This window comes from Stenotrophomonas sp. STEN147 (assembly GCF_056757995.1).
Map to the genome: position 1 here is coordinate 57672 of NZ_JBRRCG010000009.1, position 56525 is coordinate 114196.

Here is a 56525-nt window from a genome sequence, read left to right on the forward strand (position 1 = left end):
GACATGCAGTACGGTGCGCTCGACGCGCTGCGCGGTTCCAGCTTCGAGCTGGTCGTGCATCCCTGCGACAGCCGCAGCCCGGGCTACATCGACGGCGTGCGCCGCTTCGTGCAGCAGCAGAAGCTGCATGGGGTGATCCTGGTGCCGCGTGCCTCCGAGGACCAGGCGCTGGCGGACATGCTGGATGAGATCGGCTGCCGCTTCACCCGCGTGGCCGCGCTGCCGCTGGACGAGAGTTCGCAGATGGTGGTCACCCACGATCGTGACGGCGCCGCCGAAGCGGCCGACTACCTGCTCTCGCTGGGCCACCGCGACATCGCCCTGGTGACCGGGCCCAGCGCCTATCGTTCGGCGCACGAGCGTACCGCCGGCTTCATCGATGCGCTGTCGCAGCGTGGCATCGAGCTGCCCAAGGACCGCATCATCGAGGCGGGCTACACCTTTGAATCGGGCGTGGCCGCCGCCGAGAAGCTGCTGCTGGGCAAGCGCCGGCCGACCGCGATCTTCACCGGGAACGATGAAATGGCGGCGGGCATCTACAAGGTGGCGCTGCGTGCAGGCATCAACATCCCGCGCCAGCTGTCCATCATCGGCTACGACGACAGCCCGCTGGCCTCGCGCCTGTGGCCGTCGCTGACCTCGGTACGGCGCCATACCCGCGATACCGGCCGCACCGCTGCGGCGATGCTGATCCAGCCCGACGGCCAGCCGGCGCTGCAGATCGCCAGCGTGCGCCCGCACCTGATCGTGCGCGACTCCTGCCAGCCGCCGGAGGACTGATCCGGCGGGGATCAGTCCGGTAGCCCGCAGGCCTGCCTGCGACTCCGTTGAAGCCGCCTCACCTTGCCGCGACCGTTGAGCACTATCGTGCGGCGCAAAATGACACCGGTTACCAACGTCGCTAGAATCCCCCTGAACCGTGCCGGGGCCGAATGATCGGCCCGCCCCCTGCTCTGGAGATGCCATGTACTGCAAGACCCACTACGCCACCCATCCCGACGCCATCAAGGGCGCCTGCAACGACCAGCTGCGCGAGCTGTACCTGCTCGACGGCCTGTTCAACCCCGGCCAGGTGACGCTGAAGTACACCCACTACGAGCGCTTCGTACTCGGTGGCGCGGCGCCCCTGGATGCGCCGCTGGCGCTGCCGGTGCAGACCGAACCGGCGTCGGCCGCCGGCCATCCGTTCCTGGAGCGTCGCGAGCTGGGCGTGATCAACGTCGGCAGCGGTACCGGTACGGTCACCGTCGACGGCACCGTCTACACGCTGGGCCCGAAGGACGGCCTGTACGTGGCGATGGGCAGCAAGGACGTCGTGTTCGCCTCGCAGGACACCGCCAACCCGGCGCAGTTCTACCTGGCCTCGACCCCGGCCCACGCGCGCTTTGAAACCAGGCAGCTGTCGATCAAGGACGCGGTGGCGCTGGAGCGCGGTGCGCTGGAGACCAGCAACGAACGCACCATCTACCAGTACATCGTGCCGGCCACCTGCCAGTCCTCGCAGCTGCTGCTGGGCCTGACCGTGCTCAAGCCCGGCAGCGTGTGGAACACCATGCCGCCGCACCTGCATGACCGTCGCAGCGAGGTCTATTTCTACTTCGACCTGGGCGACAACGACCGCGTGTATCACTTCATGGGCGAACCGGACGCGCAGCGCCACATCGTCATCCAGAACAACGAAGCCGTGGTGTCGCCGCCGTGGTCGATCCACATGGGTGCCGGTACCAGCAACTACGCCTTCATCTGGGCGATGGGCGGCGAGAACCTGGATTACACCGACATGCACGTGCTGGACATCTGCCAGCTCAAGTAAGTCCTGCCTGGCCGCCGCGCATGCGTGCCGGTGGCCGTTCGCCTGCATCACGTACACCTCTACCAAGGAACGCACACGCAATGGCCAATCCCTTCAGCCTGGAAGGCAAAGTCGCTCTGGTAACCGGTGGTAATACCGGTCTGGGCCAAGGTATCGCGGTTGCGCTGGCCACCGCCGGCGCCGATGTCGCCGTGGCCGGCATCGCGCCGCCCACCGAAACCATCGAGAAGATCACCGCGCTCGGCCGACGCTGCCTGGCGGTGGAAGCCAACCTGATCAGCATCGAGCCGGTCGAGCGCGTGGTGCGCGAAACCATCGAGGGACTGGGTGGCCTGGATATCCTGGTCAACAATGCCGGCCTGATCCGCCGCGCCGACGCGGTGGAGTTCAGCGAACAGGACTGGGATGACGTGATGAACGTCAACCTCAAGTCGGCGTTCTTCATCTCGCAGGCGGCGGGCCGTCATTTCATCGCCCAGGGCAGCGGCAAGATCATCAACATCGCCTCGATGCTGTCGTTCCAGGGCGGCATCCGGGTGCCGTCGTACACCGCCAGCAAGAGCGGCATCGCCGGCATCACCCGCCTGCTGGCCAACGAATGGGCCGGCAAGGGCGTCAACATCAACGCGATCGCGCCGGGCTACATGGCCACGGACAACACGGCCGCACTGCGTGCCGATGCCGACCGCAACAAGGCGATCCTGGATCGCATTCCGGCCGGCCGTTGGGGCACGCCGGAGGACCTGGCCGGCGCGGCGGTGTTCCTGGCATCCAGCGCATCGGATTACATCAACGGCGCCGTGCTGCCGGTCGATGGCGGCTGGTTGGCGCGCTGAGGCACACCGGTCTGTAGAGCCGAGCCCATGCTCGGCTGTCGCGCTCTGATCGAAAAACAGCCGAGCATGGCTCGGCTCTACAGGAGTGCTGCGATGCGAAGGCTGTTGCTGCTGTTGCTGCTCTCATGCACCACCGCGCAGGCGGCGCCGGTGCGGGTGTTCATCGCCGGTGACTCCACCGCGGCCGAGTACGGTCCCGAGCGCGCGCCACAGGCGGGCTGGGGCCAGGCCCTGCAGAGCTACCTCGATCCGGCGCGGTTCGAAGTACGCAACCACGCCCGGGGAGGTCGCAGCACGCGCAGCTTCATCGATGAAGGCCGCCTGGATGCGATCGCCACCGAGCTGCGCCGTGGCGATGTGCTGCTGATCCAGTTCGGCCATAACGACGCCAAGTTCGAGGATTCCGCGCGCTACACCGATCCGGACAGCGACTACCCGCGCCTGCTGATGCGTTACGTGCAGGTGGCGCGCGACAAGGGCGCCACGCCGGTGCTGGTCACGCCGGTGGCGCGGCTGTTGTATGACTTCGGTTCGCTGCTGGATACGCATGCGCGTTACACACAGGCGATGCAGCAGCTGGCCGCGCGCGAACACGTTGCCCTGATCGAACTCAACGACCGCAGCACGCGCTGGATACGCGCGCTGGGCGAACGGGGCGCACGCCCCTACTTCCTGTTCGTGCCCGAGCAGGGCAAGGCCGACGGCACCCACTTCAGCGTGGCCGGCGCCAACGCCGTCGCCTGCCTGGTGCTGCGCGAGTGGATGGTGCTGCAGCCGGGGCTGGAAGATGCACTCGTGCGCGACATCGACTGTGACGTGGGCGCGGCGGCGGGGCAGGGCGGGCAACCGGCGCAACCCTCGCGCGTGGTCCATGAGCATGACATCGCCATCCGCCAGCCTGGCCCGCATGGCGGCGCGGGACCGACCACGGCCTATCCGTTCTTCGCCGGAGAGAAGGACCTGCCGTTCGTGCTGCGCAAGCGCGTGCTGCACAAGGGTGCAGGCATCGGCCTGCATCCGCAGCACAAGGACGAGATCTACTACATCGTCAGCGGGAAGGGCAGCTACGTGCTGGACGGAACGCAGTACGACGTCAGCGCAGGCGATGCCCTGCTGACGCGCAAAGGCAGCTCGCATGCACTGCAGCAGGTGGGTGACGAGGATCTGGTGCTGCTGCTGGCATACCCGCGCTGACCCGTGGAGCCGGGCGTGGAGCCGGCCTTACGGAGGCCCCTGCCGCATCACACGTCGCCGCCGTCGGCCCAGCCTTCGCCGGTTCCCTTCTGGAACACACGGTCGTCGGCCTGCACGTCACCGGCCGGCAGGTGCTGCTGCTCGGCCAGCGACGCATAGATCGGGGTGAAGTCCGGCGACGTCGCCTGCATCAGCTGCTCGAAGCTGTCGATGACGAAGTAGGTCTTCTGGAAGGTATCGATGCGGTAGCGCGTGCGCATGATGCGCTGCAGGTCGAAGCCGATGCGGTTGGGCGCGGCCGATTCCAGCGAGTACAGCGATTCGCCCTTTGACGAGACGATACCGGCGCCGTAGATGCGCAGGCCATCCGGGGTATCGATGAGGCCGAACTCCACCGTGTACCAGTACAGGCGCGTGAGGTTCTGCAGCGCCTCCGGACCGATGGCGTGGGCTTTGACACCGCCACGGCCGTAGGCCTCCATGTAATCGGCAAACACCGGATTCATCAGCAGCGGCACATGGCCGAACAGATCGTGGAACAGGTCCGGCTCGGCGATGTAGTCGATCTGGTCGGGGCGACGGATCCACCACGTGACCGGGAAGCGGCGGTTGGCCAGGTGGTCGAAGAAGTCCAGCTCCGGCAGCAGTCCCTCCACGCCCACCAGCGTCCAGCCGGTGGCCGCGCCGAGCACTTCGTTCAGCTGGTCGAAGCGCGGAATCATGTGCGCGCTCATGCCCATCTCGTCCTGTGCGTCCAGGAACTCCCGGCACGCACGGCCAACCAGCAGCTCGCGCTGGCGCTGGTACAGCGTGCTCCACGTCGCGTGGTCATCGGCGCTGTAGGTGTCCCACGGCTGCTCGACGAGCGCGGTGGTGTAGACCGGCACGTAGCCCTTGTCGGTCTGCTGGTGTTCGACGCGGCGGGGCTGGGCGGGATCCATGGGACGCTCCTTGAAGGGATGTCCACGATGCTAGGGCAGGGCGGGCGCAACAGGGTTGCAAAAGTTGCGCGGAATGACCTTGCTGGCGCAATATCCTTGCGTACTCACCATGTTGCGGGGCAACAATGGCCGGAGAAGTCCAGTTCGATCGCACGGATATACGCCTGCTGGCCGAAATCCAGCGGGATGGTCGCGCCACCAATGCCGAGCTCGCGGCACGGGTGAACCTCTCCCCCTCCGCCTGTCTGCGCCGCCTGCAGCGGCTGGAGAGCGAGGGTGTGATCGTCGGCTATGGCGCGCGCCTGGAACCCCGGCAGCTGCGGCTGGGCCTGCAGGCGTTCGTGCGGGTGCAACTGGAAAAGCACGACCAGGCGGCCATCGCGCATTTCGTGGACAGCGTGCAGGGCTGGGATGAAGTGGTGGCCTGCCATGCGCTCACCGGCGACATGGATTACCTGCTGCACGTCTACGTGCGCGACCTCGAGCACTTCTCGCGCTTCCTGCTGGACCGCCTGCTCAATGCCGGTGGCGTGGCCGATGCCAATTCCAGCTTCGTGCTGCGCACGGTGAAGGGCTTCCGGGCGTTGCCACTGTCGCAGCTGGAACCCTGAGCACCGGTCAGCGCGGGCGAGGGCTCAGCACTTGTCCTTGCGCCCCATCAGCCTGCCCAGCCGCGAGGTCTCCTCGCACTTCGGCGCGGCTACCGGCGGCGGTGCCAGCGCGGCGGCGCGCGCCTTCTGCAGCTGCTGGATCTTCGCGCGGATCTGCGGCATCGCGGCCATCGCCGCCTTTTCTCCCTCCAGGATCGCGGTCCCGCGCTGGCTGAAATCAGCCGCACCGATATCCAGCACGCGCGGGCGGATCACGATGTCGGCGCGGGCCAGTTCCTGCTCGCCCAGGCGCTGGCCCATGATCGCGATCGACTGGTTGACGATGCCGAGCATGTCAGTCGGTGCCTTGCCACTGGCCTTGCTGGAGATGTCCACGGCGATCACGAAGTCGGCACCGAGCTGGCGCGCGGCATCGACCGGCACCGGGCTCACCACGCCGCCGTCGACGTAGTTGCGTCCGCCGATCTTCACCGGCTCGAACACGCCGGGGATGCTGCTGGACGCTCGGACGGCCTGGCCCACGTTGCCGCGCACGAAGATCGCGCGTTCGCCGGTTTCGAGCTGGGTGGCGACGGCGGCGAACGGCTTCTTCAGGCGCTCTGCCGGACGGTTGGCGACCTGCTCGTTGACGTAGTCCTGCAGCTTCTGGCCCTGCACCAGCCCGCCGGAGAACAGGCGCACGTCGCGGATGCTGGCTTCATCCAGCGCGACGGCCCGGCTCTGCATCTGGAACGCATCCATGCCGCTTGCATACAACGCGCCGACCACGCTGCCGGCGCTGGTGCCGGACACCACCACCGGCTCGAAGCCGTTGGCCTCGAGCATCTTGATCACGCCGATGTGGGCAAAGCCCTTGGCCGCGCCGCCGCCCAGCGCGATGCCGATCTTCACCGGCTTGGCCTGCGGCACCACGGTCGGCGCCGGCGGCGGCGCCGGACGCACCGGATCGCCACCGCAACCGGCCAGCAGGCCAAGCAGGGCAACGGACAGCAGCACGCGGGGACGGAACAGGCTCATCGGCAATGCGCTCGCGGCGCCGGATTCAGGGAGGGGCGCCAGCATACCGAAGCCACGGCGGGCCGGGCAGGGCAGGACGACGCCCTATTCATGGACCGCCATGGGTAGCGCGGGGCATGGCCTGGCGGGCAGTTCAGGGCCGCTGCGCTCGCCGGGCATGGCCCGGCGCTACCCGTGGACGATCAGAACCGGTTGTCGCCGTCGAGGATGCGGCCGATGCCGCCCAGCACCGAGCCTTCGCCGCGGTTCTGCCCACCGCCCTGCGGCGCGGCCATCCACATCCGGCCGGCCAGGCGCGAGAACGGCAGCGATTGCAGCCAGACCTTGCCCGGTCCGGTCAGGGTTGCCAGGAACACGCCCTCGCCACCGAACACCATGCTCTTGATGCCACTGACCCGGCGCACGTCCATGTCCACCGTCGGGTGGTAGGCGACCACGCAGCCGGTATCGACGTCCAGGCGCTCGCCGGCGGCCAGCTCGCGCTCGACCACACAGCCTCCGGCGTGGATGAACACCCAGCCATCGCCTTCCAGCTTCTGCATGATGAAGCCTTCGCCGCCGAACAGGCCGGTCATGATCTTGCGCTGGAACTGCACGCCGATCTGCACGCCGCGCGCCCCGGCCAGGAAGCTGTCCTTCTGGCAGACCAGGCGGCCGCCGTGCTGGTCCAGCTTCATGGCCAGCACGGTGCCGGGGTAGGGCGCGGCGAACGCGACCTTGGCCTTGCCCTGCCCGGTATGCGTATAGAGCGTGGCGAACAGGCTCTCGCCGGTCAGCACGCGTTTGCCGGCCGACATCAGCTTGTCCATGATGCCGCCGCCCTGGCCGCTGTGCGTGCCGTCGCCGAACACCGTATCCATCTGCACCGAGGCGTCCTTGAACATCAGCGCGCCGGCTTCGGCGATGGCGCTCTCGCCGGGATCCAGCTCGATCTCCACGAACTGCATCTCATGGCCGACGATGCGGAAGTCGATGTCGTCGGCCCGGCCCCGCGCAGGCCCGCCCGGCACGGGTGGCGGCGTGTTGGGCATGCCCGGGGCGGGCGCCTGCAGCTCGGGCACCTCGGCGATGGCGGTCCAGCCGCTCATGCCCTGGCACCAGGCCAGCGCGCGGGGGTTGGCCTGCGCGTAGCGGCGCGCGGCTTCGTCATCAAGCGGCCCGATGCGGTCGGTCTGGGCGGAGGAATGGAAGTACCACTGGGTCATGGCGGTGCGCCGGTCGGGGTGGGAAAGCCCGAGTCTAGCGACCCTCCCCGGTGGCCCGCGACCGCGCCATGAACAGCGGCCATTTGCGGCGCAGGTGCTGTATTGCAACAATTATCTGGTAGCGCCGTTTTACCACCCCTCCAAACACAGCCTACCGCCATGTCCCCGACCCGCACTTCCCGCGGCCGTATTCCGGTCGCGCGCCCCCTCGTTGCCGCTCTCTCCGCCCTGCTGCCGCTGGTTGCAGCCGCCCAGGAAACCCCCGCCGCCAAGGATCCGGTCGCGCTCGATACCCTGCAGGTGACGGCCCAGCGCCGCGTCGAGAATGCCAAGGACGTGCCGGTCGCGATCACCGCGATCCAGGGCGAGAAGCTCGATGTGCTCGGCTCGGCCGGCGACGACATCCGCTTCCTGGCCGCGCGCGTACCCAGCCTCAACATCGAATCGTCCTATGGCCGTGCCTTCCCGCGCTTCTACATGCGCGGCCTCGGCAACACCGACTTCGACCTCAATGCCTCGCAGCCGGTCTCGCTGGTGTACGACGACGTGGTGCAGGAAAGCCCGCTGCTGAAGGGCTTCCCGTTGTTCGACCTGGCCAACGTGGAAGTGCTGCGTGGGCCGCAGGGCACTCTGTTCGGCCGCAACACGCCGGCCGGCGTGGTCAAGTTCGATTCGGCGCGTCCGTCCCAGGATGCCGATGGCTACGTCCGCGTCGGCTACGGCAGCTACAACAGCTGGAACGTGCAGGGCGCCTACGGCGGCCCGCTGACCGACCGCTGGTCGGCACGCGTTTCGGCGATCTACCAGCGCCGCGACGACTGGGTCGACAACACCCGCGTCGGCGCGCCCAACAGTGGTTTTGAAGGCTATGACGAGGCCGCCGGCCGCGTGCAGTTCCTGTACGAGGGCGACGATTTCGAGGCCCTGTTCAACCTGCACAAGCGCAAGCTCAACGGCACCGCCCGCCTGTTCCGCGCCAACATCATCCAGAAGGGCAGCAACGCGCTGGTCGAGAACTTCGACCGCGACAAGGTGGCCAACGATGGCGTGAACTTCTCCGACCTGGAAACCTGGGGCGGCAGCGCGCGCCTGCAGTGGAACCTCGGCTCGGTGACCCTGCACTCCATCACCGGCTACGAGACTGCCGAATCGCTCAACCGCGGCGATATCGACGGTGGCTACGGTGCTTCGTTCCTCGGCGCCGGCAATTATGGCCCGGGCTTCATTCCGTTCCCGTCCGAATCGGCCGATGGCCTGCCGCACCACCGCCAGTGGACCCAGGAATTCCGCGTGGAATCCAATGAGTGGGGCCGCTTCGACTGGCAGGCCGGTGTCTTCTACTTCGATGAAGACGTCACCATCGACAGCTTCAACTACGACTCGCTGACGCCGGGCAATCCGCAGACCGGCCATGCCGTGCAGAGCCAGCGCAACAAGGCGTGGGCGGTGTTCGCATCGGGCGACTTCGATGTCACCGACCGCTTCAAGCTGCGCGCCGGCGTGCGCTACACGCAGGACAAGAAGGACTTCACCGCGCGCGTGCTGCAGGCCGTGCCCGGCGGCACCCCGGTGAGCGGGCCGTACCTGGCCAACACCGACGTCGATGACGTCAGTTGGGATGTCAGCGGTGTGTACAAGCTGACCGACAACGTCAATGCGTATGCGCGCGTGGCCAAGGGCTTCCGCGCGCCGTCGATCCAGGGCCGTCTGGCCTTCGGTGGCGTGTCGCAGGCCGATTCCGAGAAGGTGATCTCGTACGAAGCCGGCATCAAGGCCGACCTGTTCGATCGCCGCGCCCGCCTGGGCTTCAGCGTGTTCCGCTACGACGTCGACGGCCAGCAGCTGATCGCGGTCGGCGGCAGCAACAATACCGCCACCCTGCTCAACGCCGACAAGACCATCGGCCAGGGTGTGGAGCTGGACCTGGAAGCCTACCTGGCCGACAACGTCCTGCTGACCCTGGGCAGCAGCTACAACGACACCGAGATCAAGGACGGAAACCTGGCCGTGGCGATCTGCGGCGGTGGCTGCACCATCACCGATCCGACCACGGTGATCAACGGCGGCACCTACGCCCTGGTCAACGGCAATCCGCTGCCGCAGGCGCCGAAGTGGATCCACAACATGACCCTGCGCGTGGGCTTCCCGCTCACCGATGGCAGCGAGCTGTACGCCTACACCGACTGGGCCTACCGCAGCCCGGTGAACTTCTTCATCTACGAGTCGCCGGAGTTCCGCAGCCGCAGTTCGCTGGAAGGCGGCCTGCGCCTGGGCTACAACTGGGAGTACGGCCAGTACGACGTGGCGGTGTTCGGCCGCAACCTCACCAACCAGACCCGCGTGGTCGGTGCGATCGACTTCAACAACCTGACCGGCTTCCTCAACGAGCCGCGGACCTGGGGCGTGGAGTTCACCGCGAAGTTCTGATGCGGTCGCTGTACCGAGGCAATGCAGAAGGGCCGGCGCAATGCCGGCCCTTCTGCGTTCGGTGTCCGCCGGGCATGGCCCGGCGCCACCTGTGCGCCGCGAGCGCTTACAGCGCGCTCTGCGGGCGTACCTTCAACACTGCCTCTTCGGCGGTGCAGTTGCGGCTGGAGTGCAGGCCGGCCTTGCGCGCGGCGGCGATCTCGCTGCGTGCCGCCAGCAGGTCGCGCTGGAACGCGGCATTGTCATGCAACCTGGTAACGGCGGCAGCCCCCATGAAACGGCCTTCGAGGATGTCGCTCTGCCAGTGCACGTTGCACACCAGGCGGCTCTCGCCATAGTTGCGGCCACGGGCCTGGATGGCATCGGCACGATCCGGCGCGATCTCCGACAGGATCAGGGCCCATGCCCAGCCGATCGAGGTGTGGCCGGACGGATAGGACCCGTTGCTGCGCAGGCCCGCTTCATCATCCGGCGTGCAGGTCGGCTCGCCATTGACCATGAACGGGCGCGGGCGCTGGTAGTGGTTCTTGGCGACCTTGGTGGCAGCGCTGGCGTCGATCCGGCTGCGCTCCAGCAGGCGGTACAGCGCGGGCGTCTTCACCGCGTCCACATCGATGTCGACCGCGCAGGAAAACTGGTTGGCACCTTCCGGAAAGCCCAGTTCGGCATCCAGTGTGGCCTGGGCGAAGCGTGGGCTGCCGCGCAGTGCACGCGCTTCGCGGCTGACCTGTTCATCCAGGGCGAAGCCCGCCGAGCCCGCGGCGGGTGGCGCCGGAACCAGGGCCAGGCTGGCCGGTACGGCGCGCGCGTCCAGATAGCCTACGGCCTTGGTGGTGACGTTGGCTTCGACGGCGGTCGGCCGGGCAGCAGACGCGGCACAGCCAGCCAGCGCCAGCACGATGGCCAGGCCAAGCAGGGGACGGGCAGGGCGGAAGATCACAGACATGGTCAGGCTCAGCAGAGGAAACACCACGCCATGATCGCAGCCCGCAGCCGGCGTCGCAGTGGCCGTCGGTCATACGGCCAGACCCTGCATGGTCATCAAAACGGGGCAAAAGCGTCATCGCGCTCCGCCATTCTCCCGAATCCGGGCGCAGCGCACGGACTTTCACGCGCCGGGGCATCGAGCATCGGCGCAACGATGGCATGCGTGCCATTCCATTCCAGCCGGGTCGGGGGGATCCGCTGACAGAGGGAGAGAAGCGATGCGCAGCACCGCAACAGGAAGTACCGTCCTGGTCCTGCTCGCCAGCCTGGCCGTCGCGCCGGCCACCGCCGCCGATGTGGTCGGCGTGGCCTTCGTGCACGGCACCGGCGCGCAGACCAACGCCACCCAGGACTACTGGCAACCGGCGATCATCGACACCGTCCGCCAGGGGCTGCCGAACAGCAGCAACTATGTGGTCATCAACTGCGACTTCACGCAGTACATGTGGAAGCCGGAAGCCGCCGGCTGCCTGGCCGACCAGCTCACCGGATTCATCAACAGCCGCGGCATCACCCAGCTGGTGGTCATCACCCATTCCAACGGCGGCAACGTGATGCGCTGGATCCTCTCCAACCCGACCTACGACAGCCGCTACCCGAACATCATCCGCACGGTGCGCAAGGTCAACGCGCTGGCACCCTCATCGGCGGGTACGCCGCTGGCCGATGCCGTGCTCAACGGCAACACCTTCGAAACCTCCCTGGGCTGGCTGCTCGGTTACAAGAACGATGCCGTGCGTATGCAGCAGGTCGCCAGCATGGCCACCTACAACGCGCAGAACCTGTACGGCACGGCCGGTCGGCCGGCACTGCCCAAGCCGTTCCGCGCGGTGGTCGGCAGCGATGTCGAATCGGCCGTGTGGGACAGCAACAGCTACTGCGGCGGCTACGCGGCCAACGTCGGCCTGGAGTTCACCCAGAACTGGCTGTCCTCGTGCTCGGACGGTTTCCTGGAGTGCAGCAGCCAGAAGGCGGCGGGCAGCACCTGGTTCACCGACACGGCACGTACCCAGGGCGCCGAGCCGTTGAGCCACAACCAGAGCCGCCGCGAGTGCTTCGGCCTGGGCGCCATCCTGCGCAACGACCTGGCCCAGTGAGGACGACGACGATGACGATGATCTCCCTTCCGCTGACCACCGCCGTGCTGGCAGCCCTGGTCACAGCCTCCGTCACGGTGCACGCTGCGCAGCCGCTGCGCGCCCTCCCCGGCGACCAGGTGGTGGCCGCGCTGGTGGCCGCACCGCTGCCGCCTGACGACAGCGAACACGCGCCCCTGGCGTTTGCCTGGGCACTGGACCCGGCGCAGGCCCTGCAGGCCTCCACGCCGTACGCCTCGGTCAGTCGCAGCTACTGGCAGCAGGTCGATGGCGCGCAGCTGCAACGTGGCCTGGAACTGCCGCTGACCGCCCCCGATGCGGTGATCCAGCTGAGCCCGGCGGCCGGTGCGCGCGCGGTTCCGGCGCAGTCACTGCAGGTCCGGGATCCGGCCGGCCGCAGCAGCGTCGCCCGCGCCGTCGACGCGCGCCAGCTGCAGGACGCCGGCATGCCCGTGGGCGAAGGCAGCAGCATGCTGCGCACCGGCACGGGCAGTGCTGCGGGAAATTACCGCCTGCAGAGCGCGCAGGCGCAGGGCCGCTACGTCGTACAGGTGCTTGAACCCAACAGCCCGTTGCGGCTGGAGGTGCAGGCCAGCCAGGCGCAGGTCCTGGCCGGCGGCAGCGTACAGCTGCAGGCACGCCTGCTTGAAGACGGCGCCAGTCCCGCCCAGCTGCAGGCGCGTCGCGGGGGACTGGGCGGCGAAGCCTTGCTGGTCGCACCCGATGGCCGCAGCTGGCCGCAGCGGTTGCTGCGTACGACCGACGGCAGCCTGCACGCGCAGGTACGGATTCCCGCCGAGGCCAGCAACACGCAGGGGCTGTGGGAACTGCAGGTGTTCGCCCAGGCCGATGGCGTACTGCGCGACGGCAAGGTCGCCTTCGCCGTAGCCCGGCCGACCGCCCGCTTCGTCGGGCAGGCCACACCGGACCAGGCCAGCCGGCGCGTGGCGCTGCCGTTGCAGGTCGCCGCCGCCGGGCGCTACGAAGCGCGCGGCACCCTGCACGCCACGGGCCCGGATGGCCAACTGCGTCCGGTCGCGCAGGCGCACGCCGCCGCATGGTTCGACGGTCCCGGTCGCGGCCAACTGGTGCTGCCGTTCGACCAGGCAGCGCTGCCGGCCGGCTTCGGTGCCCCCTTCGAACTGCGCGAGCTGCAGTTGCATGACCAGAGCCGGATGGCACCGATCGAGTCACGCGCAGTGGCGTTACGGTTCTGAGGCATGACGTGGCGGGCCGGAATGCCGGCCCGCTACCCTGCGCCGCCTGCAGCGCCTGATCGACGCCGGCACTGCGCAGGCGTACTGCTCACCCCGCGTACGCCGTCAGCCGGCCATCCTGTTCAACCACCCGGATCGGCCCGCCGAACACCGCCGACAGAGGCTCGTCACACAGCAGCTTGGCCCGACTGCCGTCGGCCAGCACGCGGCCGTCGCGCAGCAGCACCACCCGCTCGATCTCGGGAATGACCTCTTCAATGTGATGGGTCACCAGCACCAGGGTGATGCCCTGCTGCGCCAGTGCCCGCATGGTCGCGATCAGCTGCTGGCGGGCGACCAGATCCAGGCCGGTGGAGGGTTCGTCCAGCAGCAGCGCCTGCGGCCGGTTCACCAGCGCGCGCGCGATCAGCACCCGGCGCGTCTCGCCGGCAGAGAGCTCTGCATAGGCGCGCTCGCGCAGGGCCAGCGCACCGGTCATCGCCAGTGTCTCGCCGGCGCGGGCACGCATCTCGGCGGTCACCTCACGGAAAGCCGGCACCACGCAGCTGGCGAAGAAACCGGACAGCACGGCCTGCTCGACGGTCAGCCCCGGCATCTCGGACAGCGTGCTGCTGAGGTCACCGGTGACGATGCCCAGCTGCGAGCGCAGCCGGTCCACCTGCCAGCGGTTCTGGCCCAGCACCTTCACCGCGACCGCGCCGTCGCCCTGCGCCAGCGGGTAGAGCTCGCGGGTGATCAGCTTGATGAAGGTCGATTTGCCGCAGCCATTCGGGCCGAGCAGGGCGGTGTGCTGGCCCTGCGCGATGCGCAGGCTCAGCCCGTGCAGGACCTTCACCTGGCCGCGCATCACGCTGGCGCGGTCCAGTTCGATCAACGGCGGCCGCTCCCCGGCGGACGGGACGGCGACAATGGCGCGGGCGCGCGGATCCAGGCTCGACAACTCAGGTCCCCAACTGTGAACGGTGCCACGGAAGCGGTGCTGGCACACCGCGGTCAGAGGTGCAGTTTGCAACGCAAGCGGCCATGATGTCTGCCATCCCCGTGCGATCCGGAGAGCCTCCATGTCCGATGCCCTGATATCCCTGTTGACCGGTGGCGTGCTCGGCCTGGGAGGGTGGGCCATGCTGGCGGTGCTGCTGGTCTTCACCCAGATCACCATCTTCTCGGTGACGCTCTACCTGCATCGCAGCCAGGCCCATCGCGGCGTCGATTTCCATCCGGCACTGGCCCACGTGTTCCGCTTCTGGCTGTGGCTGACCACCTCGATGATCACCCGCGAGTGGGTGGCCATCCATCGCAAGCACCACGCCAAGGTGGAGACCGAGGACGACCCGCACAGCCCGGTCACGCGCGGCATCGGCACGGTGTTCTGGCGGGGAGTGGAGCTGTATCGGGAAGCACGCGGCATGCGCGCGGATATCGAGCAGTATGGACGCGGCACGCCCGACGATGCCATCGAGCGCCACCTGTATACCCCGCATGCGACCCTCGGCCCGGTGCTGCTGCTGGCCATCAACAGCGTACTGTTCGGCCTGCCGGGCGTAGCACTGTGGGCGATCCAGATGGCGTGGATTCCGTTCTGGGCGGCCGGCGTGGTCAATGGCCTGGGGCACTGGTGGGGTTACCGCAACTACGAATCGGCCGACACCTCCACCAACCTGACACCGTGGGGCGTCTGGATCGGTGGCGAGGAACTGCACAACAACCACCATGCCTTCCCCAGTTCGGCACGCTTTGCCATGCGGCGCTGGGAAGTCGACATCGGCTGGTGCGCGATCCGCCTGCTGCAGGCCCTGCGCCTGGCCAGGGTGCTGCGCGTCGCACCGGCGATGGATGTGCGCCCGAACATCGCCGTGCCCGACGCCGAAACCCTGAAGGCACTGCTGTCGCATCGCTTCCAGGCGATGACCGATTACCAGCGCAACGTCTTCATGCCGGCCCTGCGCGAGGAAGCCGCCCAGGCGGGCGCCAAGCTGCGCCGGCTGCTGCCGCGGCGGCTGCGCCGCGGCCTGGTCAACGATGGGCGCTGGCTGAAGCCGGACAACCGTGCCCAGCTCAGCGAATGGGTGGCGCAACGCCCGCGCATCCGTGTGCTGGTCGAGTACCGCGCGCGGCTGGCTGCGCTGCTGGAGGCGCGCGGGCACGATGCCGCCGAGCGCCTGCGACACCTGCAGGCGTGGTGCCGCGAGGCCGAGGGGAGCGGAATCGCGGCGCTGCAGGCCTATGCCGAACGGCTGAAGGGCTACACGCTGGTGGGCGCATGAGGGCAGGGGCGCTGCTGCTGGCCGCGCTCCTGCCGGCCGCCGCCCCGGCCCAGGTCAGCGACACCCGCAGCTATCTGCAGAAGATGGACAGCGACGGCGACGGCCGGGTCAGCGAGACCGAGTACGTGCAGTGGATGCTGTATGCCTTCGACCGCATGGACCGCAATGGCGATGGCGTGCTGACTGCCGATGAACTGCCCGGTGGCAAGGGCAGGGCGATCACCCGCGAGCAGCAGCGGCAGGTCATCGTGCAGCGCTTCCACAAGCAGGATGCCAACGGTGACGGGTTTCTCGACGCCCGTGAGCTGTCCGCGCCCCCGCGTTGAGCGGGCGTAGAATCGGGGCATGCCTGAACTGCCCGAAGTCGAAACCACCCGCCGCGGCCTGGCCCCGCATCTGCAGGACCGCCGCGTCCACGGCGTGATCCTGCGCCGCGCCGACCTGCGCTGGCCGATTCCGCCGGAGATTGCGCAGCTGCTGCCGGGACAGCGCATCGAAGGCATCCGCCGGCGCGCGAAGTACCTGCTGCTGGACACGGCCATCGGCAGCGCCGTACTGCATCTGGGCATGTCCGGCAGCCTGCGTGTACTGCCGGGAGATACCCCGCTGCGGGCACATGACCACGTGGATATCAGCCTGGACAACGGGCGCCTGCTGCGCTTCAACGATCCGCGCCGCTTCGGCAGCCTGCTCTGGCAACCGGCCGACCAGGTCCATCCGCTGCTGCAGGGCCTGGGGCCAGAACCGCTGGACGAGACCTTCCATGGTGATTACCTGTTCGCCCGCAGCCGCGGACGCAGCGCCCCGGTCAAGACCTTCCTCATGGACCAGGCGGTGGTCGTGGGCGTCGGTAACATCTATGCCGCCGAGAGTCTGTTCAAGGCCGGCATCAGCCCGCTGCGCGAGGCCGGCAAGGTCTCACGCGAGCGCTACCAGCGGCTGGCCACCGCGGTGAAGGAAACGCTGGGCTACGCGATCACCCGCGGTGGCACCACGCTGCGTGATTTCATCAGCCCCGATGGCGCACCGGGCTACTTCGAGCAGGAACTGCTGGTCTATGGCCGCGACGGGCTGCCCTGCCCGACCTGCGGACGCCCGCTCAAGCACGCCATGATCGGCCAGCGTGCCAGCGTGTGGTGCAGCCACTGCCAGCGCTGAGGCGGTCCAGCCAGCGGCAGCTGAATGGGAGGTTGCGCTCTCCGCTGCCCGTTAACGTTTGTCTGCCTATGATGGCCGACCCTTCCCTGTGCCTGACGCGCCTGCATGCAACGACGCGACTTCATCCGCAACGCCTCCCTGGCCCTGGCAGCCTTCGGCCTGCCGTCCCTGCCCGCCTGTGCCGCCAGCAGGAACGGCCAGGTCGGCCTGCGCCGCCTCGGCCAGCCGCAGCCGTTCAGCTTCGCCACCCTGAAGGGGCAGGCACGCGCACTGGCACAGGCCCCCTACCAGAGCCACAAGCGGGTGCTGCCGGGCCGGCTTGAAGCGCTGGACTGGGACCAGTACCAGTCCATCAGCTATCGCCAGGACCACGCGCTGTGGGCCGATCAGCCCGGCAAGTTCCAGGCCAAGTTCTTCCACCTGGGCCTGTACTTCCATTCGCCGGTGCGCATGTTCGACGTGGTCGACGGCCAGGCGCAGGAACTGGCCTATGACGGCGCAGCGTTCAACTACGGCAAGAGCGGGATCCGCAACGGCGAACTGCCGGCGGACCTGGGCTTCGCCGGGTTCCGCCTGAACACCCGCAAGGATACCGACCGCGATTTCGCGGCGTTCCTTGGCGCCAGCTATTTCCGCGCGGTCGGTAAGGAAGGCCAGTACGGGCAGTCCGCGCGCGGCCTGGCGATCGATACCGGCATGGGCAGGCCGGAGGAGTTTCCCGACTTCATCGCCTATTACCTCGAACAGCCTGCCGCCGATTCGGACACCATCATCGTCTATGCGTTGCTGGACTCGCCCAGCGTAGCCGGCGCCTACCGCTTCGCCATCACCAACGGCGATGTGCTGCTGATGGACATCGACAGTGCACTCTACCCACGCAAGGCGATCGAGCGCCTGGGCATCGCGCCGTGCACCAGCATGTACCAGGTGGGCGAGAACGACCGCCGCATGGACTGGGACTGGCGCCCGGAGATCCACGATACCGATGGCCTGTCGATGTGGACCGGGGCCGGTGAGTGGATCTGGCGGCCGCTGTGCAATCCGCGCAACCTGCGCTTCAACATGTTCGTCGACCGCAATCCGCGTGGCTTCGGTCTTCTGCAGCGCGACCGCAACTTCGATCACTACCAGGACGACGGCGTCTTCTATGAGAAGCGCCCCTGCCTGTGGATCGAGCCGAAGGGCGAATGGGGCGAGGGCTCGGTGCAGCTGGTGGAGATCCCCACGGTCGATGAGACCTTCGACAACATCGTCGCCTTCTGGAATCCGAAGGAGAAGCCGCAGCCGGGCCAGGAGCTGCTGGTCGGCTACCGCCTGTACTGGGGCGCCGAGCCGCCGGCACGGCCACCGCTGGCGCATTGCGTGGCCAGCCGCACGGGGCTGGGCGGTGTGGTCGGCAAGAAGCGCGAGTACTTCTCGTGGCGCTTCGCCGTGGACTTCGAAGGCGGCGAACTGGCCAAGCTGATCGACAAGGCCGAGGTCGAGGCGGTGGTGGAAACCAGCCGGGGCCGTGTCGAGATCGTATCGGCGCGTCCGCTGCGCGAGATCGACGGTTACCGCGCGATGTTCGACCTGGTGCCGCCGGAGGGCAGCACCGAACAGATCGACATCCGCCTGTACCTGCGCAGCGGTGGCAAGCCGCTGACCGAAACCTGGCTGTACCAGTACACGCCGCCGCCGGCCGGTGCACCGGAGCGGACGCTGTACTGAGGCAGATCGATGCCGGCCAGGTGCCGGCACCGATAACTCACGGCTTGGCGTCGGTGGCGTGTGACTGCGTCGGCACGCCCACTTCCACCGTGCCACGGCGGATCTTCATCCAGGTTTCGTCCTGCCAGCGTTCGTACTGCTTGGGATCCCAGTACTTGGGATCGTACATGCGGTCAGCCTTGATCGTGCGGGAGATGCCGCCGTCCATGTACACGATGTCTACATTGTTGGACATCGAGCCGACACGGCTGCCGGTCATCTCGCGCCGTCCCTTCCTCAGCACTTCCGCCATGCGCGGGCGGGCAACCTCGTCGCCATACTCGGCCCGCAGCGCGTTGGCCTGCGCACGCGCGGCCTCATGCTGCTCCAGTGGCAGCGCGGCCCAGTACTCGTTGCGCAGGTCCACGAACAGGGGGTAGCCGCGCTCGGCCGCCACATCCATCCAGGCAAATGCCATGAGCGGATCGCGCGGCTGGTTCACTCCATACCAGTACAGTTCGCCCAGGTATCCCTGCGCAGGCTTGTCCGCGTAGCGTGCGGCCAGCCGGAAATTATCCATCGCGCCTTTGACATCATTGCGGTGCAGAGCGTTTACGCCCCACTGCCGGTACATCATGTCCGGATGGTTGTCCATGAAGCCTGCGCCCAGCAGCGTGGGATCCTGCTCCACCGGAGGACGATCGGCGGCGAAGGCGGGCAGCCCCAGCGGCAGCAGAAGCAGCGGCAACAGCAGAAGCGTGGAACGCATGGCGGACTTCCTGTTCGGCAGCAGACGTGGCCGCAGCCTAGGACCACTGGCCTGCAGCTGTAAACTGCCGGAGGTCACGCGTGCAGCGGCATGAGCCGGCGGATCACAGCGGCAGGGGCGCCTGCATCGGCTCGATGCGGCCTTCACCGCGGGTGATCTTCTTGAACTCGGCCCGGCTCACCGACACATAGCGGTCGTTGCCGCCGATCTCCACCTGCGGGCCGTCCTGCACGGCATGCCCATGCTCATCCACGCGGACGGTCATGATCGCCTTCTTGCCGCTGTGGCAGATGGTCTTGATCTCCTGCATCTCGTCGGCCCATGCCAGCAGGTACTGGCTGCCTTCGAACAGTTCACCGCGGAAATCGGTGCGCAACCCGTAGCACAGCACCGGGATGCGCAGCTGGTCGACCACTTCGCTGAGCTGCCAGACCTGCGCGCGGGTCAGGAACTGTGCTTCGTCCACGAGCAGGCAGCCCATCGGCCCGTTCGATGCCAGGTCCTGTTCGGCCCAGCGCTGCAGGTCGGTGTCGCGGTCGAACGCCATGCCTTCGGCGCGCAGCCCGATGCGCGAGGCCACCACGCCTGCGCCCGCGCGATCATCCAGGCGCGGGGTCAGGATCGCCACCCGCATGCCACGCTCGCGGTAATTGTGCGCGCTCTGCAGCAGGGTGGTGGTCTTGCCGGCGTTCATCGCCGAGTAGTAGAAGTAGAGCTTGGCCATCGACGGATTGTACGCCGCAGCCCCGCTTGGCCGAAGCTGTTCAGCAACCCCACCGGCGGTCCGGCTGTGGTCCTCACCCGGCCCCGCTACAATCCCCTTCCCATGCACGGTCTCAATCCTCCCCAAGCCGCCGCCGTCCTGCACATCGAAGGCCCGTTGCTGGTGCTCGCCGGTGCCGGCAGCGGCAAGACGCGCGTGATCGTGGAGAAGATCGCCCACCTGATCGGCTGCGGCCGCTACCCGGCCCGCCGCATCGCCGCGATCACCTTCACCAACAAGTCGGCCAAGGAGATGCGCGAACGTGTGGCCAAGCGTCTGCGCGAGCAGGACGCCGACGAGGTGACCATCTGCACCTTCCACGCCCTGGGCCTGAAGTTCCTGCAGATCGAGCATGCGGCGGTGGGCCTGAAGCGCGGCTTCTCGATCTTCGATGCCGACGACGCCGCCGCGCAGATCAAGGACCTGATGCATGGCGCCAAGCCCGACGATATCGAGGACATGAAGAACCTGGTGTCGCGGGCGAAGAATGCCGGTCTCTCGCCCGAGCAGGCGATGGCTGCCGCGCGCAGCAACCGCGAGAAGGAAGCAGCCAGCGTCTACGAGCGCTACCAGCTGCGCCTGACCGCGTTCAACGCGGTCGACTTCGACGACCTGATCCGCCTGCCGGTGCAGATCCTGGAGGAGAACCCGGAGATCGCCCTGGCCTGGCGCGAACGCATCGGCTACCTGCTGGTGGACGAATGCCAGGACACCAACGACGCGCAGTACCGCCTGCTCAAGCAGCTGGCCGGGGACAAGGGCAACTTCACCTGCGTGGGTGACGATGACCAGTCCATCTACGCCTGGCGTGGCGCCAACCCCGAGAACCTGCAGCAGATGGGGCGCGACTACCCCACGCTGGAGATCATCAAGCTGGAGCAGAACTACCGCTGCTCCAACCGCGTGCTGCGCGCGGCCAATGCGTTGATCGCCAACAACCCGCACGAGCACCTGAAGAAGCTGTGGAGCGACCAGGCCGACGGTGAGCGCATCCGCGTATGGGAATGCCGCAACAGCGAGCACGAGGCAGAGAAGGTGGCCGCCGAGATCGCCTTCGTGGCGCAGTCGCGCAACGTGCCGTGGAGTGACTTCTGCATCCTGTTCCGCGGCAACTTCCAGTCGCGGCCGCTGGAGAAGGCGATGCAGCTGCTGCGTATTCCCTACCACCTGACCGGCGGCACCATGTTCCTGGAGCGCCAGGAAGTGAAGGACACGCTGGCCTGGCTGCGGCTGCTGGTGAACCCGGACGACGACACCGCATTCATGCGTGCCGTGCAGGCGCCCAAGCGTGACGTAGGTGCCGGAACGCTGGCCAGGCTGGCCGAACTGGCATCGGAAAAAGACATGCCGATGGCCCAGGCGGCCGAGGCGATCGGCGCGCTGTCGCAGCTGCCGCCTCGCGCTGCCAACAGCCTGGCGCGTTTCACCGACATCCTGCGCGACCTGCGCGCACAGATGCGGCAGGTCAGCTCCGGTGACATGATCCGCAAGGTCGCCAAGGAATCGGGCCTGCTCAGCGAGCTGCGCCAGCAGGCCAAGGAAGAGGCCAGCTACCAGCGCCGTGCCAACAACATCGAGGAACTGGCGCAGTGGTTTGAAGGCGGCCCGCGCGGTGCCACCGCCGCCGATCTGGCCGGCCAGCTGGCACTGTTGTCGCGCAGTGACAAGGATGAGGGAGGCAACCAGGTGCGCATGATGACCCTGCATGCCTCCAAGGGCCTGGAGTTCCCGTATGTCTTCATCGTCGGCTGCGAGGACGGCGTGCTGCCGCACCAGGTCAGCCTCGACGAAGGCAACCTGCAGGAGGAGCGGCGGCTGCTGTACGTGGGTATCACCCGCGCCAAGATCCAGCTGTGGATGAGCTACAGCAAGCTCACCCGCAAGTTCGGCGAGCATGTGCGGCTCAAGCCCAGCCGCTTCTTCGACGAGATCCCGGCCGAGGAGATCCAGCGCGACGGCGCCGATCCGGTGGCCGATGCCGCGCGCAAGAAGGAGCGGGCAACGGCGGGGCTGGCGGCGATCGAGGCCCTGTTCGACTGACCGGCGTCGGATCCCTTCCCGCAGGGAAGGGCTCTGACCCCAGCACATCGCCCTACAATCGGGCCTCTCCACCCACAGGTCTGCGCATGCATCCCATCGAAAGCGATCGCCTGCGGCTCCGCCGCATCGAGCCTGATCGTGATGCGGCGCCGATGCTGGCCCTCCTCAACGATCCTGGTTTCGTGCGCTTCATTGGTGACCGCAACGTGCACAGCGAAGCGCAGGCCCGCGAGTACATCGCCCTGCGCGTGCTGCACAGCTATGCGTTGAACGGGTTCGGCATGTATGCCATCGAGCGTCTGTCCGATGGCGCCTGGCTGGGCAATGCCGGGCTGGTCCGGCGCGACGGTCTGCCGGGACCGGACATCGGCTATGCACTGTTGTCGGAGTACACGGGGCACGGCTACGCAGGGGAAGCAGCGCGGGCGGTCTTCACCCACGCGCGCGGCGCCCTTGGCCTGCAGGACCTCTATGGCATCACCGACCTGGACAATGTGGTCTCCGGGAAGATCCTGCTGGGCCTGGGCATGTGCGAACAGGGGGTGATCCAACTGCCGGGCATCGCCACGCCCAGCCGTCTGTATGCCACGCCGGGAGCGGCGCCGGTCGGCTAGTCCGCCTATGCCGCATCGGCAGCGTCGGTCCAGGCCCGGCGGGCCGCCTCAGCCGCGCAGGTCCGCCAGCTGCGCCTGCAGTTCGGCCACTGCCGCTTCCAACTGGGCCACCCGTTCAGCCAGGCCCGGGTCGGCCGGCTCGCTGCCACCGGCACCGCCTGCGTACCGTGCCGCCAGTGCCGCCGCGTCCACCTCGCCGCACAGCAGGTGCATGTAGCGGTCCTCGCGCTGGCCGCTGGCGCGCGGCAGCACGATGAGCAGCGCCCGCTGCTGCAGGCGCTCGATGGCGTGGCGGGCTTCGTCGGTGTCGGCGAAGCGGTACAGGCGCTCGCTGCGCGTGACCAGCTCGCCCAGCGTCTGCGGCCCACGCAGCAGCAGCATTGCCAGCAGCACGGTCTGCTGCCGGGTCAGGTCCAGCGCGGCCTGCAGGCGATGCTCGTAGCGGTCTGCACGCGAGGAGAAGTGCTGGCGTGCCAGGCCCATCGACTCCAGCTGGCGCAGCGCGTGCTGCACACTGCCGGCGTCGACGTTCATCACCGGCTCGCGCGCGGTCTTCTGGTTGGCGGCCGACTGGGCGGCGTTGACCGTCAGCGGGTAGGTGTCCGGCGTGGTCGCCTCCTTCTCCACCAGGCAGCCCAGCAGGCGGGCCTGCACGGGGTCGAGCAGGGGACGGTCGGGGGTCTGGATGGCATCGGTCATGGCGGCCTCCGGGAAGGCATCGGGTCAACCGCCAAGCATAGCCGTCCCGATGGCGCCTTTGCCGGTAAAATGAGCCGATATCTGTTGCCGGTGAATGCCATGCGTCGTCCTGTTTCCCTGTCCCTCACCCTGCTCGCCACGGCGCTGCTGGGTCTGTCCGCCTGCAAGCGCGTCGAGACCCCGGCCAACGACGCGGCCGCTCCGGTGGCCCCGGCCGCCAAGGCCGAGGCGGCCGGCGACGCGACCGCCAACGACAACCTCAACGCGGTGCTGTGGATGCAGCGCGCGCAGGAGTACCGCGCGATCACCGAGCAGACCTACCGTGCCGCCGCCGACCGCCTGGACGGCGCGCTGAAGGAAGCCCACTGGGACGCGCTGGTGCCGGAAGAGCGCGGCAACGAGGCCAAGGGCCTGAAACCCGCGGTGGTGCTGGACGTGGACGAAACCGTGCTGGACAACTCGCCCTACCAGGCGCGCCTGGTGCGCGATGGCAAGGAATACGACGAGATGAGCTGGGACCAGTGGGTCGCGGAGAAGAAGGCCAAGGCGATTCCCGGCGTAGTCGATTTCGCCAAGGCGGCCAATGCCCGTGGCGTGACCCTTCTGTACATCTCCAACCGCGCCGTGCACCTGAAGGAAGCGACCCTGGCCAACCTGCGCGAGCAGGGCCTGCCGGTCGCCGATGACAGCGTGTTCCTGGGCCTGGGCACCGTGGTCGAAGGCTGCGAGCAGGCCGGCAGCGAGAAGAACTGCCGCCGGCGCCTGGCCGGGCAGAAGTACCGCGTGCTGATGCAGTTCGGCGACCAGCTGGGCGACTTCGTGGAAGTGACCGCCAACACCAATGAAGGGCGTGACGCACTGCTGCAGCAGTACCACGACTGGTTCGGCGAGCGCTGGTGGATGCTGCCGAACCCGACCTACGGCGGCTTCGAGCCGGCGCAGTTCAACAATGACTACAGCCAGTCGCGCCAGGCACGCCATGATGCCAAGCGCGCTGCCCTGGACTACGCGCCGTGAGCCGCGCACCGCTGCCGCTGCGCGACGATGAGCGCCTGATCTTCGCGCTGGATGTCCCTGACCGCGTACAGGCACTGGAGTGGGTCGACCGCCTCGGCGACAGTGTGGCCTTCTACAAGATCGGCATGGAACTGCTGGCGTCCGGTGACTACTTCCAGGTGCTGGATGAGCTGGCGCGCCGCGACAAGCGCGTGTTCGTCGATCTGAAGTTCTTCGACATCCCCGCTACCGCCGCGGCGGTGATCCGGCGGCTGTCGCAGTGGCCGGTCAGTTACGCCACCATCCACGGCTGGCATCCGGCAATGATGGAAGCCTGCGCCGCGGCCAGCACCGGCGACATGCGCCTGCTGGCGGTCACCGTGCTGACCTCGATGGGGCGTCCGGACCTGGCACAGATGGGGATCGACCGCGAGCCGGTGGACGTGGTGGTCGAGCGCGCGCTGGCCGCGCAGGCCGCCGGTATCGACGGCGTGATCGCATCAGGCCAGGAAGCCGCGCCGATCCGTGCCGCGACCGGTGCCGGCTTCTCGATCGTCTGCCCGGGCATCCGCCCCGGGGGTCCGGTCGGCGACGATCAGAAGCGTACCGTCGGCGTCGCCCAGGCGTTTGCCGATGGCGCCGACGCCATCGTGGTCGGTCGACCGATCCGCCTGGCGGCCGATCCGCAGGCAGCGGCGCGGTCGATCCAGCAGGAAATCGCGTCGGCTTTGGCTGCACGCTGAGTCCCGCACCAACAGCGATCACGGTGACATCATGAACGCCATCGCGCTGCACGCGGGATGGCGTTCGCAGTTGTGGCTCCCGTAATGACGCGACCGTCCCCACACCGATGAACTGTGAGCCCGCTCGCAGTGCGCGGGGGTGGTCGCCCTTCCAATCGATGCACCGGCGTGGACCGCGGCTTCGCCGGTTCCAATCATCGATAGAGGGAGTACAAGGATATGTATCGCAGCACCTCTTTGCTGTTCAGTGGCCTGCTGGCCGCTGCCATCTTTCCTGCCACCGCAGCAGCGCCGGCGACCGGGTCGCCCCACATCATCGGCGGCGCCCCGGCCGTGCCCGGCGAGTACCCGTTCATGGTCAGCCTGCAGGGCCTGGAACTGGGGGACAGTGACTTCGACCGCCACGTCTGCGGCGGCACGGTGATCTCGCCGTCCTGGATCCTGACCGCCGCGCACTGCGTACAGGGCAACTCGCCCGCGCGGCTGGCGGTGCTGGCCGGCAGCACCACGCTGGCCACCGCGCCATCGCCTCGAGCGTCCAACATCAGGGCGATCCACGTGCACCCGGCCTTCAACAGCGGCAACACCCTGGAGCACGACGTGGCCCTGATCCACCTCAGCGCGCCGCTGGCCGACGTGCAGCCGGTTGCCCTGCGCCTGCGTCCGGACGCCAGCTATCTCAAGCCGGGTCGTGATTTCACCGTGATCGGCTGGGGTGACACCGGCATCGATGACGACGTGATCTACCCGACCGAGCTGCCCTTCGTGCCCTTCACGCAATGCCAGCAGGCATACGCCGGCGAGCTGGCCCGCGGCAAGGTGATCTGTGCCGGTCGCGAGGGCATCGACAGCTGCCAGGGCGATTCGGGCGGGCCCCTGCTGTTGCGCCTGCGGGAGGGCTGGACCCAGTTCGGCATCGTCAGCTGGGGCGAAGGCTGTGCCCTGGCTGGCTACCCGGGGGTTTATGCCCGAATCGCCGAAAAACATGCCGTGGATTTCATCGAATCCGTGTGGCAACGCGATTGATTCAATAAAATCAATAAGTTGAATAACATTACATCATGTGTTGCCTTAAGTTGTGCGGCGGCGTAGGATCGCGCCATCCGGTCTTCGGACCGGACCTGCGCCACAATACTGTCCTCCGGCCTCGAGCCGGCTTGAGGAGCCTGTGATCCCCGTGATCCGGGCTCTTTTTTTTGCGCGGCTGCCCTCGCGTTCGCGATTCCAGCGGGCGCACCCGGCCCCGGCCATCCAGCAACGCGCGCTGGAACCGTGACCATATGGCTTGCCGCTGTCACCTTGCAGGCCGCAAGATGCGGACCGGTCCGGGGAGTCCGAAGGCATGAGCACGGTAGTGCGAACGAAGTCTGCACGAGGGTGGGGGCTGGCGGCCATGGTGCTGCTGGCCGTGGCCGCGTGCCGCGAGCCAGGCAGTGATCCGGCCCGACCGGCAGCCGAACCGGTGGCCGCCGTGCAGGCGATGGCGCAGCGTCTGGCCGAGGACGATCTGCTCGGCTACGCGAAGCTGTCGGTGCCCCCCAGCCAGTACCAGCGGCTGCAGCAGGCCTGGGCGGACGGACACAGCCAATGGCCGCTGACCGAACTGCCGCTGGGTGACCAGCTGCTGCCGATGCTGGCCGCCCTGCGCAGGCCCGGCGCCGGCGCCGAACTGCAGCGCAGTTTCGACCGCCAGCTGGCCGGGCAGTCCGGCGCGGTGCGCCAGGCCGCGCAGTCGATGGGCAACTTCGGGGTGCAGTACCTGCGCCATCAGAAGGGATACACGCCCAGCCAGCAGGCCCACTACATCGCCCTGGTGGAGGCCCTGTCCGGCTGGGCGCAGGGCGCACCGATCAGCGATCGCGCACGGGCGCGCAGCAGCATCGCCGCGCTCGTCGGCGCCGCCACCCAGGTCGGCTTCGAGGATGATGCCGGCCTGCAGGCCGCGGGGATGGAGGGCAGCCTGCAGCAGCTGGCGCCGTTCATCCACACGCTCAAGGCCGTGCTGGCCAGCTACGGGCTGGGGGTGGACGAAGCCCTGCGCAGCATCCGCGGCGAAGTGCTGTCACTGGAGGGCGATAACGCGCTGGTCCGCCTGCAGTACGACCTGGCCGGGCGCGAGCTGATCCTGCAGCTGCCGCTGAGCCGGCGCGAAGGTCACTGGTACCTGACCCGCACTCTGGCCGATACCGACGCGATACTGCGCCAGGCCGACGCGGCCCGTGCGGCAGCCGCGCCCGCCCCGGCCGAACCCGCCGATGCAGGCGAAGAAGCGGCAATGCCGCCGCCTAAGCCATAATGGCGCCGATGTCGAAACAGAACCCGCTGCCGTTCCCCGGCGAAGAATCCCAGTCGACGCCCGCCGAAACGGCGCCGGCGTCCCCCTCGACCAGTACCGGCCCGAATCCGGTGCCGCCGCCCGTGCACGCCCGTCCTCCCGGCCGCCGCCCGCTGTGGGCACGGCTGCTTGGCCGCCTGGTCGAACCGTGGCTGTCGCTGAAGATCGAACCTGAGGATCCGGGCCAGTACAACGATGGCCGTCCGGTGATGTACGTGCTGGAAGACTACGGGCTGTCCAACGCGCTGATCCTGGACAAGGCGTGCCGTCAGGCGGGCCTGCCGTCACCGCTGGTGCCGCTGGCCGGCGACCCGACCGGTCGCAAACGCGCCTACCTGGCACTGTCGCGGCGCAGTTCCAGCAACTCGCTGATTCCGGAACAGCGTGGCGCCAAGACCCATTCCGATTCGCTGGCCAAAGTCCTGCAGGCGCATCGCGTGCATGAGGATCTGGACGTGCACCTGGTGCCCGTGTCGATCTTCGTCGGCCGCGCGCCGGACAAGCAGAGCGGGTGGTTTGCCGTACTGTTCTCGGAGAACTGGGCGCTGGTCGGCCGTTTCCGCCGCCTGCTGGCGGTCCTGCTCAACGGCCGCAGCACCATCGTCCGCTTCGCTCCGCCGATTTCGCTGCGCTCCACCGTCAACGAGGGCCTGGAGCCCGAGCGTACGGTGCGCAAGCTGCAACGCGTGCTGCGCACCCATTTCCGCCGTATCCGCGAATCGGTGATCGGCCCGGACCTTTCCACCCGCCGCCTGCTGGTGGACCAGGTGCTGGCCGCCGAGCCGGTACGCGAAGCGATTGCCGCGCAGGCCAAGCGCGACAATTCCAAGCCGGCCGATGCCTGGAAGAAGGCGCATGCCTACGCCTGGGAGATCGCTGCGGACTATTCCAGCCCGGTGGTGCGCTCGGCCAGCTTCATGCTCAGCCATGTCTGGAACCGGATCTATGCCGGTGTGCTGGTTCACCATCTGGACAAGTTCAAGGCCGCCGCGCCGGGCCATGAAGTGGTGTACGTGCCCAGCCACCGCAGCCACATGGACTATCTGCTGCTGTCCTACCTGCTGTACGACCGCGGCATCGTGCCGCCGCACATCGTGGCCGGCATCAACCTCAACCTGCCGGTGGTGGGCACGCTGCTGCGCAAGGGCGGCGCGTTCTTCATCCGCCGCTCCATCCGCGGCAACGCGCTGTACTCGGCGGTGCTCAGCGAGTACGTCGCGCAGCTGGTGGCCGGTGGCTATTCCATCGAGTACTTCGTCGAGGGCGGCCGCTCGCGTACCGGCCGCCTGCTGCAGCCCAAGGGCGGCATGATCTCGATGACCCTGCGTGCCTTCCTGCGCCAGCCGCGCAAGCCGGTGCTGTTCCAGCCTGTCTACATCGGCTACGAGAAGCTGATGGAAGGCGGCAGCTACCTGGACGAACTCTCCGGCCGACCGAAGGAAAAGGAATCGATCTGGCAGCTGCTGTGGGGCATCCCCAAGGTGCTCAAGCAGAACTACGGGCAGGTGGTGGTCAACTTCGGCGAGCCGATCGCGCTGAACGACGTGCTGGCCGAGAAGGCGCCGGAGTGGAAGGGTGAGGCGGTGCCGGAAGACGAGAAGCCGGCATGGCTGTCGACCACTGTCGATACACTGGCCGAGCGCATCCAGGAACGCATCAATGGTGCGGCGGACGTCAACCCGATCAATCTGCTGGCATTGGCCCTGCTGTCCACGCCCAAGCATGCAATGGGCGAGGCGGACCTGATCGCGCAGATCGAACTGTGCAAGACCCTGCTGGTCGAGATGCCGTATTCGGACCGGGTGACGGTGACTCCGCATTCGCCGGAGCGGATCATCGCCCACGCCGAAGAGATCAACGTCCTTACCCGCATCAAGCACCCGCTGGGCGACGTGCTCAGTGTGAGCGGCGACACCGCGGTGCTGCTGAGCTACTTCCGCAACAACGTGCTGCACCTGTTCACCGCCTCCTCGTGGGTGGCGTGCTGTTTCCAGAACAACCGCCGCATGAGCCGCACCGGCCTGGTCCAGCTGGGCCGCACCGTCTACCCGTTCCTGCAGGCCGAGCTGTTCCTGCCGTGGACCGAGGACGAATTCGCCCAGCGCATCGACCAGACCATCGACGTGTTCGTGCGCGAGGGACTGCTGCAGAACGTCAACGAGGACGATGGCGGCATTCTGGCCCGCAACACCGGGCAGACCGACGAAGTGTTCCGCCTGCGTGCGATCGGCCACTCCCTGCAGCAGGCCTTCGAGCGCTACTACATCGCCATTTCGGTGCTGGTGAAGAACGGGCCGGGCACGCTCGGCGCCGCCGAACTGGAAAGCCTGTGCCAGCAGGCCGCACAGCGCCTGAGCCTGCTCTACGCGCCGGCGGCACCGGAATTCTTCGACAAGGCCCTGTTCCGCAGCTTCATCCAGAAGCTGCGCGAACTGCGCCTGGTATGGCCCGACGAGAACAGCAAGCTGCTGTTCGACCAGCGCCTGGATGCCTGGGCCAAGGACGCCAAGTTCATCCTCGGTCGCGAACTGCGCCACACCATCGAGCGGGTCAGCCCGGAAGCCGCACGCCCGGACGAGCCAGCGCCGCAGGATTGAAGGTCGCGCCGGGTCCTACGGTGGGTGTGGACCTTGGTCCACACACCTTCCAGTCGTGCCAACCAAGGTTGGCACCTACCAGGGCAGAGGCCAACCAAGGTTGGCACCCACCTGAGCCCGTCTCACGCCGGCTCGTCGGGAATCTGCAGGCTTTCCAGCCGGGTGATGCAGTCCTTCAGCTGCAGCTTGCGCCGCTTCAGGCGTTTGGACTCGAGCTCGTCCTCGCCATTGGCCGCCATGCGGGTGATCTGTTCATCCAGCAGGCGGTGCTCGGCACGCAGGGCGGCGAGGCGTTCGGCGATCTCGGCGGGGCTGTAGGTGTCCACAGCCTCCGAGCATACACAGCGATGATGACCACCGGGAGAGGGCCGGACCATTCCCCGGCCGGGGCCGCTCCAAGCCGGTAGAATGGCTGGCATGAGTGCCGTGATCTCCCTTCCCGATCCCCTGCCGCGCGCGCCCCGCGATCCGCGCGCGGCCGAGCGCGAGCAGCACAAGCTGGCCAAGCGCCTGCGCCGCCAGGTAGGCGAGGCGATCGCCGACTTCGGCATGATCGAGGCCGGCGACAGGATCATGGTCTGCCTGTCCGGCGGCAAGGACAGCTACACCCTGCTGGACATGCTGGTGCAGCTGCAGAAGAAGGCACCAGTGCCGTTCGAACTGGTGGCGGTGAACCTGGACCAGAAGCAGCCGGGCTTCCCCGAGCATGTGCTGCCGGAGTACCTGGCCGGGCTCGGGGTGCCGTACCACATCATCGAGCAGGACACCTATTCGGTGGTCAGCCGGGTGATTCCGGAAGGCAAGACGATGTGTTCGCTGTGCTCGCGCCTGCGCCGCGGCGCGCTGTATCACCATGCCGAGACCCATGGCTTCACCAAGATCGCGCTCGGCCACCACCGCGACGACATGGTGGCCACGTTCTTCATGAACCTGTTCCACCACGCCAAGCTGTCGGGCATGCCGCCGAAGCTGCGCAGCGATGACGGCCGGCACGTGGTGATCCGGCCACTGGCCTACGTGCGCGAAAGCGACATCGTCGTGTACGCGCAGGCACGCCGGTTCCCGATCATTCCCTGCAACCTGTGCGGCAGCCAGGAAAACCTGCAGCGCCGCCAGGTCGGCCTGATGCTCAAGCAGTGGGACAGGGACCACCCCGGCCGCATCGAGCAGATCGCGCGCGCCATGGGCCAGGTCCGGCCCTCGCAGCTGGCCGACACGTCCCTGTTCGACTTCATGGCGCTGGGCCGTCGCGATGACGCACCGCTGCCCGATGCCCATGCCTGGCTGGCCGGTACCCCGGTCGACGCCGACGCAGATCCCGAGACGCCCACCGCATAAGGTCGGTCGCCCTTTCTCTTTGCCATCCGGAAATCCATGTTCTTTCGCAACCTGACGTTCTTCCGTTTCCCGACCGCCACTGATTTTTCTGAAATCGATACACTGCTGCCGCATGCCGTGCTCAAGCCGGTCGGCGCGCTGGAGATGAATTCGCGCGGCTTCATTTCACCGTTCGGCCGCGAGGAGAAGGAACTGCTCTCGCACCGCATCGCCGAGCACCTGTGGCTGACGGTTGGCGGCGAGGACAAGATCCTGCCGGCAGCCGTGGTCAACGACCTGCTCGAGCGCAAGCTGGAGGAGATCGAGGAAAAGGAAGGCCGGCGCCCCGGTGGCCGCGAGCGCAAGCGCATGAAGGACGACCTGCTGCATGAACTGCTGCCGCGCGCCTTCGTGAAGTCCTCGCGCAACGACGCCTTCATCGACCTGCAGCACGGCTACGTCGCGGTGGACACGTCCAGCCGCAAGACCGGCGAGTACTTCATGTCCGACATCCGTGGCCTGCTCGGCAGCTTCCCGGCAATGCCGCTGAACGCCGAAGTCGCGCCGCGCTCGATCCTGACCGGCTGGATCGCCGGCGAACCGCTGCCGACCGGGCTCAGCCTGGGCGAGGAGTGCGAGATGAAGGATCCGGTGGAGGGCGGTGCGGTGGTCAAGTGCCAGCACCAGGAACTGCGCTGCGACGAGATCGACAAGCACCTGGACGCCGGCAAGCAGGTGACCAAGCTGGCGCTGATCTTCGAAGACAACCTGTCCTTCGTCATCGGCGACGACCTGATCGTGCGCAAGCTGAAGTTCCTCGACGGCGCCCTGGACCAGCTCGAGCATGCCGACGAGGACGGCCGTCGCGCCGAGTTCGACGCACGGTTCGCCCTGCAGAGCGCCGAGATCCGCCGCCTGTTCCTGCTGCTGGAAGAGGCGTTCAAGCTCAGCAAGGCTGACTGAACAGGCACCGCGTGGGCCGCCGGTCATCCAGCGGCCCGAAGCGGCGCTATGCTGGCTGCATGAGCCGCCTGCTGCGCCGCCTGATCTCGCCCACACCGCCCGCCACCGTGCAGCGCGATACCGTTCGCCTGCGCCTGGAGGATGCCGAGATCGACGTGCTGCGCGTACGCGACCCGCGCGCGCGCCGCATCAAGCTCAGCGTCGACGAACGCGGCGCGCGCCTGACCCTGCCGCCGCGCGCCAGCCTGGTGATGGGCGAACGTTTCCTGGAGCAGCATCGCGACTGGTTGGCACTGCAGCTGCGCCAGTACCAGGGCCAGGGTCTGCCCGCACCGCTGCAGCCCGGCGTGGACGGGGTGCTGCCACTGCGCGGGGAGCTGCTGCCGCTGCGCTGGCAGGAAGGCCGCTACGCACGCTTGGACATCGACGAGCACGGCGCCTGCCTGCAGTGGCCGGCCCGCGCCGGTGACGCGACCCTGCGCCGTCTGCTGCGCGAGTTCTTCGAGGCGCAGACCCGCGCCGACGTGGGCCGCTGGCTGCCGCGCTACCTGCCCGGCCTGCCACGGGCACCCAGCCGCCTGCGCTTGAAGGTGATGTCCTCGCAGTGGGGTTCGCTGGCTCCCGATGGCAGCATGGCCCTGGATCTCGCGCTGGTCCTGGGGCGTCCGCAGGCATTCGAGTATGTGCTGGTGCATGAGCTCTGCCACCTCATCCAGCCCAACCACTCGCCGGCGTTCTGGCAGGAGGTCGAGCAACGGTTCCCGGCCTGGCGTGAACAGCGCGACTACTTCCAGCAGGAAGGGCGACGCCTGAAGGCGATGCTGAGGCAGCTGCTGTAAGCCATCACCCTGCCGGTCCGGCCGTACAATGCGGCCATGCCCGGCATGCTCAAGACTGTGTTTCTTTCCATCGTTGCCCTGGTTGGCGCGCTGCTCGCGCTCGCCCTGGTCACCAGTGCCGGTGGCTGGCTGCCTGCATTGCTCGGTCTGCATCCCGGCAGCGAAGCGCAGCTGGGCTGGGACCTGGCGTTCACCGTGCTCGGCGGCATCGCCGCGATCGCCTTCGCCACCTACTACGCGCCCTGCTGGCCGCGTGCGCACGGCACCTCGATCTGGTCGCTGCTGGTGCTGGGCGCAGGCTACGGCCTGTGGACGCTCGGCGCGGATTTCCCACGCTGGTTCGTCATCGGCCTGCTGGTGTCACTGCCGGTGCAGCTGCTGCTGGGATGGGGGTTCGGACGCCGGTCCTCACGCAGCGCAACACGGGCTTAACAATCTCCCCCTAGGCTCGGTGCCCGCCGAACGTCGGCAACGCGGCGCAGGGGCCTGTACCCACGGAACCGGGGAACAGGCGCGGCGTAAGACACCACAGGGAACCGGGGAATCATCCGATGCGTTACCAGACCCGGGAGGCCGCCACCGCGGCCCCCCAAGCGAAGCTGTTGTCCCGCGCCGTGCATGCGGTGCTGATCGGCGGCCTGGCCGTACTGCCCGTCGATGTGATGGCCGAGGAGGCGATCGAAGGCGATACCCGCCAACAGCTGCAGCAGCTGGACACGGTCACCGTGACCGGCAGCTATGCACGGAGCCTGGAGCGCGCCGTCGACCTGAAGCGCGCCAACATCGGCTTCTCCGACTCGATCGTCGCCACCGACGTGGCCGATTTTCCCGAGCAGAATCTCGCCGAAGCGCTGCAGCGCATGCCGGGCGTCACCATCGAACGCAACAAGGGCCTGGGCAGCAGGGTCAGCGTGCGCGGCCTGCCCAGCGAGTTCACCCTGGTCTCGATCAACAACCTGGCGACGGCGTCCGGCAGTGGCGGACGCGACGTGCAGTTCGACATCTTCGCCTCGGACGTGGTGCAGACGGTGACCGTGCAGAAGTCGCCGACCGCCGCCGATGAGGAAGGCGGCATCGCCGGCTCGGTCTACATCGAAACGGCCAAGCCATTCGACTTCCCCGAGCCGAAGTTCAGTGCGTCGGCCGAAGCTTCGCACAACTCGATCAACGGCAAGATCGATCCGAAGATCTCCTTCCTCGCCAGTGACACCTGGGGCGACTGGGGCGGCCTGGTGTCGTTCTCCAAGGCCAAGCGCACCAACCGCACCGACTCCAACTCAGGCATCAACTTCCGTCCCATGGGCCGCTTCTTGGAAGCGTCGGGCACACGCGGTTCGCAGGCCGCCGCTGTGCTGGCGCGCGATGCCGGCATCGTCGTCAGCAACCGAATGGACAAGGATGAAACCAGCCGGATTGTCTTCCAGGACAAGGTCGGCGACCGCGTCTACCTCAACGAGCAGGACCAGTGGGGCGCCACCGCCTCGCTGCAGTTCAAGCCCAGCGACACGTTCTCGCTCAGCTTCGACGCCATGCTCGGCGGCTACGACACGCACGAGGACGAGTACGATGCCGCAGCGTACTCGGCCTCCAGCCGCAGCACGCTGGACACCATCCACGACTACGACCGTGACACGCTGTCGGCCTACGGCATCACCGTGCTGAAGGACGTGTCCTACACCGCCACCCAGCACGAAATCCTGAGCAAGGAACGCAACGCCGATACCGACTACCGTCAGTTCAGCAGCTCGCTGGACTGGAAGGTGGGTAACTGGGACATCGACGCGCTGGTCGGCTACTCCGGCGCACGCAAGGACTCGGACTACGCCAACCTCAAGCACGTGGCCTACGCGCCGTCGCGCACGCGCTGGACCCGCAACGGCGGCGAGACCATGCCGAGCACAACCGGCGGTTTCGACATGTACAACGCCGCGGACAAGTACCTGTTCGAAGCGTACGAAACCGAGCTGGAGAAGGTGAAGGATGACAAGTACGCCGCACAGCTCGACCTGAGGCGGCAGATGAACCTGGCCTTCTTCCCGGCACTGAGCGGCGTGCAGTTCGGCGCGCGCTACACCGACAAGACCAAGGAACGCGCGTTCGGCAGCGGCAAGATCCAGGGCCCGACCGCCGGCAGCGCCGCGTGGGTCAATACGCGCACGCTGGCCGACAGCAACCCGGTGTGGATCAGCCAGCTGGCACCGGGTGGTGCGTATCGCCCGAGCGACCTGGACTGGCAGCAGGTTTCCAACGCCTATGCGCGCGCTACGTTCCGCTACCCGGGCTATGAAACCCCGATCGATCCGGGCCAGTACTACGAGGTGAAGGAAAGGACCTTGGCCCTGTATGCCATGGCCGACTTCTACTTCGATATCGGCACCGTGCCGGTGTACGCCAACCTCGGCGTGCGTTCGATCGACACCGACGTCGATTCGTCAGGCTTCCATCCGGTTCAGAACGCCGATGGCAGCAACGGCTACACGCCGACGCCGATTTCGAGCAGCGGCGACTACAGCAGGATCCTGCCCAGCTTCAACATGACCGCCGAGATCGCCGACGGCCTGGTGCTGCGCGGTGCTGCCTCGGAAACGCTGATGCGTCCATCACTGACCGACATCGCCTACCGCCGCACCGTCAGCTGGAGCAGCTTCCGCTTCATGGACGGCAACCCGGCACTGAAGCCGACCACCGCCAGGCAGTGGGAAGTGGGCCTGGAAAAGTACCTGCAGAACGGTGGCCTGCTGGCTGCGTCGTACTTCTCCAAGAAGATCGACGGCGTAGTGCGGCAGTCGTTGACCGGCATCGTGCCGAACGTGGAGAAACTCAACGCCAACGGTTCGCTGGACGGCTACTACGACTTCGAGGTCTACCAGCCAGTCAACGCCGATGGCTCGTACAAGGTCACCGGCGTGGAGCTGGTCGCGCAGCTGCCGCTGTCGATGCTGCACCCGGCGCTGGAAGGCTGGGGCATCAATGCCAACTACACCCAGCTCGACAATTCGCTGACCGGTGCATCCGACCTGGATATCCCGACGCCGCCGGAAGGCTTGGCCGAGAAGGCGTACAACTTCACCCTGTACTACGAGAACGATCGCTTCAGCGCGCGCGCCTCGTACAACTACAAGGACAAGTACGTCGAGTACATCCATCTGAACATGTATCCGGTTTACCGCGATGCCTATGGCCAGCTCGATGCCTCTATCGGGTTCCGCCTCACCGACACCTGGAAGCTGAACCTGGAGGCGATCAATCTGCTCGACGAGAAGACCACCGGCTACACCATCGACAAGGCCTTCCCGACCCAGTACGAGTTCTCCGGCCGTCGCATCACCTTCGGCATCCGCGCGGATTTCTGAGCCCGCCGCTGCAGGGCCGGGCCAATGGCCCGGCGCTACAGATCCAGCGACGGCAGGGTCTGCTTCACCGCATCGATGCCCTGCCACGGATCGGCCTTCAGGCGCTTGGCCCGCGCCAGCGCCTTGTCGAGCGGGAAGGCGTCGGCCGCCTTGATCCGCGCAAGCTCTTCCCAGCGCAGCGGCACCGCCACGCCCGCACTTTCGCGGGCGCGCAGCGACCAGGAGCAGACGCTGGTCGCGCCACGCGTATTGCGCAACCAATCGATGAAGATCACACCGCCGCGCTTGGCCTTGCTCATCGTTGCCACATAGCGTTCGGGCGCCTGCTGTGCCATCGCCTGCGCGAAGGCCTCGCAGAATGCCTTGGCCTGTTCCCAGTCGGCGGCGGGCTGCAGGGGAACCACCACATGCACGCCCTTGCCGCCGGACAGCCGCACGAAACTGCGCAGGCCGATCTCCTGCAACCGGTCGCGCACGTCGCGCGCGCCGGCCTTGACCTCGTTCCAGCCGACGCCGTCACCGGGGTCCAGATCGAATACCAGCCGGTCCGGATGTTCGGGATCGGCGACCGTGGCGCCCCAGGGATGCAGCTCGAGCGTGTTCATCTGCACCAGCTGCAGCAGGCCGCGCACATCGTCGATGTAGACGTAGTCCTCGCGACCGCTCTTCTGCTGCAGGGGGACCGCATGCACGGCATCACCCAGGCCCGGGCCGTGGTGCTTCTGGAAGAAGCAGGCCTTGCCCGCGCCATCAGGGCAGCGCAGCAGCGAAAGGGGCCTGCCCACGATTCCGGGCAGGATCCAGCGCGCCATCTGCCGGTAGTAGTCGGCCACGTCGCCCTTGCGGATCTTCTTCTTCGCGAAGACCACACGCGCAGGGTGGCTGATGGCAACCGCGTCGTCACTGCTCGTGGTCTTTGCAGGCATGGCCAGATCCTCGCCGCTCTTGTCGCTGCGCAGCCGCTTGAAGCTGGCCTGGCGCAGCAGACCCTCCTTGCCCCAGCCACGGAAGGCCACTTCGGCCACCCGCACTGGCTTCACCCAGTGCACGCTGGCGGCGCGGAACGGGACGTGCGCGGGCAGCGCCACCGCAGCGTCCTCCACCGCCAACGGCTTCAGCGTCCGCGCCAGCGCGCGCAGGCTGTCATCGTCGAAGCCGGTGCCGACGCGACCCACGTAGCGCAGGCCGTTCTTGTCGGGAGTTGCCAGCAGCAACGATCCGAACCCCACGCGCGAGCCCTTCGGCGCGGTATGGCCGACGATCAGGAACTCATCGGTGTCCTCATGCTTGACCTTCACCCAGCTGCGCGCACGCACGTTGACGTAGGGCGCGTCCACCTGCTTGCTGACGATGCCCTCATACCCGGCCTTACCACTGGCGGCGAAGACCTGCGGCCCATGGCCGAGCACGTGATCGCTGAACGCCAGCGTTCCGGGCGTGTCGCCGATCAACGCCTTGAGCAGCGTCTTGCGCTCAAGCAGCGGTGCCGCGCTGATGTCCACTCCCGCCACGCCGGGCAGGTCGAAGAGAAGGTAGCGTAGCGGCGCCTTCGAGCTGCCATCGATGACCCGCTGCAGGGCGGCGAAATCGCTGCGCCCCTTCTCGTCGAGCACTACCAGTTCACCGTCCAGGCGCGCGTCATCAACCGGCAGCGCCTGCACGGCCTGCACGACTTCAGGGAAGTCGCCCGTCCAGTCCAGCCCGTTGCGCGAGCGGAGCTTCACTTCACCGCCGTGCAGATCGGCCAGCAGGCGATAGCCATCCCACTTGATCTCGTGCAGCCAGCGATCGCCATCGGGCGCGGCATCGCGGTGGTCGGTCAGTTGTGGTTTGAATGCACGCGGATACGGGCGGTCGCGGGCGCCCTGCAGTTTCAGCGCGCGCGCGTGCCAGCGCGACTCCGCCTTGCGTGTCTTCCTGTCCGTCATCTTCTTCGCGCTCCCGGGGTGTTCACGCAATGGCGCGTGCAGCAGGTCGTCGGCCTCTGCGTCGCGGGCCTCGCTGTCCTCGCGCTTGATCAGCAGCCACTGCACCTGGCGTCCCTTCATCGCGGTCCGCACCAGTTTCCATCCCCCGGCCAGGCGCTGGCCATGCAGGACGAAATCGATCTTGCCCGCTGCCAGCGCCTGCAGTGGATCACCCGCGCATGCCCAGGTGCCGTGGTCGAAGACCTCCACGTGACCGGCACCGTAGTGGCCCTCGGGAATATCGCCCTGGAAGCCTGCATAGGACAGGGGATGATCTTCCACTTCCACCGCCAGCCGCTTCTCGCCAACGCGCAGCGATGGCCCTTTGGGCACCGCCCAGCTCTTGAGCACGCCGTCCATTTCGAGGCGGAAATCGAAATGGCGCGAACTGGCGTGGTGCAGCTGGATGACGAAGATCGGCCGCCGCGTCGGATCACCCGGCGCCGGCTGGTCGTCCGGTTCCGGCGTCTGCCCGTTGCCGCCGCCGAGCCGACGCTTCCGCCGGTACTGATGCAGCGACATGGATCACCCTGCCTTGCGCCGTGGCGCGGCCTTCTTCGCTGCCTTCTTCGCGGTCTTCCTGCCTGTCTTGCCGGCCGCCTTCTTCGCCGGCGCCTTGCGCGCGGCCGTCTTGCTCGCGGGGGTTCGCTTGTTCGCATCCAGGCTCTTCTGCAACAGGGCCATGAAATCGACCACGTTGGTGGTGGCGTCCTCGCGCGGTGCAGGCTCTTCGTCCACCCGGGTGGTGCCCCCCTTGGCCTTGATCCGTTTGTTGAGCACCTGCTGCAGGCGCTCGCGGAACTCGTCGTGATACTGCGACGGATCCCAGTCACCAGCCATCGACTCGATCAGCTGCTCGGCCATCGCCGTTTCCTTTCCGGTGATGCGGTACTCGGACAGGGTGCCGGTGGGCAGCTTGAGGTCCTCCGGATCGACCAGCTCCTGTGGATAGCGGAGGATCATCAGCACCAGGGCGTGCTCGTGCGGCATCACCGCGCAGAGATACTCGCGGGTACGCACGACCACCCGTGCGATGCCGACCTTGCCGGTGCTGCGCAGCGTCTCGCGCAGCAGTACATAGCCCTTCTCGGCCTTCTTGCCCGGCACCAGCAGATAGGGCTTTTCGTAGTAGCGCGGATCGATCTGCGCCGCGTCCACGAAGGTCTCCACCTCCACGGTCTCATGGCTTTCGGGCGCCGCCGATCGGATGTCGCCTTCCTCGAGCACGACGTAACTGCCCTTGTCGTACTCGTAGGCCTTGACGATGTCCTTCCACGGGACCTCCTCACCGGTATCGGCGTTGACCCGTTCGAAGCGGATCGGTTTGCGGTCGCGCGAATCGAGCATGCGGAACTGCAGATCGACCTTGCGTTCGCCGGACATCAGCGACACCGGCACGTTGAGCAGGCCGAAGGAGAGTGTTCCGGTCCAGATCGGGCGGGCCATGCGCGCACCTGTGCTTGAGCGGGACCGTCAGCTTCCGGTGCCGGGTGTAAACCACCCGTGTCGATGCCGTGCACGCCGGGTCGGCGCGCAGCATCCCGGCCAGGTCACTGCAGCAGGGGTCTTACCGCCGCTGCCGGAATATGATCCAGCGCGCGCCATGCGTCTTCCACCACCGGCCGCGCCTGCGACCAGCCCAGGCGCGACTGCCCTCGCATCTGTTCCCAATGCTCGGCCAGCTCCTCGCAGGTATCGGCCGCATCCCCGCGCGGCCAGTCCGCCGCATGCGTGGTCAGTGCGAAGGCATACACCGGGCACAGGTCACGCCAGTTGCGATGACCGTGACCACGGCGTTCCTCGTAATCGCTCAGCATGTACTGGAGGTAATCCTGGGCCACGGCCTGCGGATCCTCGTGGCGACGCGTCCGGCGCTGCGCGGTGCGCTGGGCGAGCGGATCGAGCAGGGCGTTGAACACGGACGGGGCGGGACGTTCCAGGCGGGGCATGACCGGCTCCTGCAGCGGGTCGGGTGGGCAGGAATACCGGCGGCGGCGTTATCCAGCCGTGACAGAGATGTTCATGACGCAGGGTTCGCGGTGCCTTTACCTCGGTGGAGGTGTAGTGGTCCTCCCCATGCGCAGGTACCTGATCATGAGCCGAGAGACCTCCCGAGACCCGCTCCGCGAGAACCATGCGCCGATCCCCGGCGAGCAGCGCGGCAAGCATGACAACGATGATGCCGACTTCCGTGGCACGGGCGCACCCTTCTTCGACGCCGCACAGTCCGGCGAGCATCTGCCGGTGAAGCGCGAGGCTGAACAGGCCGCGCTGGACCGCAAAGACGGCGGCGACCGCCACCGGGGAGGGCAGGAGAGCCCGCTCAAGCGCCGCGAACGCAAGCAGCGCGCCAGCGACAACCAGGACGAGGCGCTGGAGGAAACGTTCCCGGCCAGCGACCCGACCTCACCCTTCGTGCCGGCCAAGGCGCCCGACTGACGCCCGCAGGCGCCGCCGGTCAGGTCAGCGCCATGACCACTGCAGGCCGACACTGGCGCGGCGGCCCGGGCCGGGCTCGTAGTAGCGGCCGTTGCCATCGTTGACGATCACCGAGCCGATGTAGGCCTGGTCAAGCACGTTCTCCAGCCGGGCGAAGGCACGCAGCTCGCCTCCGGGCAGCCGCCACTGGCGGCCCCCTTCCACATGCAGCAGGGCGTAACCCGGCGCGCGTTCGTCGGCGAGGTCGTTCACCACGGTATCGCTGCTCGCGGTGGCCTCCACCGCCCACTGCCAGTCCGCGGGCGTCCACTGCAGGCGGGCGAAGGCCTGCTGGCGCGGAACACCCGGCAGGCGGCTGCCGGCATCCACGCGGGTATCAGGCACACGGCAGCCGCTGCCGGCACAGGTCAGATAGGGCGACCGCACCTGTGCCTGCAGCCAGGTCCAGGCCAGCTGCAGTTCCAGCTGCTCGGCCAGCGGCTGCCGGTACTGCAGTTCGATGCCCTGGCGCCGCGTACGGCCGATGTTGCGGTAGGTGCTGCGGCCACCGATATTGCTGGCAACGGCCAGCTCGTCGTCGGTATCTGCACGGAACAGGCTTGCATCCAGCTGCATTCCATCCTGTGCATGCCATTTGCTGCCGATCTCCAGCGTGCGGCTGCGCGCCGCCGCCAGATCCAGCGCCAGCCCGGCCTGGCCGTCGGCGCGATAGCCCAGTTCATTGAAGGTCGGTGTCTCGAAGCCACGGCCCACGGCGGCATGCAGGCGCCACTGCGGGTGGGCTTCAAAGCTGATCCCGGCCACGGGTGTGGTGGCCCGGTAGCGGCGGTGGCCGCTGTCGTCCGGGTTGCGGTCGGTGATGTAGCGGTCGTCGGATTCGAAGCGCACGGCACTGTGCCGCACGCCGGCCAGCAGCGACCAGCGCGGACTCCACTGCCACCAGGCCTGGGCGAACGGGTCCACGTTCTGCACGATGTCGATCTGGTCGCGGCGCAGGCGCCCGCGCACGCCCAGCGTGCTGCCGACGAAGTTCTCGTAGCCGGTGCGCTGCTGGCGCTGGCGGTCCGCACTGAGCCCGGCGACCAGGTCCAGCGGTCGGCCGGCCACCTCGCCCTGCCAGCTCCAGCGCGCGTCCAGGCCGCCATAGCCGCTGTCCAGGTCGATCACACCGCCGGCATGCAACGGGTTGGCCTGGGCCGTCGGCGGGATCGCCAGATACTGGGTAACCGAGCGCTGGCCGGCATAGCCCATCAGCTGCCACCGCTGCGCGCCGGCCTCGCGGCTCCAGCGCAGGCCGGCCTGCTGCTGGCGCACTGATTTGCGGGTGTTGTACTGATGAGCGACGGCGGTGGCCTGGCGCGGATCGGCCGACACCTGCGCGCGGGTCAGACCCAGCGGATCCTGCGCATCGGGCGCGTCCAGCGCGTTGAGCAGCAGCTCCAGCCGCCCGCCTGCCAGTTCGCCGCCGACGCGGGCGTTGAGCGATTCGCGCCGGGCACGGCTGTGGTCGCGCCAGCCATCGGTACGGAAGTGGTTGGCCGCGATGTTGTAGTCCAGCACCTGACCCGCGCCGCGCAGCTGCGCACCCACGCTCAGGGTCGTGTCCGCGCCCGCGCTGAGCCGCAGCCGCCACGGGTCGCCCGCCCGGCCCTGCGCGCTCCACACCTGCAGCACGCCACCGGAGGAGTTGCCGTACAGCGCCGAGAACGGTCCACGCAGCACCTCCACGCGTTCGGCACCCAGCAGGCTGGCGTGCGACAGCTGGCCCTGTCCATCGGGCATGGTCGCCGGCACACCGTCGATCAGCACGCGTACGCCGCGTACGCCGAACGTCGAGCGGGCGCCAAAGCCCCGGATCGACAGCTGGGTGTCCTGCGCGAAGTTCTGCCGGTCGCGGGCCAGCAGGCCCGGCACCCCGCCCAATGCTTCGGACAGCTGCGCCCCGGTGCCGGCGCGGTCAGCATCGATCCAGACCGTGTCCTGGCTGGCGGGCAGGGCGAACGGATCGATCCCCTGCACACGGGCTGCCTGCACCTGCACCGGGGGCAGGGCGGTCGTGGACGGCTCCGCCATCGCGACCAGCGGCGACAGCAGCAGGGCGGACAGGGGCAGGCGATTGCGGCGTGCGGCAGGATTCATGATTCAGGTTGATGGATCGGTCGGCAACGCACGCCATGGTACGGGTCCGCGGATGACGATGGTGGCGGCCAGCCCCGGCAGGCTTTGTTACGATGGGCCGTTTTCGGCCGAAATGCCGCAAGCCGCGTGGCGCAATTCCTCCCCCTTTCCGTCTACCGAACGAGTACCGCCGTGTCCTTCTTTGCAAACGTGGAACTGGTCCCAGGCGACCCGATCCTGGGCCTGACCGAGGCATACAACGCCGACAGCCGCCCGACCAAGGTCAACCTGGGTGTGGGCATCTACTACGACGAGAGCGGCCGCATTCCGCTGCTGCGCGCCGTCAAGCAGATCGAGCAGCAGCTCGCCGCCGAAGCCAAACCGCGCGGCTACCTGCCGATCGACGGCCTTCCGGCGTACACGCAGGCGACGCGTGAGCTGGTGTTCGGCAAGGATTCGCCGCTGCTGGCCGCAGGCCGCGTCACCACCGCACAGACCGTCGGTGGCAGCGGTGCGCTGCGCGTCGGCGCCGACGTGCTGAAGAAGCTGCTGCCGCACGCCACCGTCGCGCTGAGCAACCCGAGCTGGGAGAACCACCGCGCGGTGTTCAGTGCCGCCGGCTTCGAGGTAGTGGATTACACCTATTTCGATCCCGCGACCCACGGTGTCGACTTCGACGGCATGCTGGCCGACCTGCAGAAGCTGCAGCCGGGCAGCGTGGTGCTGCTGCACGCCTGCTGCCACAACCCGACCGGTGCCGACCTCACGGTCACGCAGTGGACGCAGGTCGCACAGCTGCTGAAGGACCGCCAGCTGTTCCCCTTCATCGACATGGCCTACCAGGGCTTCGACAAGGGCATCGAGCAGGATGGCGCCGCCGTACGCATCATCGCCGAAGCCGGGATCGACAGCTTCATCGTCGCCAACTCGTACTCCAAGTCGTTCTCGCTGTACGGCGAGCGCGTGGGTGCACTGTCGATGGTGGCGCCGACCACCGCCGACGCCAAGGCCGTGCAGTCGCAGGTCAAGCGCGTGATCCGCACCATCTACTCCAGCCCCTCCACCCACGGTGCAGCGCTGGTGGCCGGTGTACTGACCAACCCGGAACTGCGTGCGATGTGGGAGCAGGAGCTGACCGAGATGCGCGAACGCATCCACGCGCTGCGCCAGGGCCTGGTCGAGAAGCTGGCGGCCGCCGGCGCCCCGCAGTTCGGTTTCATCAACGAGCAGGCGGGCATGTTCTCCTACTCCGGCCTGAGCCGCGAGCAGGTCGAGCGCCTGCGCGACGAGTTCGGCATCTACGCCGTCGGTACCGGCCGCATCTGCGTGGCTGCGCTGAACCAGAACAACCTGGAGTATGTCGCCAAGGCCGTGGCCACCGTGGCCAAGGGCTGAACCCACGCTCCAGTGGCTTGAAGACAAAGGCGCCGGAAGGCGCCTTTGTTTTTGCAGCGTGTCCTGCATCGCCTCCCCTTCCCACGAGCCTCGACAAAAGGAAGGCGCTACGAGCGCAACGCATCTGGAAACGATTACGCCTTCCCGCGCTCACGCACGCAGCTGCCGGACGGGCGACAATAGGCGTTTTCCCGCTGCCGAGACCTGTCCGCCCATGTCCCGTACCTCGTTGACCCGCTTCCTGATCCAGGAACAGCACGCCGGCCGCATCAATGCCGACCTGCGTCAGCTGATCGCGGTCGTCGCCCGCGCCTGCACCAGCATCTCCATCGCCGTCAGCAAGGGCGCCCTCGGCGGCGTGCTCGGCGACGCCGGTACCGGCAACGTGCAGGGCGAGGCGCAGAAGAAGCTGGATGTCATCAGCAACGAGATCCTGCTCGAAGCCAACGCCTGGGGTGGCCACCTCGCCGCCTGCGCCTCGGAGGAAATGGACCACAGCCAGCCGGTGCCGGACATCTATCCGCGCGGCGATTTCCTGCTGCTGTTCGATCCCCTCGATGGCAGCTCCAACATCGACGTCAACGTCTCCGTCGGCACCATCTTCTCGGTGCTGCGCTGCCCGACCAACGTCGAACTGCCGGGCGATGACGCGTTCCTGCAGCCGGGCAGCAAGCAGATCGCGGCCGGCTACTGCATCTACGGGCCGAGCACCCAGCTGGTGCTCACCGTGGGCCACGGAACGCATGCCTTCACCCTGGATCGCGAGAAGGGCGAGTTCGTGCTGACCACCGAGAACATGCAGATTCCGGCGGCCACCCAGGAATTCGCCATCAACATGTCCAACCAGCGCCACTGGGAAGCACCGATGCAGGCCTACGTCGGCGATCTGCTGGCCGGCAAGGAAGGTGCGCGTGGCAAGAACTTCAACATGCGCTGGATCGCCAGCATGGTGGCCGATGTGCATCGCATCCTGACGCGCGGTGGCATCTTCATCTATCCGTGGGACCGGAAGGATCCGTCCAAGGCCGGCAAGCTGCGCCTGATGTACGAAGCCAACCCGATGGGCCTGCTGGTCGAGCAGGCCGGCGGTGCCGCCTGGACCGGCCGCGAGCGCATCCTCGACATCCAGCCCGACCAGCTGCACCAGCGCGTGCCGGTGTTTCTCGGCTCGCGCGAGGAAGTGGCCGAGGCGGTGCGCTACCACCACCAGCACGACGCCGCACAGGCCTGAGCGGCGCGCTGCGGCCACGCTCATGGCAGTTCAATGACATGACCGTGGGGTGACACCGACGGCGGCAAACGGCACCATCAAGCCCTTGCCGCCGAAGGAATGCACGCATGCACGAGCAGGGCCCGGTCGATTTCATCGAAGTCATCCACAACGCGGTCCCCACGGAGGTCTGCGCTGCCATCGTCGAGCGCCTGCGTGCCACCCGCGGCCTGATGCCAGGTGCCGTCGGCAGCGGCGTGTTCCCGGAACTCAAGCACAGCAAGGACCTGCGCATCAGCGGCCTGGAGGGCTGGCAGGACGTCGACGTACAGCTGCAGCAGGCCGTGTTCAAGGGCCTGCTGACTTATCTACGCCGTTATCCACAGGCGCTGATCGCACCGTTGATGTTGCAGATCCAGGACAGCGACGGTCAGCCGCGACGCCTGTCGGCCGAGGACTTCCCCGACATGCCGGAGCAGCAGTTGGCCGACCTGGCGCGCACCTGCCTGCGCCCGGGCGCGATCAACCTGCAGTGGTATGCCGCAGGCGAGGGCGGTTACCCGTACTGGCACTGCGAGCTGTACCCGAAGGATGCGCAGGCCGAAACGCTGCACCGGCATGTGCTGTGGACGCTGTACCTCAACGATGGATTCGACGAAGGCGAAACCGAGTTCCTTTTCCAGGGCCGCAAGATCGCACCGCGTACCGGCAGCCTGCTGATCGCCCCGACCGCCTTCACCCACACCCACCGCGGCAACCGGCCGCAGGGCGGCGACAAGTTCATCGCGACGAGCTGGATCCTGTTCCAGAGTGCGCAGAAGTTGTTTGGGGGTGGGTGAGGCGTCGTCGTCACAGCGCGAGAGCAGGTTACTTATCGTAGAGAAATTGCCCTGTGTTCTTCTTCACTTGCTAGCCGGGAATTTTCCGTAATTAGTAACCACAAGAATCGCGAAGAAGGCCACTGTCATTCCGATGAGCTCAAACTGAATTGAATCCGGATAACGCTTGCATACTTCAAGCGCGGCATTGTCTTCAACGTGATCGAGGCACTCCCTTACAAGACGGTAGAGCGACGACGCCCTACTGTAGAAATAAACCAGAGCGCCGACGCTTATCGCCCTCGCCAATAAAAAAAATATACTCCCAAGCTTGGCTCTATTCACATTTTTCTACCGAGTCCTGAATGATTGTCTTTCCCGAGCGATCTGTCATTTTGTAGTCAATCGCGTATCCACCTTTGCTGCCATAGCTAATAGTTGTAACTTCCACGAAACCGCCGTAAAGAGTAGGCGTCTCGGTTACAGCACCAACCACGTAGCCGGCCGCGGCACCTGTGGCCGTTCCAGCAATTCGCCCGGCAGGCCCATAGATGGATGCAATTATGCCGGTGACAAATCCGAACTTGTCCTTTGCCGCAGTATTGATCTCGTTCCTCTTGATCGCCTCATCACTGCTTATTTTTCTACTCTCAACCTCAGTTCTCTCACTTTTCTCACCGCAAACACAATCACGCAGACCCAATGGGTCAATCCGGCTTATTGGATTATTTCTAACATAGGAATACGTGTTTGTTCCCCCCGCCAACCCAATCGGATCACTCTGCACATAACGCCCAGCGCTCGCGTCATAGTCACGGAATCCGTTGTACCAGAGCCCACTCTCACTGTCGTAGTACTGCCCCGGGAAACCAATGTTGAGCCCACCGATATCGTCCTTCAGGACGCTGCGCCCGTAGGCATAGTTGTATGCCTTCCACACCACCTGCTGCGCCTTGTTGGTCGCATATTCCGGCCGCCCCAGATGGTCGTTGTGAACGAAGTTCACCGACCCGTTCCTGTCGATGCCAACCAGCTCACCACCGAACCACAGGTAGTTCGTCCAGGTGTTTCCGCTCTGTTCGGCCAGAAGCTGGTTCTGACCTGCATAGAAGTAGCGACTGGTCGAGCTCGCGCTGCTCTTGCCCACGCGCTGTCCTTGGGCATTGAGCAGATAGTCCGTTCGTTGCCCGCCTACGTTGCTTTGAATCATCCGGTTGAACGGGCCGTAGGTGAACGTCGAGATGCGGCTGCCCGATGTTTCGCTGATCCTGTTGCCGAGCGCATCGTACTGATACGTACGGGTGCCATCCTGGTTGATGAACTGCAGCATCCGGTTGCTGCTTGCGTCGATGACGTAACGGGTCGCCTCTGTTTTTGCGTTGAGCGCGGTGTAGTTTCCACCCGCGTCATGGGAAAGCGTATAGGCGATGCCAGCTCGTGTCAGCGTGCTCAGGCGTCCCAGTGCGTCATAGTCCAGAGCCTGACTGAGGTTGCTCGTCACATCGTCGTTGATCTTGATGATCTCGTTGTCGCCGTTGTAGCGGTATGACGTGCGGCTGAGAGCGGTGGTCTGCTGATTCCGCACCGCCTGGGCCTCAAGGCGGCCGCCCTGATCGAACGCGTAGCTGCGCGCCAGGCCATTACCAAAGGGCATGCGTTGCCGCGCTCCCAGGGCCGAGTAGACGCTGGATCCAATAATCTGTTGCGTCACCGTGCCCTTGGTAAGGGTCATGGACTGCGGAAAGCCTCTACTGTTGTAGACGTACTTCGCGAGCGTGCCATCGGGATAGGTGACGGTGCTGTTCCTCCCGATACTGTCATAGGTGTAGCTGACAGTTCCCTCACTCAGGGTGTTCGCCTGCGAAAGCTGGTCAGTCCGGCTCACCAGCTGTCCTGCGGCGTTGTACGTGAAGCGCGCGCTTGCACCTGGAGCCGAATGGGCACACAGACGCCCCTTGCCGTTCACGCAGTTGTCGTACATATAGGTCTGCTGCTGCCCCTCAGCATTCTGGCTGGTCAAGCGGCCCAGCCCGTCGTACCCGTAACCGACAGTGCTGCCGTCGTTCAACACTGTCGCAATGCGCTGGCCCGCCGCGTCGTACTCGTGGTCTGTCCGACCCGTGTCCGGACTGTTCTGCGTCCATAGCTGCCCAAACCCATCGGTCTGGTAGGTCGTTACCAGGCCGCGGGGATCGGTCACAGATGACAGCCGGTCACCCTTGTCGTAGGCAAAGCGTGTCGTTCCGCCATTCGCATCCGTCTGTACGAGCAATCGACCCAGTGGATCATAGGAGTATCGGCTCACCCGGTTCTGGGAATCGGTGGTCTGCACCAGCCGATCCTCCAGATCATAGGCATAGCGCACATTGCGCCCCTGATCATTACGCTCGGCGACAAGCCTTCCCAGCTCGTCGTAATCGTAGTTCACGGCCGAGACGATGGTGTTGAGCCCCATCATGGCCAAAGCAATTGTGGACATGGTCTTGGCTTTCCTTAGCGGGGTTGCTCACAGAAGATCAGGTTGCAGCTTCCTGTATGGTTCTCGGCTCTGATCGTTACCTGTCCCTTTGGTCCCCAGACGGTTGCACCGGATGCGAGCTGCCCGAAGTACTGGAACTGGGCAACTCCGCTGCCACTGTTGACCGGCGAGACGTTGATGGTGAAGGTCGCCACGGCACCAGGAGCCACCGCACTGTTGAGCCCCACGGATTGACTTGTCCGCAACGTCGTCAGCGCCAAGTAGGTGTCACCGGGGTTCCAGACAACGTTGCCGGTGTTCCGGAACTGGAACGTCACCGTGGACGATTGACCATTGAAGATGTGCTCTGGGCCGGCTGACGCCTGCACCAGCTCAGCAGTACGCGAGATGGTTGGAACGGTGAACGTGCCGGACCGATTGATGGCCAGATTGGGGCCGCCCCAGGGAGAGATGCCATGAACATAGAGCGGCTTGCCGCCATGAATGCTTCGTGTATTTGCATCCAATGCAAGTCCGAACCAGTAAGAGCCTTGTGATTGGCAAGCCTCTTTCACATCGTCATTCGGGATCAACATACCGGTCACACTGCCGAGGTAGGTGCCGCTCCCTGCAGGTCCACCTGCGTAGACATGAACCGTGGTTGCGGCGTTGACTCCTACCGAGCAGGCCCATCCCTGCACGGAATAGTTCCAGTTCCCATCATTCATGATCCCTGCAACATCACCGATGATGTGCGCGGTGGGAATGGAGAAGGTGCTGGAGTTGTCCAGAGCTCGGTTGTACTGCGCGCCCAGCGGAGAATGGCCGTAGAGCGTGATCTTTTTCCCACCCAGCTGCTGGCGCTGTTCCAGCGTGAGGGGGAGCTGGAATCGATATGCATTTCCTGATGCCTGGCACGCGGATGCTACCTGGCTCTCGCTGGCAAGGTTCGCCTGTGCGCTGCCGAGATAGGTTCCGCCCTCCGCATAGCCATCAACCTGGATGGACGAAGCCGAACCCGAGGAGCAGGCCCAGCCTCGCACGAACCAGTTCCATTGCGCGTCGTGGGTGACCTCGTCGATTACGCCCCTGACAACGCTCTCGCTGGAATAGTCCGTCTGCGCGATTTCAGTGCGTGTGCGATTGGATGCGGTGTCATACGTGTGACGCGTCCACAGCCAGTTGCCGTCCCCAATCGGCTGCACTTCGCTCATCAGGCGCCGGCCAGCGTCGTAGCTGTATAGCGTCTTGATTCCCACAGGTGTGGTGATGCTGGCAATGTCGCCCGTCGCGTTGTACGTCGTTGTGGTCGTTGCCCAGCCGGACCCTGTATTGATCCGGTCTACCAGAACACGACCGCGAGCGTCATAGGTGATTTCACGGACATCGCCATTGGGTCCGGTGATACGGCCCGGCTGCCCCAGTTCGTTGTAGGCGGCGTACGTCACCCTGTGCCCCAACGCGTTGGTGACACTGGACAGATCTCCCTTCGCATTGAAGGTGGACGTGATGTCGTCCTGCGCCAAGGGGCCATCTTCCTTGACGGAAGCCGTCAGTCCATTGGCGTGGTAGGTATACGTGTACTGAGTGGTTCTGGCCTGACCATTGACGCCGGCAGCACTGAGATTTCGTGTCGTGACCGAGCTGACGTTACCGCGGCTGTCATAGCTGAAGCTGGTCTCGCGATCACCAACCCGCGTTTCCTTCAGCAGATGCCGTCCCGCCGCATCCCACTGATAGAGCGTGACACGTTCCGCAGCGCTGCCAACGGCCTCGGCCTTCCTCAGCAGATTGCCATCGGGGCTGTAATCAAAATCGGTGACGTTGTCGACAAAGTCGTGAACGAGGTCAGGATTGCCATTGGCATCGTAGGTGCGTTCCTTGTAGCTGGCGGGACAGGTCGTTGATCGGTTGCCGGTCACCGACACCTGGCGTCCGTCCTCATAGGCATACGTTGTCGTGCGACCAAGTGGATTGGTCTCGCTGACCTTCAGTTTGACCGGACGGGTTCGATCCCCGGCGGCGGCCAACAGCACGCCTTGGGCGCTCGGGTCGGCGGCGATTTGAACAGGGCCGCCGGGCAAGGACCGGGGCTGGATGCAGATATTGCCCTGGCCCGGTCTGTACTCACACCAACCCGTCTCTTCGTTGCCCCGGATACCGCCTGGATGCACCGGCGCTGGAGGGACCGCCACCGGCGCGCTGCTCTCGATGGCGTAACTGAAGGTGTGCCGCTCGATGCCGCCAGCATGCTCCGAGAGCGTTGCTCGCCTGTTGGCATCGTAGGCGAAAGTAGAGTAGCGCACGCCGTTGTAGGACTTGCCGGTGAAGCCACCTGGATATCGCGCGTCCTCGTAGTGGTAGCTGATCGTGGTCTGCGGGGAGCCCGGTAGGGTTGCGCTGGCAAGACGCGCACGCCCCGTGCCGAACGCATTCGGGGTATAGGTGTACTGGTAGACGTTGCCCGCAGGATCCTTGACCTGTGTCAGCGATCCGTTGGACCAGACGAACTGGATGCTGCGGCCGGAGGAATGCGTGACCTTCTGCAGATACTTGTCGCTGTACGTGAATGTCCAGAAGACGCCCTGCTCATTGCGAAGCTCGGTAATGTATCCAGCGGCGTCGTACCGCTCGCTGCCCAGCTCCTCGTTGTACAGGGTGAAGCTGCCATCGCTGTTCTTTGTCAGGTAGGCGATCGGCTTGGCACGATCCTCGTTCCAGCGCCCGTTCGCTTCGCTCCAGACGAACTTGAGCCTGCGACCGTCCGGCCGCTGTGCCCAGGCCGTCTTCTGCGCGTTCGAGAATGCGATGCTGTAGTCGAAGTTGCTGATCCAGTGGTTGCCAAACAGGCCCGCAGCACTCCAGTGATGGTTGTAGGTGCGCTCCAGGTACAGGCCCATCTCCCCACCGACGGTGAAGTCCCGTTCGATTTCGACCTTGTTGCCGGTGTAGAGCACGACGGGGTTGCCCTTGCGCTCGCCGCAGTCATCACGACGATCGTCGGTTTCCTGTTCCACCGCTGTCCTGGCGGGCATCGACGCGTCCGAGTGGTAGGACACCCCCATGCCAATCGAGATGACACCTGAAGTGCCAACTGATGGACCACGCAGACGGGTAACGGTGATCTTGTCCAGATCCTTGGTTCCGGAGTCCCCGTTGTTGTTCTGATAGAAGATCCTGGTTGCCTTTTTCGCGGACGCAGGAGGTGCCAGGAGAAAGCCCGACATCAGCACGGGCAGCAGAAGTGCGGCGGTGGTAGACACGCCTTTCGAACGGAGCTTCATGCTCGCTTTTATTCCTTGTGTTGCCGGATCTGGAGTCGCTTTCGCCTGAACCGTGGGTTCAGGAGGAAGTGGATAGTAATCTGGAGTTCACACAGTTGAACAGAGCGATGTGTGCAGACGCGATGTCGTATCCGTCGCCGGGGCGCAGATCGCGATCACGGTTTCCATATGCGTTCCGCAGTAGCGCACTACTTCAGAACAACGATCCCTGCGGCGAATCCACCTTCGGCGGCAGCGGCTTCTGGAAGCGGCTGCAATCCAGTTTCGGCCAGTGGCTGTTCTGGGCGTCGAAGCCCAGGCGCTTGCGCGCCAGCTTGAAGCGGTTGTTCAACAGATCCGCATAGACCCCCTGGCCCCGCATGCGCGTGCCGAAGCGGCTGTCATAGTCCTTGCCACCGCGCAGCTGCTGGATGGTGCTCATCACGTGCGCGGCGCGATCCGGATGGTGGGCGTCCAGCCAGTCGCGGAACAGCGGTGCAACCTCCAGAGGCAGGCGCAGAAGCACATAGCCGGCAGTACGCGCACCCGCCTCGTGGGCCGCTTCGAGCACGCTTTCCAGTTCACTGTCGTTGATCCACGGAATCACCGGCGCGACCATCACGCCAACCGGAATGCCCGCCTCGTGCAGACGCTTCATCGCGCGCAGGCGTGCGTGCGGTGCAGAGGCGCGCGGCTCGAGCTTCGCCGACAGGCGTGGATCCAGCGAGGTCACCGAGAAATGCACGCTGACCAGGTTCTCTGCCGCCAGTGGCGCGAGCAGGTCGATATCGCGCTCGACCAGCGCGTTCTTGGTGATCAGCGAGAACGGATGCTTCGTCTCCAGCATCACCTCGATCAACTGACGGGTCAGCTTGAACTTGCGCTCGATCGGCTGATACGCATCGGTGTTGATGCCGAGCGCGATCGGTTGCGGGACGTAGCCTGGCCGGGACAGCTCCTTGCGCAGCAGCTGCGGCGCATTGGTCTTGGCAAACAGCTTGGTCTCGAAATCCAGGCCCGGCGACAGGTTCAGATAGGCATGCGACGGGCGCGCGAAGCAGTAGGAACAACCGTGCTCGCAGCCACGATACGGATTGACAGACTGGCTGAAGCCCACGTCCGGCGAGGTATTGCGGCTGATGATGCTGCGCGCGGTTTCAGCGCGTACCTCGGTGCGCAGGCGGGGGGCCGCGAACTCTTCGCTTTCATCCACGTCCCAGCCGTCGTCCACCGCCTCGCTGACGGTGCTCTCGAAGCGCCCGGCAAGGTGGGAGCTGGACCCTCGGCCTTTGATCGCGATACCCATGTGGGTAGCCTACGCCGCTGCCGTCTCAGCGGCTGCGACAACAGTAATGGCCCCGCCGGGCAGGGTCCGGCGCTACCTCAGAGCAGCGCCAGATAGCCCCGAACGGTCGCGTCCAGCCCGTCGTACAGGGCCTCGCCGATCAGCGCATGCCCGATCGAGACCTCCAGCACCTCCGGCACGTTCGCCAGGAAGTCACGCAGGTTGTCCTGCGACAGGTCATGGCCGGCATTCACGCCAAGCCCCACGGCCTGCGCGCGGCGCGCGGCCGTGGCGAACAGCGCCAGCATCGCTGCGGCGTCGCCTGCGGCGTGCGCTTCGGCATAGGGTCCGGTGTACAGCTCGATGCGATCGGCGCCGACCTCGGCCGCCTGTTCCAGCAGCGGGTTGCCGGCATCGACGAACAGGCTGACCCGGCAGCCCATCGCCTTCAGCTCGGCCACCAGCGGACGCAGGCGCTCGCCGTCGCGCTCGAAGTCGAAACCGTGGTCGGAGGTGATCTGGCCATCGCCGTCCGGCACCAGGGTGGCCTGCGCCGGACGCGTCTGCGCGCACAGCGGCAGCAGCCCCGGGTAGCCGTCGCGTGGCGGTGCGAAGGGATTGCCTTCGATGTTGAATTCGACGCCACGGACGCGGGTCAGCGTGGACAGCGCCATTACGTCCTCGGCGGTGATGTGGCGTCGATCAGGTCGCGGATGCACGGTGATGCCATGCGCTCCGGCATCCAGGCAGGCCTGGGCGGCACGCACCACATCGGGTTCGGCACCACCGCGCGAATTGCGCAGGACTGCGATCTTGTTGACGTTGACACTGAGCTGGGTCATCGAACGGTACTACTTGGAAAGAGGGGACGGATCGTGTTCGTCGCGTTGATCCGCGCCACGGGCCTCGGCCTGCTCACGCAGGCGGCGCAGTTCATCGGCATCGATCAGGGTTGAGGGATCACTCTGCAGATCACCGAACCGGGCCACGTAGCGGCCACGCACCCAGGCCAGCAGGAAGGCGAGGGCCGCCAGCAGCGCCAGCGCCATCAGCCCCGGGCTGGGGGTTTTCAGCGCGAAGGCGAAACAGCCCAGCGCCGGCAGCAGGTACAACCAGTACATAGTCAGGCTCCCCGGATGATCGCCGCAGTGTAGCGCCGCCTTACAGCAGCGGCGAGGCCAGGCGCGCGAAAGCCTCGGGCAGGCGTTGCAGCCACAGCGAGCGGGCCGCGGCCTGGTCGTGCACGCGGGTAGCGCGCTCGAACTCGGCCTCCAGCAGGCCCGCCAGGGCGGCCACCCGCTCGCGGTCGCTGATCATCATCGACAGTTCGAAGTTCAGGCGGAAGCTGCGATGGTCGAAGTTGGCACTGCCGACGATGCAGACGTCGTCGTCGGCGATGAAGGCCTTGGTGTGCAGCATGCGGGGGCCGTACTCGTAGATCTTCACCCCGGCGTGCAGCAGCTCGTCGAAGTAAGACCGTGCGGCCTGGGTCACGAACCAGGAATCGCTCATCTTCGGCACCAGCAGGCGCACGTCCAGTCCCCCCAGCGCGGCCGAGGTCAGCGCCATCCGCGCGGCTTCGCCCGGCACGAAGTAGGGCGTGACCAGCCACACGCGCTCCTGCGCTTCCTGGATAGCCGCCACGTGGAGCCGGTGGATGGTCTCCCAGCCCGAGTCCGGGCCGGACACCAGCACCTGTGCGTTGATCGAGCCTTCGCCGCGGAGCGGCATGTCCGCCGGCCACATCCGCGCGATATCGAAATGCGAGTGGTCCTGACCGCTGGCGTAGAGCCAGTCCTCGGCAAACACCAGTTGCAGGCTGCGGACCACGTGACCGCGGATGCGCATGTGCAGGTCGCGGTAGGCGTTGGCGTTGCGGCTCTCATCCTCGTCATCGGTGATGTTGATGCCGCCGGTGAAGGCGAGGCGGCCATCGACGATCACCAGCTTGCGGTGGGTGCGCAGGTTCAGCCACGGTCGCTTGAAGGGCTTCAGCAGCTGGCGGGGATGGAACCAGACCGCTTCACCGCCGGCGTCGAGCAGCGGCTGCAGGAAGCGTCGCGGCACCGCGGACGAGCCCACTGCATCGAGCAGCAGCCGCACCTGCACGCCGGCGCGGGCACGTTCGACCAGGGCATCACGCAGTGCGGTTCCGGCATGGTCGGGATTGAAGATGTAGTACTCCAGATGCACGTGGTCACGCGCCTGCGCCACCGCTTCCAGCAGCGCGGCATAGGTCGCCGCGCCATCGACCAGCCAGGTCACTTCGGTGGCACTGCTCGGCGCCAGTCCGGTGGTGGCCTGGGCGATCTTGGCCAGCTCGGTGCAATCGGCATCGGGCGGGCAGACGTCGCTGTAATGCTCCATCCCCGATCGCGCGCGGCCACGACGCAGGCGCTGCCGCTTCACCTTCTGCGGACCGAGCAGGTAATAGATGAAAAGGCCGAGGTAGGGCAGCAGGGCCAGCGACAGGATCCAGCTCAGCGTGGCTACCGGTTCGCGCTTCTGCAGCATGATCCAGCCCGCCAGCGCGAGCAGGTACAGCAGGTAGGCCACGGCCAGGATCGAACCCAGGTGGGCAATGCCATCAAGCCAGTGGCGGAGGGAGTCGAAGAGGGCGAGCATGCGCCGATCATAGCGGGCGCGTGAAGTCAGAGGGGGTCAGATCCCTTTTCCGCAGGGAAAGGGATCTGACCCCGTCGGGCTTCGCAGGCACAAAAAAAGACGCCCCTGTCTCCAGGGGCGTCTGCAGTCGCGTCATGACTGTTGTATTGCGGTATTGCGTTTACTGCTGTACGAAGCCGATCTTCTTCATCTGAGCATTCTTCGCGGCAGCCAGAACCTTGGCCATCACGTCGTACTCGGAATCCGGGCTTGCATCGATCCGCAGTTCCGGCTGGTTGGTCGGGTCACGCTGGACCTCCTGTTCCATCCGCTGCTGCAGCTCGCTGGTGCTGATCGGGCTGTTGTTCCACGAGACCTGGTTGCTGGCGTCGATCTTCAGTTCGATCGGCGGCGGCGGTTCGACCAGCTGCGGCGGTGGGTTGAGCACGCGCTGCGGCAGGTCCACGGCGATCGGGTAGGTCAT

The 56525-nt window shown here is 66.6% G+C and carries 48 protein-coding genes (2 of these 48 cut by a window edge); 28 read left to right on the forward strand and 20 right to left on the reverse strand.

The features are described from left to right. The 4 genes from ACVOKU_RS10805 to ACVOKU_RS10820 all read left to right on the forward strand — a co-directional run. On the forward strand, window positions 1-780 hold the 3' portion of the coding sequence (locus ACVOKU_RS10805) for a LacI family DNA-binding transcriptional regulator (protein WP_481559903.1). Its footprint begins 279 nt before the window's first position; the window shows 780 of its 1059 coding nt (coding positions 280-1059); the start codon falls outside the window, past its left edge; the stop codon is at window positions 778-780. Between the two features lie 184 nt (window positions 781-964). Beyond that, a complete protein-coding gene (kduI, locus tag ACVOKU_RS10810) occupies window positions 965-1813 on the forward strand; it encodes a 5-dehydro-4-deoxy-D-glucuronate isomerase (protein ID WP_481559904.1) in 849 nt (282 codons plus the stop codon). An 80-nt stretch (window positions 1814-1893) separates the two neighbouring features. After that, the gene (kduD, locus tag ACVOKU_RS10815) at window positions 1894-2649 is read left to right on the forward strand and encodes a 2-dehydro-3-deoxy-D-gluconate 5-dehydrogenase KduD (protein ID WP_346480065.1); all 756 of its coding nucleotides are present in this window, start codon (window positions 1894-1896) and stop codon (window positions 2647-2649) included. 93 nt (window positions 2650-2742) lie between these two features. Continuing rightward, window positions 2743-3843 (forward strand): GDSL-type esterase/lipase family protein, encoded by a 1101-nt coding sequence (locus ACVOKU_RS10820; protein WP_481559905.1) that lies wholly within the window; start codon window positions 2743-2745, stop codon window positions 3841-3843. 47 nt (window positions 3844-3890) lie between these two features. Here ACVOKU_RS10820 and phhA read toward each other — a convergent pair whose 3' ends face one another. After that, window positions 3891-4784: a phenylalanine 4-monooxygenase gene (gene phhA / locus ACVOKU_RS10825; protein ID WP_053516024.1), complete on the reverse strand. Its 894-nt coding sequence runs from the start codon at window positions 4782-4784 to the stop codon at window positions 3891-3893. 125 nt (window positions 4785-4909) lie between these two features. On the opposite strand from phhA, the gene ACVOKU_RS10830 reads away from it, so the two are divergent. Beyond that, on the forward strand, window positions 4910-5395 hold the full coding sequence (locus tag ACVOKU_RS10830; protein WP_481559906.1) for an Lrp/AsnC family transcriptional regulator: 486 nt from the start codon (window positions 4910-4912) through the stop codon (window positions 5393-5395). Window positions 5396-5419: 24 nt separating this feature from the next. Here ACVOKU_RS10830 and ACVOKU_RS10835 read toward each other — a convergent pair whose 3' ends face one another. After that, window positions 5420-6412, reverse strand: a complete 993-nt coding sequence (locus ACVOKU_RS10835; protein ID WP_065174096.1) for a patatin-like phospholipase family protein — start codon at window positions 6410-6412, stop codon at window positions 5420-5422. Between the two features lie 182 nt (window positions 6413-6594). Next, a complete protein-coding gene (locus ACVOKU_RS10840; RefSeq protein WP_481559907.1) occupies window positions 6595-7617 on the reverse strand; it encodes a TIGR00266 family protein in 1023 nt (340 codons plus the stop codon). A gap of 159 nt (window positions 7618-7776) precedes the next feature. On the opposite strand from ACVOKU_RS10840, the gene ACVOKU_RS10845 reads away from it, so the two are divergent. Continuing rightward, window positions 7777-10044 carry a TonB-dependent receptor gene (locus ACVOKU_RS10845; RefSeq protein ID WP_478053620.1) on the forward strand — a complete coding sequence of 756 codons (2268 nt, stop codon included), beginning with the start codon at window positions 7777-7779 and terminating at the stop codon, window positions 10042-10044. Between the two features lie 106 nt (window positions 10045-10150). Here ACVOKU_RS10845 and ACVOKU_RS10850 read toward each other — a convergent pair whose 3' ends face one another. Next, window positions 10151-10990 carry an acid phosphatase gene (locus tag ACVOKU_RS10850; RefSeq protein WP_481559908.1) on the reverse strand — a complete coding sequence of 280 codons (840 nt, stop codon included), beginning with the start codon at window positions 10988-10990 and terminating at the stop codon, window positions 10151-10153. Between the two features lie 259 nt (window positions 10991-11249). Here ACVOKU_RS10850 and ACVOKU_RS10855 point away from each other — a divergent pair, with 259 nt between their 5' ends. Together ACVOKU_RS10855 and ACVOKU_RS10860 are read left to right on the forward strand one after the other, a co-directional pair. After that, on the forward strand, window positions 11250-12128 hold the full coding sequence (locus tag ACVOKU_RS10855; protein WP_481559909.1) for a hypothetical protein: 879 nt from the start codon (window positions 11250-11252) through the stop codon (window positions 12126-12128). Window positions 12129-12139: 11 nt separating this feature from the next. Further along, entirely contained in the window at window positions 12140-13345 is a 1206-nt protein-coding gene (locus tag ACVOKU_RS10860; protein WP_481559910.1) for a DUF4785 domain-containing protein, read from the forward strand. 88 nt (window positions 13346-13433) lie between these two features. Here ACVOKU_RS10860 and ACVOKU_RS10865 read toward each other — a convergent pair whose 3' ends face one another. After that, on the reverse strand, window positions 13434-14192 hold the full coding sequence (locus tag ACVOKU_RS10865) for an ABC transporter ATP-binding protein (RefSeq protein ID WP_481559945.1): 759 nt from the start codon (window positions 14190-14192) through the stop codon (window positions 13434-13436). A 214-nt stretch (window positions 14193-14406) separates the two neighbouring features. Between ACVOKU_RS10865 and ACVOKU_RS10870 the strand changes: the two genes are divergently transcribed. The 4 genes from ACVOKU_RS10870 to ACVOKU_RS10885 all read left to right on the forward strand — a co-directional run bounded on the left by ACVOKU_RS10870 (window position 14407) and on the right by ACVOKU_RS10885 (window position 18477). Beyond that, a complete protein-coding gene (locus ACVOKU_RS10870; protein ID WP_053516042.1) occupies window positions 14407-15609 on the forward strand; it encodes a DesA family fatty acid desaturase in 1203 nt (400 codons plus the stop codon). After that, window positions 15606-15935 (forward strand): EF-hand domain-containing protein, encoded by a 330-nt coding sequence (locus ACVOKU_RS10875; RefSeq protein ID WP_065182118.1) that lies wholly within the window; start codon window positions 15606-15608, stop codon window positions 15933-15935. The genes ACVOKU_RS10870 and ACVOKU_RS10875 overlap by 4 nt, the downstream gene beginning before the upstream one ends. A 19-nt stretch (window positions 15936-15954) precedes the next feature. Further along, window positions 15955-16767, forward strand: coding sequence for a bifunctional DNA-formamidopyrimidine glycosylase/DNA-(apurinic or apyrimidinic site) lyase (gene mutM / locus ACVOKU_RS10880; protein WP_481559911.1), 813 nt, complete (start codon window positions 15955-15957; stop codon window positions 16765-16767). A gap of 105 nt (window positions 16768-16872) precedes the next feature. Continuing rightward, window positions 16873-18477, forward strand: coding sequence for an OpgD/OpgG family glucan biosynthesis protein (locus ACVOKU_RS10885; RefSeq protein WP_053516049.1), 1605 nt, complete (start codon window positions 16873-16875; stop codon window positions 18475-18477). 37 nt (window positions 18478-18514) lie between these two features. Here the strand turns inward: ACVOKU_RS10885 and ACVOKU_RS10890 are convergent, their stop codons facing one another. Beyond that, on the reverse strand, window positions 18515-19225 hold the full coding sequence (locus ACVOKU_RS10890) for an SEL1-like repeat protein (RefSeq protein WP_128987650.1): 711 nt from the start codon (window positions 19223-19225) through the stop codon (window positions 18515-18517). Between the two features lie 103 nt (window positions 19226-19328). Then, a complete protein-coding gene (locus ACVOKU_RS10895) occupies window positions 19329-19949 on the reverse strand; it encodes a thymidine kinase (protein ID WP_053516051.1) in 621 nt (206 codons plus the stop codon). Between the two features lie 102 nt (window positions 19950-20051). Between ACVOKU_RS10895 and ACVOKU_RS10900 the strand changes: the two genes are divergently transcribed. Next, a complete protein-coding gene (locus tag ACVOKU_RS10900) occupies window positions 20052-22028 on the forward strand; it encodes a UvrD-helicase domain-containing protein (RefSeq protein ID WP_053516100.1) in 1977 nt (658 codons plus the stop codon). Window positions 22029-22114: 86 nt separating this feature from the next. Beyond that, window positions 22115-22642, forward strand: coding sequence for a GNAT family N-acetyltransferase (locus ACVOKU_RS10905; protein WP_481559912.1), 528 nt, complete (start codon window positions 22115-22117; stop codon window positions 22640-22642). A gap of 48 nt (window positions 22643-22690) precedes the next feature. On the opposite strand, the gene ACVOKU_RS10910 is transcribed toward ACVOKU_RS10905, so the two are convergent. Beyond that, window positions 22691-23341, reverse strand: a complete 651-nt coding sequence (locus ACVOKU_RS10910; RefSeq protein WP_053516057.1) for a YceH family protein — start codon at window positions 23339-23341, stop codon at window positions 22691-22693. A gap of 99 nt (window positions 23342-23440) precedes the next feature. On the opposite strand from ACVOKU_RS10910, the gene ACVOKU_RS10915 reads away from it, so the two are divergent. From ACVOKU_RS10915 to plsB, 5 genes are all read left to right on the forward strand, one after another. Beyond that, on the forward strand, window positions 23441-24358 hold the full coding sequence (locus ACVOKU_RS10915; RefSeq protein WP_481559913.1) for a 5'-nucleotidase, lipoprotein e(P4) family: 918 nt from the start codon (window positions 23441-23443) through the stop codon (window positions 24356-24358). Then, the gene (pyrF, locus tag ACVOKU_RS10920; protein WP_481559914.1) at window positions 24355-25080 is read left to right on the forward strand and encodes an orotidine-5'-phosphate decarboxylase; all 726 of its coding nucleotides are present in this window, start codon (window positions 24355-24357) and stop codon (window positions 25078-25080) included. The genes ACVOKU_RS10915 and pyrF overlap by 4 nt, the downstream gene beginning before the upstream one ends. A gap of 219 nt (window positions 25081-25299) precedes the next feature. Then, complete coding sequence (locus ACVOKU_RS10925) at window positions 25300-26106, forward strand: serine protease (RefSeq protein WP_481559915.1); 807 nt, start codon at window positions 25300-25302, stop codon at window positions 26104-26106. Window positions 26107-26422: 316 nt separating this feature from the next. Beyond that, window positions 26423-27376, forward strand: coding sequence for a hypothetical protein (locus tag ACVOKU_RS10930; RefSeq protein ID WP_481559916.1), 954 nt, complete (start codon window positions 26423-26425; stop codon window positions 27374-27376). Next, window positions 27376-30012 carry a glycerol-3-phosphate 1-O-acyltransferase PlsB gene (plsB, locus tag ACVOKU_RS10935; RefSeq protein WP_197600185.1) on the forward strand — a complete coding sequence of 879 codons (2637 nt, stop codon included), beginning with the start codon at window positions 27376-27378 and terminating at the stop codon, window positions 30010-30012. Before ACVOKU_RS10930 ends, plsB begins: the two co-directional genes overlap by 1 nt. A gap of 122 nt (window positions 30013-30134) precedes the next feature. Here the strand turns inward: plsB and ACVOKU_RS10940 are convergent, their stop codons facing one another. Next, a complete protein-coding gene (locus ACVOKU_RS10940) occupies window positions 30135-30338 on the reverse strand; it encodes a YdcH family protein (protein ID WP_053516066.1) in 204 nt (67 codons plus the stop codon). 91 nt (window positions 30339-30429) lie between these two features. Here ACVOKU_RS10940 and ttcA point away from each other — a divergent pair, with 91 nt between their 5' ends. The 5 genes from ttcA to ACVOKU_RS10965 all read left to right on the forward strand — a co-directional run bounded on the left by ttcA (window position 30430) and on the right by ACVOKU_RS10965 (window position 36484). Continuing rightward, window positions 30430-31350 (forward strand): tRNA 2-thiocytidine(32) synthetase TtcA, encoded by a 921-nt coding sequence (ttcA, locus tag ACVOKU_RS10945; protein ID WP_481559917.1) that lies wholly within the window; start codon window positions 30430-30432, stop codon window positions 31348-31350. A 36-nt stretch (window positions 31351-31386) separates the two neighbouring features. Then, a complete protein-coding gene (locus tag ACVOKU_RS10950; protein WP_053516071.1) occupies window positions 31387-32292 on the forward strand; it encodes a recombination-associated protein RdgC in 906 nt (301 codons plus the stop codon). A gap of 59 nt (window positions 32293-32351) precedes the next feature. Then, a complete protein-coding gene (locus ACVOKU_RS10955) occupies window positions 32352-33131 on the forward strand; it encodes a M48 family metallopeptidase (RefSeq protein WP_065174487.1) in 780 nt (259 codons plus the stop codon). A gap of 36 nt (window positions 33132-33167) precedes the next feature. Further along, complete coding sequence (locus tag ACVOKU_RS10960; RefSeq protein ID WP_481559918.1) at window positions 33168-33563, forward strand: hypothetical protein; 396 nt, start codon at window positions 33168-33170, stop codon at window positions 33561-33563. Between the two features lie 119 nt (window positions 33564-33682). Then, on the forward strand, window positions 33683-36484 hold the full coding sequence (locus tag ACVOKU_RS10965; RefSeq protein WP_481559919.1) for a TonB-dependent receptor: 2802 nt from the start codon (window positions 33683-33685) through the stop codon (window positions 36482-36484). 35 nt (window positions 36485-36519) lie between these two features. Here ACVOKU_RS10965 and ligD read toward each other — a convergent pair whose 3' ends face one another. The 3 genes from ligD to ACVOKU_RS10980 all read right to left on the reverse strand — a co-directional run bounded on the left by ligD (window position 36520) and on the right by ACVOKU_RS10980 (window position 40400). Next, window positions 36520-38973 carry a DNA ligase D gene (ligD, locus tag ACVOKU_RS10970; protein ID WP_481559920.1) on the reverse strand — a complete coding sequence of 818 codons (2454 nt, stop codon included), beginning with the start codon at window positions 38971-38973 and terminating at the stop codon, window positions 36520-36522. Window positions 38974-38976: 3 nt separating this feature from the next. Further along, window positions 38977-39897 carry a non-homologous end joining protein Ku gene (gene ku / locus ACVOKU_RS10975; RefSeq protein WP_065182127.1) on the reverse strand — a complete coding sequence of 307 codons (921 nt, stop codon included), beginning with the start codon at window positions 39895-39897 and terminating at the stop codon, window positions 38977-38979. Window positions 39898-40001: 104 nt separating this feature from the next. Next, complete coding sequence (locus ACVOKU_RS10980; RefSeq protein WP_481559921.1) at window positions 40002-40400, reverse strand: hypothetical protein; 399 nt, start codon at window positions 40398-40400, stop codon at window positions 40002-40004. Window positions 40401-40545: 145 nt separating this feature from the next. Here ACVOKU_RS10980 and ACVOKU_RS10985 point away from each other — a divergent pair, with 145 nt between their 5' ends. Continuing rightward, entirely contained in the window at window positions 40546-40890 is a 345-nt protein-coding gene (locus ACVOKU_RS10985) for a hypothetical protein (RefSeq protein WP_481559922.1), read from the forward strand. A gap of 24 nt (window positions 40891-40914) precedes the next feature. On the opposite strand, the gene ACVOKU_RS10990 is transcribed toward ACVOKU_RS10985, so the two are convergent. Continuing rightward, on the reverse strand, window positions 40915-43029 hold the full coding sequence (locus ACVOKU_RS10990) for a TonB-dependent receptor family protein (protein WP_481559923.1): 2115 nt from the start codon (window positions 43027-43029) through the stop codon (window positions 40915-40917). Between the two features lie 171 nt (window positions 43030-43200). Here ACVOKU_RS10990 and ACVOKU_RS10995 point away from each other — a divergent pair, with 171 nt between their 5' ends. The 3 genes from ACVOKU_RS10995 (at window position 43201) to ACVOKU_RS11005 (ending at window position 46452) form a co-directional block, all read left to right on the forward strand. Beyond that, window positions 43201-44403 (forward strand): amino acid aminotransferase, encoded by a 1203-nt coding sequence (locus ACVOKU_RS10995; RefSeq protein WP_481559924.1) that lies wholly within the window; start codon window positions 43201-43203, stop codon window positions 44401-44403. 214 nt (window positions 44404-44617) lie between these two features. Next, a complete protein-coding gene (locus tag ACVOKU_RS11000; protein ID WP_053516088.1) occupies window positions 44618-45634 on the forward strand; it encodes a class 1 fructose-bisphosphatase in 1017 nt (338 codons plus the stop codon). Window positions 45635-45741: 107 nt separating this feature from the next. Then, on the forward strand, window positions 45742-46452 hold the full coding sequence (locus ACVOKU_RS11005) for a 2OG-Fe(II) oxygenase (RefSeq protein ID WP_074902476.1): 711 nt from the start codon (window positions 45742-45744) through the stop codon (window positions 46450-46452). A gap of 316 nt (window positions 46453-46768) precedes the next feature. Here the strand turns inward: ACVOKU_RS11005 and ACVOKU_RS11010 are convergent, their stop codons facing one another. The 7 genes from ACVOKU_RS11010 to ACVOKU_RS11040 form a co-directional block, all read right to left on the reverse strand. After that, entirely contained in the window at window positions 46769-48910 is a 2142-nt protein-coding gene (locus ACVOKU_RS11010; RefSeq protein ID WP_481559925.1) for an RHS repeat-associated core domain-containing protein, read from the reverse strand. Between the two features lie 14 nt (window positions 48911-48924). After that, the gene (locus ACVOKU_RS11015; RefSeq protein WP_481559926.1) at window positions 48925-52173 is read right to left on the reverse strand and encodes a DUF6531 domain-containing protein; all 3249 of its coding nucleotides are present in this window, start codon (window positions 52171-52173) and stop codon (window positions 48925-48927) included. A gap of 193 nt (window positions 52174-52366) precedes the next feature. Then, complete coding sequence (locus ACVOKU_RS11020; protein ID WP_053517206.1) at window positions 52367-53458, reverse strand: PA0069 family radical SAM protein; 1092 nt, start codon at window positions 53456-53458, stop codon at window positions 52367-52369. Window positions 53459-53535: 77 nt separating this feature from the next. Beyond that, window positions 53536-54279 carry a pyridoxine 5'-phosphate synthase gene (locus tag ACVOKU_RS11025; protein ID WP_111187091.1) on the reverse strand — a complete coding sequence of 248 codons (744 nt, stop codon included), beginning with the start codon at window positions 54277-54279 and terminating at the stop codon, window positions 53536-53538. Between the two features lie 9 nt (window positions 54280-54288). After that, entirely contained in the window at window positions 54289-54558 is a 270-nt protein-coding gene (locus tag ACVOKU_RS11030) for a hypothetical protein (RefSeq protein ID WP_053517208.1), read from the reverse strand. 40 nt (window positions 54559-54598) lie between these two features. Then, window positions 54599-56062: a cardiolipin synthase gene (gene cls / locus ACVOKU_RS11035; protein ID WP_065182132.1), complete on the reverse strand. Its 1464-nt coding sequence runs from the start codon at window positions 56060-56062 to the stop codon at window positions 54599-54601. A gap of 160 nt (window positions 56063-56222) precedes the next feature. Further along, a protein-coding gene (locus ACVOKU_RS11040) for an ExbD/TolR family protein (protein ID WP_053517211.1) crosses the window boundary here: on the reverse strand, window positions 56223-56525 show its 3' portion. It continues 111 nt past the right edge of the window; 303 of the gene's 414 nt are visible here — the last part of the coding sequence; the start codon falls outside the window, past its right edge — the gene reads right to left on this strand; the stop codon is at window positions 56223-56225.

What these genes read in the sequence shown, in the direction of transcription:
- ACVOKU_RS10890 (WP_128987650.1), bottom strand. Translation starts at nt 19,225, where the DNA reads ATGCGTTCCACGCTTCTGCTGTTGCCGCTGCTTCTGCTGCCGCTGGGG.
- ligD (WP_481559920.1), bottom strand. Translation starts at nt 38,973, where the DNA reads ATGTCGCTGCATCAGTACCGGCGGAAGCGTCGGCTCGGCGGCGGCAAC.
- kduD (WP_346480065.1), top strand. Translation starts at nt 1,894, where the DNA reads ATGGCCAATCCCTTCAGCCTGGAAGGCAAAGTCGCTCTGGTAACCGGT.
- ACVOKU_RS10910 (WP_053516057.1), bottom strand. Translation starts at nt 23,341, where the DNA reads ATGACCGATGCCATCCAGACCCCCGACCGTCCCCTGCTCGACCCCGTG.
- ACVOKU_RS10835 (WP_065174096.1), bottom strand. Translation starts at nt 6,412, where the DNA reads ATGAGCCTGTTCCGTCCCCGCGTGCTGCTGTCCGTTGCCCTGCTTGGC.
- ACVOKU_RS10865 (WP_481559945.1), bottom strand. Translation starts at nt 14,192, where the DNA reads ATGCGCGGCCAGGTGAAGGTCCTGCACGGGCTGAGCCTGCGCATCGCG.
- ACVOKU_RS10950 (WP_053516071.1), top strand. Translation starts at nt 31,387, where the DNA reads ATGTTCTTTCGCAACCTGACGTTCTTCCGTTTCCCGACCGCCACTGAT.
- ACVOKU_RS10840 (WP_481559907.1), bottom strand. Translation starts at nt 7,617, where the DNA reads ATGACCCAGTGGTACTTCCATTCCTCCGCCCAGACCGACCGCATCGGG.
- ttcA (WP_481559917.1), top strand. Translation starts at nt 30,430, where the DNA reads ATGAGTGCCGTGATCTCCCTTCCCGATCCCCTGCCGCGCGCGCCCCGC.
- ACVOKU_RS11000 (WP_053516088.1), top strand. Translation starts at nt 44,618, where the DNA reads ATGTCCCGTACCTCGTTGACCCGCTTCCTGATCCAGGAACAGCACGCC.
- ACVOKU_RS11025 (WP_111187091.1), bottom strand. Translation starts at nt 54,279, where the DNA reads ATGACCCAGCTCAGTGTCAACGTCAACAAGATCGCAGTCCTGCGCAAT.
- ACVOKU_RS11030 (WP_053517208.1), bottom strand. Translation starts at nt 54,558, where the DNA reads ATGTACTGGTTGTACCTGCTGCCGGCGCTGGGCTGTTTCGCCTTCGCG.
- plsB (WP_197600185.1), top strand. Translation starts at nt 27,376, where the DNA reads ATGGCGCCGATGTCGAAACAGAACCCGCTGCCGTTCCCCGGCGAAGAA.
- ACVOKU_RS10850 (WP_481559908.1), bottom strand. Translation starts at nt 10,990, where the DNA reads ATGTCTGTGATCTTCCGCCCTGCCCGTCCCCTGCTTGGCCTGGCCATC.
- ACVOKU_RS11015 (WP_481559926.1), bottom strand. Translation starts at nt 52,173, where the DNA reads ATGAAGCTCCGTTCGAAAGGCGTGTCTACCACCGCCGCACTTCTGCTG.
- ACVOKU_RS10990 (WP_481559923.1), bottom strand. Translation starts at nt 43,029, where the DNA reads ATGAATCCTGCCGCACGCCGCAATCGCCTGCCCCTGTCCGCCCTGCTG.
- ACVOKU_RS10860 (WP_481559910.1), top strand. Translation starts at nt 12,140, where the DNA reads ATGACGATGATCTCCCTTCCGCTGACCACCGCCGTGCTGGCAGCCCTG.
- ACVOKU_RS11010 (WP_481559925.1), bottom strand. Translation starts at nt 48,910, where the DNA reads ATGTCCACAATTGCTTTGGCCATGATGGGGCTCAACACCATCGTCTCG.
- cls (WP_065182132.1), bottom strand. Translation starts at nt 56,062, where the DNA reads ATGCTCGCCCTCTTCGACTCCCTCCGCCACTGGCTTGATGGCATTGCC.
- ACVOKU_RS10895 (WP_053516051.1), bottom strand. Translation starts at nt 19,949, where the DNA reads ATGGCCAAGCTCTACTTCTACTACTCGGCGATGAACGCCGGCAAGACC.
- ACVOKU_RS10820 (WP_481559905.1), top strand. Translation starts at nt 2,743, where the DNA reads ATGCGAAGGCTGTTGCTGCTGTTGCTGCTCTCATGCACCACCGCGCAG.
- ACVOKU_RS10830 (WP_481559906.1), top strand. Translation starts at nt 4,910, where the DNA reads ATGGCCGGAGAAGTCCAGTTCGATCGCACGGATATACGCCTGCTGGCC.
- kduI (WP_481559904.1), top strand. Translation starts at nt 965, where the DNA reads ATGTACTGCAAGACCCACTACGCCACCCATCCCGACGCCATCAAGGGC.
- ku (WP_065182127.1), bottom strand. Translation starts at nt 39,897, where the DNA reads ATGGCCCGCCCGATCTGGACCGGAACACTCTCCTTCGGCCTGCTCAAC.
- phhA (WP_053516024.1), bottom strand. Translation starts at nt 4,784, where the DNA reads ATGGATCCCGCCCAGCCCCGCCGCGTCGAACACCAGCAGACCGACAAG.
- ACVOKU_RS10870 (WP_053516042.1), top strand. Translation starts at nt 14,407, where the DNA reads ATGTCCGATGCCCTGATATCCCTGTTGACCGGTGGCGTGCTCGGCCTG.
- ACVOKU_RS10960 (WP_481559918.1), top strand. Translation starts at nt 33,168, where the DNA reads ATGCCCGGCATGCTCAAGACTGTGTTTCTTTCCATCGTTGCCCTGGTT.
- ACVOKU_RS11005 (WP_074902476.1), top strand. Translation starts at nt 45,742, where the DNA reads ATGCACGAGCAGGGCCCGGTCGATTTCATCGAAGTCATCCACAACGCG.
- ACVOKU_RS10925 (WP_481559915.1), top strand. Translation starts at nt 25,300, where the DNA reads ATGTATCGCAGCACCTCTTTGCTGTTCAGTGGCCTGCTGGCCGCTGCC.
- ACVOKU_RS10955 (WP_065174487.1), top strand. Translation starts at nt 32,352, where the DNA reads ATGAGCCGCCTGCTGCGCCGCCTGATCTCGCCCACACCGCCCGCCACC.
- ACVOKU_RS10845 (WP_478053620.1), top strand. Translation starts at nt 7,777, where the DNA reads ATGTCCCCGACCCGCACTTCCCGCGGCCGTATTCCGGTCGCGCGCCCC.
- ACVOKU_RS10885 (WP_053516049.1), top strand. Translation starts at nt 16,873, where the DNA reads ATGCAACGACGCGACTTCATCCGCAACGCCTCCCTGGCCCTGGCAGCC.
- ACVOKU_RS10930 (WP_481559916.1), top strand. Translation starts at nt 26,423, where the DNA reads ATGAGCACGGTAGTGCGAACGAAGTCTGCACGAGGGTGGGGGCTGGCG.
- ACVOKU_RS10965 (WP_481559919.1), top strand. Translation starts at nt 33,683, where the DNA reads ATGCGTTACCAGACCCGGGAGGCCGCCACCGCGGCCCCCCAAGCGAAG.
- ACVOKU_RS10980 (WP_481559921.1), bottom strand. Translation starts at nt 40,400, where the DNA reads ATGCCCCGCCTGGAACGTCCCGCCCCGTCCGTGTTCAACGCCCTGCTC.
- ACVOKU_RS10900 (WP_053516100.1), top strand. Translation starts at nt 20,052, where the DNA reads ATGCACGGTCTCAATCCTCCCCAAGCCGCCGCCGTCCTGCACATCGAA.
- ACVOKU_RS10855 (WP_481559909.1), top strand. Translation starts at nt 11,250, where the DNA reads ATGCGCAGCACCGCAACAGGAAGTACCGTCCTGGTCCTGCTCGCCAGC.
- mutM (WP_481559911.1), top strand. Translation starts at nt 15,955, where the DNA reads ATGCCTGAACTGCCCGAAGTCGAAACCACCCGCCGCGGCCTGGCCCCG.
- ACVOKU_RS10875 (WP_065182118.1), top strand. Translation starts at nt 15,606, where the DNA reads ATGAGGGCAGGGGCGCTGCTGCTGGCCGCGCTCCTGCCGGCCGCCGCC.
- ACVOKU_RS10915 (WP_481559913.1), top strand. Translation starts at nt 23,441, where the DNA reads ATGCGTCGTCCTGTTTCCCTGTCCCTCACCCTGCTCGCCACGGCGCTG.
- ACVOKU_RS10905 (WP_481559912.1), top strand. Translation starts at nt 22,115, where the DNA reads ATGCATCCCATCGAAAGCGATCGCCTGCGGCTCCGCCGCATCGAGCCT.
- ACVOKU_RS10985 (WP_481559922.1), top strand. Translation starts at nt 40,546, where the DNA reads ATGAGCCGAGAGACCTCCCGAGACCCGCTCCGCGAGAACCATGCGCCG.
- ACVOKU_RS11020 (WP_053517206.1), bottom strand. Translation starts at nt 53,458, where the DNA reads ATGGGTATCGCGATCAAAGGCCGAGGGTCCAGCTCCCACCTTGCCGGG.